Raw genomic sequence first — 57671 nt, forward strand, 5'->3', positions numbered from 1 at the left:
CCTCCATCCTGATCGCGGGCCAGCGCCGGGGCGGCAAGCCGCGCCTCTACCTCGTCTATTCCGCCGGCAATTTCATCGAAGCGACGGAGGACACGCCTTTCTTCCAGATCGGCGAGCATAAATATGGCAAGCCCATCCTGGATCGCATCATCGGCCGCGAAACCAGCCTGGAGGATGCGACCAAGGCGGTGCTGGTGTCGATGGATTCGACCCTGCGTTCCAACCTGTCGGTCGGCATGCCGCTCGACCTCACCGTCATCCCCACCGGCGCCTACGACTTCACCGTGCGCACCCGCATAGAGCCCGACGACGAACAATTCGCCCTGATCTCCCAAAGCTGGAGCGCGGCGCTGCGCAAGGGGTTCGAGGATCTGCCGAATGTGTTGAAGTGAGCGGGGGTAGGGGAATTTCCGGTTCCGGGCGGACCTGCGCGACTGGCTCTCAGGCGCGCGTGTGGGCCTAGCGCCGGACAGGACCGGTTATGTGATCTCGTCCGTCCAGATTACGGACAAGGGCAAAACAGAAACGCACCGATGTTCGCATGATCGGTGACGCCAGGAAAAGAGAGGAGGGCCGGGGCATGAGGACAGTTGCCTGGGGAGTTTGCGGTGCCGTGCTGGGCGCCGCGCTGGCGATCGGTGCCGGGGCAGCCGAACCGCCGGCCGCGAAAGGCACGGCGCAACCGTTCGTGCTGAAGCAACCGCGCCCGCGCGCGTTTCAGGACCATGAAGGGTTCGTTTCACTCTTCGATGGCCGGACCCTGGCCGGCTGGGACGGCGATCCCGACGTCTGGCGCGTGGAAAACGGGGCGATCGTCGCCGTTCGTCCGCCGGATCGGGCGATGAACAACAGTTACCTCGTCTATCGCCGCCTGAAGGCCCGCGACTTCGATCTGCGCCTGGAAATCAAGGCGCCGGTCGGTGGGTCCGGCATCCAGTATCGCAGCCGCACCGGCCTTCCCTGGATCAACCCGGTGCCGGGCGCACCGCCGCCCAAGCTGCGCTGGATGATGACCGGGCCGCAGGCCGATTTCTGGCCGGCCAAGACGTTCGGCCGCGACCTGTTCAGCGGACAGGTCTACATGGAAAATGATCTCGCGCGGGTGACGAGCTGGCGTGGACAGGTGACGCGCCGCTCCGCTGCCGCCGGCCCCGAACTTGTGGGCACGATCGCCGAAAGCAGCAAGCTCGCGCTCGAAATTCGGCCGGACGACTGGAACGAATATGAGATCATCGCGCGCGGTCCGGTCGTGCTCCATTTCCTCAACGGCCGCCTTATGTCGGCGAGCGTGTTCGACGATCCCGAATCCCCCGACAATCGCGCCGGGTGGATCGGCATCGAAGCCGAGCTAAACCCGGCGCGGGTCGAGGTGCGGAACATCTGGCTGCGCAAGCTGGATTGAACCGGGGCGCGGCGCGCGTTCGTTCGACCGCCGCCCCTCCACTTGCCGTCGGCCCTGGCCCCCTTGTCGGCAACGATGTCGGCTCGTGGCGGGCGCGCCGACGCGGCTGGCCCAGCGGGACTTGACGCGATCGATCGAAAGCCGCCGCCTGCCCATATCGACATCGGTGCGCAGCGGCCGCCGATGGAACCGGGCGCGCAGAATGACCGAGATTGGGTCGCTGATCCACCGGCAGAACATGCGCCGGAATCCGCCATGCAGCGGAGCCGCAAGGAACGACCGCTCCACCCGCGGGTGCGGACGTCGCCTGCCGACCAACTCTCGCCGTTCCAGATGCCAGCGCGAACGGCAGATTATAGGAAAACTTGCTGTTCGGTTCGAGAAAGCTGGGAAGAATGCGACCGTGCAGCGTGAATGGGTTGGCCTAGAGGGACGCGGGCGTTAGGCACAAAGGGTTGGATGGAGGATAACTTGTGAACAGGCTTTGGACGCTAATCTGGCCCGAGAATCTCGATGCGGCTGCTGCGCTTCTCGTCGCCCTAGCAGTTACAGTGTACGCCGTGTTAGGCGGCACCAAAGTTGAATATATATCTGCTGCCATGCTCCTGAATCTCTCGTTGATAGCGTTCGGACTTATGAAGGACAGAGTCGCTAGGTCGAAACAGCAACAAAGTCTTGATATCATTATCGGATCACAGAAGATTCTACCCGCGGATCGTTTCTTTAAGAGCAAATCCCCGGAAGACGATGTCATCCGATCCGCTCATTCGTCAATAAACATGATTCAAGAGACTGGGAGTCTCGTCACCGAGCATTCGCAGGCTGGCATCATTGATTTCATGAATCGAGCTGGGAGCCTGAAACTCGTCGTTTCTTCGCCCTCCCCGCTTCCAGCGTTGAACCTCGCATTCCGTAACGAGAATCTCCAAAATGACAGTTCAATACTGAAACGAGCCGATCTTTTTCTAAGTCAAATGTCTTACATATCGCAGAAGGTTGGCCCGAGGTCAGAAAATATCACGGTTCGATACAGTGAATATGATATCGGCTATACGTCGACCGTATCGGACGGGAGACATCCTTCGTTCGTTTCCAAAGGAATCGTTCGAATTGCTGGATTCAGAATACCATTCGCGAAGAAGCTTGATTTCGAAATCGACTCTGAATTTTCGCCTAAAGTCGTGTCCCACTTTTGCGACGAATTCGATACGCTATTCGAAAGCTGCTCTAAGTTCATACTTTTGATTGGCTCACCCCGCTCCGGTAAGACTACGATCGTCAATAGATTGATCGACCAGTTTCGATCGAGCAATCAGCACGTGTACTCGGTTGTATCCCGGGAAACCATGCGTGAAGGAGAGCGTATTGGCTTCGAGATTGTCATAAATGGAGACGAAGGCAGTAGCAGGCCGTTCGCCCGAAGAAAAGAGGGCGCCCTGAAGGACATAAGTGACATTCTTAACTATGATTTCGAGACAGCCGTTTGGGACGAGATTGCCGACGAGGTCCGGAGAGAATCCAAATCCGGCAAGATCATCATCCTTGACGAAATCGGGGAGATGCAGATTTCATCGGCTCGATTCAAGGACACCATAAACGATCTTTTAAATGATAGCGCATCTACGGTGATAGCGACAATATCCGCTGCATCCAATCCGTTCCTGCAATCAGTCAAAGAGCATCATCGTACGAATATCGTCAAACTAAGTGAAGCGAACAGAGATGCCGTCATGGACTCCCTCTCGAGAGAGATGGCCGCCAGCATGCGGCGCGCATCTTTTCTGAACGGCCAGGCGCAGTGAGAGACTATTTGAAAAACTTCGTAGGCGAGCAAGCCACCTTCCGCAGCCGGAAGTGGGGCAAACTTACGGTGATATCGGAGAGCTTCACTGATGCGGTCGATGGCGACCTAGTGGTCATGGTGGGCAATCCGACACAATCGCAAAGTCCGCTGGTACGTATCCATTCAGAGTGCGTATTTGCCGAGGCTTTCGACAGCGAGCTTTGCGACTGCAAGGACCAACTAGAACTCGCTCTGGGCCGAATGCAGAGCGCCGGCGCCGGAATCCTGTTTTACCTCAGACTGGACGGCAGGGGGATAGGACTTGCGGCGAAGGTCAAGGCGACCGCGCTTGAAGTCGAGGGGATCGATACGTTCGAATCCCGTCGATTGATCGGCGAGCCTCCAGAATGCCGCAATTTCAGATCTGTGGGTGATTACCTCAAAGGAAGAGGGTTCGAACGCGTTCATCTCATGACCAATAATCCTGAGAAGATTGCAGACGTTGAGGCCGCCGGGATTTTGGTAACGCCGGAGCCTCTATATTCCAACAATGCAAGTATCCATATCACCAGACTCTACGATACAAAACGGCGGAAGTTTGGTCATAGTATTCCTCACAATGCGTCTGATAGGCAGCTTAATCTGGATTTGAGCGATGAGTAAAATGATAATAACATTTAGCGGGTTATGCGGAGTTGGGAAGACCGACGTCATTCGATCGGTATCCAAGCTAATGCCCGCAAGGTCCCTATCGCTTGGAGATGCAATCAGAAGTGAAATTCAGAGCCGCGGGTGGGAGGCCTCACCGGCGGTGGAACGGCAAGTCCAGATCGAACTGCGGGAAAAATACGGGCAGGCAGCGGCGGCGATCGCCTTGAAACCCTCCATAATTGACGCACTCGGATCTTGCGACCTCCTCTTGATTGATTCTGTATGCAGTCCATTGGAACTGGACCAAATCTCTGGTCTGGGGGGGAGAAGTTACGCATTCTCCATCCATACGCACCGTCATCTTCGTCTCGAGCGTCTGGCGAACCGAAATGGTCGATCGATGAGTGCCGAAGACGTGATGCTTCGCGACAATCTGGAGCTCTCTGAGCTGGGGAAGGGAATTACCCTGGGTAGAGCTGACTATCAATTCACGAACAATTCGGATCTGCCCTCTATCGTACGCGCCGTCTCGGAACAAATCGCCGCTCTCAAGCTCGTGTGAGACGATGTTCGACGGTAACGGCCAGCCTCGGTCAATTGACGACAGTATCCGCGCAAGCCCGGAACGTCCGCTCTCGCCAGCACCCGTCATGATTGAGCGCGTCGGCAAAGACGGCTTCGTCCCAAACCCGGCCGCAATTTGAACGGGCGCTCCAGGTGCGGATCGGTGCCGTTGAATGACGAGGGCTGGCGCACGGCACACCGCGTCACATCCCTTCCAATGTAGGATTTCTCCTGATCTACTGCGCGGCATGCGCCCGCATCCTTCCGCCGCCTCCCGCCGCGCCGCATCCCGCCGCGTCACCCTCGCCGCGCCGTCTCCCGTCATGTCGCCCGCCTTGGAAGGCCGTGACCCGGCCGTGACCCTCCTGTGACCCTCCCGTGACCAGACCATGCCCCGACACGGACCTGCCCGTGACCCGGCCGGCGCGCGGGTGTCGCGTCATGCTGCCCTTGCGGGCGCGTCGTGCCGGCAAAACCGCGGTTTCGCGTCGCCCGGCGGGCCTGCGACAATGTGAACTTCGGGGTGGTGACCGCGCGATGACTTGCCGCGCGGCTCCCGGCGCAGCCCGGCTTCGCGGCTGCCAAGATAATCCATCGCTTGCCTCGCCCGCCTGCTCGCCTATCTCTCTGGCCCGACCGAATCATAATCGACCCACCATCCCCAATGAAGGCCCGCCATGACCGCCACCCATTCCACCCGCATGCTGATCCTCGGTTCCGGCCCGGCGGGCCTGTCCGCCGCCATCTACGGCGCCCGCGCGGGCCTCGCGCCGATCGTGGTGCAGGGGATGCAGCCGGGCGGGCAGCTCACCATCACGACCGATGTCGAAAATTATCCCGGCTTCCGCGACGTCATCCAGGGGCCCTGGCTCATGGAGCAGATGCAGGCGCAGGCCGAACATGTCGGCGCGCAGATGATGTATGACCAGATCGTCGACGTCGACCTTTCCGAACGCCCGTTCCGCCTTACCGGCGACAGCGGCACGCTCTATGTCGCCGACACGCTGGTCATCTGCACCGGCGCGCAGGCGAAATGGCTGGGCGTGGAGGGCGAGGAGCATCTTCAGGGCAAGGGCGTGTCGGCCTGCGCCACCTGCGACGGCTTCTTCTATCGCGGCAAGAAGGTGGTGGTGATCGGCGGCGGCAACACCGCCGTGGAGGAAGCGCTCTACCTCACCAACCACAGCCATGACGTCACCCTGATCCACCGCCGCGACTCGCTGCGCGCCGAAAAGATCCTTCAGGAACGGCTCAGGGCGCATCCCAATATCAAGATCCTCTGGAACAAGGCGGTCGACCGGTTCGTCGGCGGCGGCGCGCCGGAGGGACTGGTGGGCGTCGACCTGACCGACACGGTGACGGGCGAGAAAAGCCATGAGGCCACCGACGGCGGCTTCGTCGCCATCGGTCACCATCCCGCGACCGAGCTGTTCACCGGCAAGCTGCCGCTCGACGAAGGCTATATCGTCGTGGAAAAGGGCACGACCCGTACCGCCATCCCCGGCGTGTTCGCGGCGGGCGACGTCACCGACAAGATCTACCGGCAGGCGGTGACCGCGGCGGGCATGGGCTGCATGGCCGCGCTCGACGTGGAGAAATTCCTGGCGGAGGCGGATTTCGAGGAAATGGCCGAGGCGTAAGCCCCCGGATGGCGGGCGGGGATCAGCCGATCTTCGCCCGCGCGAACGCAACGAGCGATCCGAACGTCTCGAACGTGTCGCCGTCGAAATCCTCGTCGTCGATCAGGATGTCGAACCGGTCCTCCATCTCGGTCAGCAGGCCCGCGACCGCCATGGAATCCAGTTCGGGCAGCGCGCCGAACAGGGGGCTATTGCCGTCGAACGCATCGACCTGCCCCTGGGGCAGGCCCAGCACGTCGCGCAGCAACGCCCGCATCCGGTTGTCCACATCCTGATGCCGGTCCGCCGGCTGAGAGTTTTGCACCCGCATAGTGGCGGTGTCACTAGAGCTTTACGGCCTAGCCGACAAGCGCGGAAATGGCCGTCCGCGCGGCTGGCAGCCAGTTGGACGCGTAGCGGGGATGGAACGCGTCGATGCGCAGCAGCGGAATGCGCCGCTCCATCCAGTCGGTCTTGTAGTCATTGTCGCCGGTGCCATAGTCAATCCGCCCGACCCGATCCCCGTCGATGGCGCACGCGAACATATGGTGGCTCAGCAGCGTGCCGGGCGACAGATGGTCCAGCGCCCGGTCATGCGACAATTTGTGGATCAGGGCGACGCCCCGGTCGACGGTCCATAGCTGGGTTGCCACGGGCAACCCGTCGATCCGCGCAAAGCCCAGCCGCAACGCGCCCGCACGGCTTTCCCGTTCCGCCAGCGCGCGCAGCAGTTCCAGCCCCGGCTCCGGCGCCTTCCAGCTGCGCGCATGGACCGCGACATAATCGTCCCACAGCGCATCGGTCAGCCGATCCTCGACCGACAGGGCGAAGGGGCTTGCGCGTCCCTTGCGCCGCACGAGGCTGCGCAGCCGCCCCGGCCGCGCCGCCCAATATTCGGCGAAGCTGCGTCCTTGCACGTCAAGCAGGTATCGCCCACCCATCGCACGCGACACCCCGATCCATCCCGCGCGCCGCAGGCTTGCCAGCAACGGCGCGGATGCCTCCAGCGGATACAGGTCGATCCGCGCCTGCGTCTCCAGTAGCCGCCGCGCCAGCGCGTCCAGCAGCGCTTGCCGCGTGGCGCCGTCTCCGTCCCCCAGAAACACCGGCCCCCATTCGAAACTGTACCAGTTGGCCATCGCCTTCATCTGCCCTGTTGCCGGGGCCGCCAGGAACAGCCATGCCTCGTCCTCCCCGTCGCGCGCGCGCAGCACATGGGGGGGGTGGTCGGACAGGCAATGGCGATGCAGCATCTCGAACCAGTCGATCCGGGAAAAAAGGCCGGGCGCGACGGCGCGATCGAGCCGCCCGTGCAGCACGTCCCGCACATCGGCAAGGCTCTGATATTCCATTGTCGCCGGCAACCGACTATCTCCGCTTCATCCATCAGGCCGCTTAAGGGAAAAATCTGGATATGGCGTTAAGCGTGCCGTCTTCATTCGCGACCGGGCAGGGCGATGCACTGCCTTTCGCACCGGTCGATCATCTGCTGCTGCGTGGCGAGCCTGATGCGCCCGCGCTGGACGGCCGGTCGGGCAGCTACAGTTTCGCCGAACTGGAACAGACGCTGGCGCGCCTTGCGGCGTGGCTGGCGGGTTTCGGGCTGGAACCGGGTGCCCGCGTCGCAAGCTGGATGGCCAAGGGACCGGTCGCGGCGCTGATACCGCTCGCGGCGCCGCGCGCGGGCTTCGTCCATGTGCCGGTCAATCCGCTGCTCAAGCACGCACAGGTCGCCCATATCCTTTCGGACAGCGGCGCGGCCGCGCTGGTCGGCGCGGCAACCCGGCTGGACAGCCTGCAAACGGGCGACGTGCCCGCCGGGTGCCAGATTCACCGCGAGGATGACGCGGCGTGCGCCATGAGCGGCGGGCCGGGCATCGGCCCATCGGATGCGAAGCCGGGGGATCTCGCCGCCATTCTGTACACCAGCGGATCGACCGGCCGGCCCAAGGGCGTGGTCCTTACGCACGCCAACCTGTGGCTCGGCGCGGTGGCGGTGGCGGACTATCTGGGGATGTCGCCCGACGACCGGACTGCGTGCGTCCTGCCTTTCAGCTTCGATTATGGACAGAATCAGCTGCTTTCGACCTGGTATGCAGGCGGATGCGCCTATCCGCTCGACTATCTGACTCCGCGTGACGTCATAAAGCTGATCGACCGACACGACATAACGACGCTTGCGGGCGTGCCGCCGCTCTGGGTGCAACTGGCGGAACTGGACTGGCCGGCCGATGTCGCGTCAAAGCTGCGGCGGCTGACGAACAGCGGCGGCGCGTTGACGCGTCCCCTGGTGGCGAAGCTGCGCACGCTGTTCCCGCAGGCTGACCTCTACCCCATGTATGGCCTGACCGAAGCCTTCCGGTCGACCTATCTTTCACCCGCGCTGGTGGACAGCCATCCCGATTCGATGGGGCGGGCGATACCCTTCGCGGAAATATTGGTCGTGCGCCCCGACGGCGGCCTGACGGACGATGATGAGCCTGGCGAGCTGGTTCATTGCGGGCCGCTGGTGGCGCAGGGCTATTGGCGCGATGACGTGCGCACGGCCGAGCGGTTCCGTCCGGCTCCGCCTGCGTCGCGTTACGGCGGAATGGCGGTGTGGTCGGGCGACACGGTGCGACGGGACGAGGAAGGGCTGCTCTATTTCGTGGGCCGCGACGACGCGATGATCAAATCTGCGGGTAACCGCATCAGCCCCACCGAGATCGAGGAGGCGGCCGTTGCTGCGCCGGGTATCGCCGAAGCGGTGGCACTGGGCGTCAAGGACGAACGGCTGGGACAGGCGGTACGCCTGCTGGCCCGGGGCGATCCGGCCAGTCGTGACAGGCTCGCCGCACATCTGAAGGCCGAGCTTCCCAATTTCATGCAGCCCAAGGACATCATCATGCTGGCCGAATTTCCCCGCAACCCCAACGGCAAGATCGATCGGGTGGCGCTGGCACGGGAGTGGGCGGCATGAAGCCGATGGGACCGATCCCGCCCTGGTTCACGAGCGAGGAGGGGATGCTGCTGATCGGCGGGTGCGGCGCGGCCAGCCTGGTGGACGAAGTGGGGGATACGCCGCTATTCGTCTATGACATGGGGATCGTGGAGGCGCAGGTGCGCCGTTTCCGTGACGCCATGCCCGATGGACTGCACCTCCATTATGCGATCAAGGCCAACCCCTTTGCGCCGCTGCTGACACGGATGGCCCATCTGGTCGACGGGTTCGACGTGGCATCGGGCGGCGAACTGGCGATGGCGCTGGAGGCGGAGATGGCGCCCGCGCAGATCAGCTTCGCCGGTCCGGGCAAGCGGAACGACGAGCTGTCGGAAGCGATTTTCGCGGGCATCACGATCAACCTGGAATCCGAAGGCGAAGCGCGCCGCGCGCTGGCGGTCGGCGAAGCCATCGGCAAGACGCCGCGCTTGGCCGTGCGGGTCAATCCGGATTTTGACCTGAAGGGATCGGGGATGCGCATGGGCGGCGGGGCCAGGCCCTTCGGCGTCGATGCCGACCGTGCGGCCGCACTGGCGCGCAGCGTGATCGATGCCGGCGCGGACTGGCAGGGCTGGCACATTTTCGCGGGCAGCCAGAATCTCGATCCGATGGCGATCGTGGAGGCGCAGGCCGCGACCCTGGCGCTGGCGACGCGGCTGTCGGATGCCGTTGGAAAGGCGCCGCCGCTCGTCAATCTGGGTGGCGGCTTTGGCCTGCCCTATTTCCCCGGCGATGAGCGACTCGACATTCGGCCGATCGGGGTCGCGCTCGATACCGCGCTCGATGGGCGTGGCGACATATTGGCGGACAGTCATTTCGCAATTGAACTTGGACGGTGGCTGGTCGGGGAAGCCGGCGTCTATCTGACGCGTATAATCGACATAAAGACAAGCCAGGGCGAAACCTTCGTGGTGGTCGACGGGGGTTTGCATCATCAACTCGCGGCCAGCGGCAATTTCGGAACGGTCGTCAGGCGCAACTATCCCATGGCGGTGGCCAATCGTTTCGACCACGATCCGGCGCCAGGACCGGTCACTGTGGTGGGATGCCTTTGCACGCCGATCGACCGGCTGGGAGACAAGGTAGCGTTGCCGCCCGTCGTGGAGGGCGACCTCATCGCTCTGTTTCTGGCGGGAGCATATGGCGCGTCCGCTAGTCCTGTCGCATTTCTTGGACATCCCGCACCGCACGAACTTTTACTTGGCTGATTTGTTCGGGACTTAACTCCTAACGGTATCTTTACCCTTTGCAGGCAAGACGGGGCCTGAAAGCCATGCGTCTGTCTGTCGTCCACACCTCTTGGGCGGCGTCCTACGCAAGGCCGTGCAAAGAGGTGAGATTATGCGTTTCCTGTCGGTTTCCAGGCTCCTGATCGGCGTATCGCTGCCTGCCGTGGCCCTGTCGGGTTGCGCGTCTGCGCCCAGCGGCCCGCAGCTGCCTCCTGCATCCTTCGTCTCGACGCAGGAAGGCCCGGGCGAGGAATATGTCATCGGTCCGCTCGACGACCTCACCATTTTCGTTTGGCGCAACCCGGAACTGGGCGCCAAGGTGCAGGTGCGCCCTGATGGTCGCATCACCACGCCGTTGATCACGGACATGCCGGCGGTGGGCAAGACGCCCAAGATGCTGGCCGACGACATCAAGCTGGCGCTGACCCAATATATCGAAAACCCGCTGGTTTCGGTCATCGTCAACAATTTCAGCGGCACCTTCAGCCAGCAAGTGCGGATCGTCGGGGCGACCGACAAGCCCGCGTCCATCCCCTATCGCGCCAACATGACGCTGCTCGACGCGATGATCGCGGTTGGCGGTCTCAGTGAATTCGCCGCCGGCAATCGCGCCCGACTGGTCCGTTTCGACAAGAATACGGGCAAGCAGAAGGAATATCAGGTTCGCCTGGGCGACCTTCTGAAGAAGGGCGACACGAAGGCCAATGTGATGCTCGCTCCGGGCGACGTCATCATCATTCCCGAAAGCATGTTCTGACATGGCCGCACTACTCGATGAATTGCTCGTTCTGCTGCACGGCATCTGGAGCCGTCGCTGGACTGCGCTGGCGGTGGCCTGGGGCATCGCTATGGCCGGATGGCTGGGAGTGGCCTTCATTCCCAACAGCTATCAGTCCAAGGCGCGTGTCTATGTGAACACCCAGTCGTTGCTGGAGGACAAGGTCGGCATCACGCCGATGCAGTCTCAGCAGGATCTGGACCGGGTGCGCAGCACCCTGGCCAGCGCGGAGAATCTGGAACGGGTGGTGCGCGAAACCGACCTGTCGCAGACCGTGTCCGGCCCGCGCGACGTCGCCGCGAAGATCACCAAGCTGCGGGAAAATATCACCGTATTGGCCCAGGCTGATCCCAGCATGATCGACATCAGCGCGATTTCGGCGGATTCCAGCCTGTCCGACGGCGCCAATGCGCGGATTTCGCAGCAGATCGTGCAAAAGCTGATCGACATTTTCCAGGAAGCGAACCTGTCGGGAGACCGGAACGAAACGAAGCAGAGCCTCGCCTTTCTAGACCAGCAGATCGCCCAGCGCGGGAAACAGCTGGAAGCGGCCGACCAGCGCCGCGTGGAATTCGCGCAACGCTATGTCGGGCTGCTGCCCGGCGCCGGCTCGATCAGCCAGCGCATGGACGCCGCGCGCATGGAGATCAACAATATCGATTCGCAGTTGGTGCAGGCCCAAAGTGCGCTGAGCGCCATGAACGGCCAGCTGGCCGGGACGCCGCAGACGCTGCCGGGTGTCAGCGCGTCGGGCGGCGCGTCGCCCCTTTCCCAGGCGCAGGCGAACCTGGCGTCGATGAAGGCGCGCGGCTGGACCAGCAGCCATCCCGATGTCATCGCCGCCCAGCGTGAGGTCGACGCCCTTCGCAATGCGGGCGGGGGCAGCGCCGGCGGAGGTGGCACGCCCAATCCCGCCTATCTGTCGATCAAGTCGATGCAGGCGGAACGCGCCGCCACGGTGCAGGCGCTCCAGACCCGCAAGGCGCAGCTTCAGGCCGACCTGAACACGATGATGAGCAAGCAGGTCGACGAACCGGGCATCGCGTCGGAGCAGGAAAAGCTGGACCGCGACTATGAGGTCCTGAAGACCCAATATGACAAGCTGCTGGCGGACCGTGAGGAAATCCGGCTGCGTGGCGAAGTGAAGACGGAAACCGGGTCGGTCCAGTTCCGTGTCATCCAGCCGCCCAGCGCCCCGACAGCGCCCGCCGCCCCCAACCGGCCGCTTTTGCTGCTGGGCGTGCTGATCCTCGCCATTGGTGCGGGCGTAGGCGTTGCCTTCGCCATGGGGCAGATGAGGGGAACATTCCCGACCGCTGCGCGGCTGGAGCGGGCGATCGGCCTGCCGGTCGTCGGGTCCATCAGCCAGCTTCGTACCGCCGCGCAGGCTGCGGTTGAGCGTCAGCGGCTCAAATGGTTCGCGGGTGCGAGCGGTGCTCTGGTCGCTGCGTGCCTGTTGCTGATCGTCGTCGAATTCGTCCAGCGCGGCATGGCGTGAAGGAGCCCCGAAGCATGAACCAGCACAGCTCCATCAAGGGCGGATCGTTGATCGAGCGCGCCACGGAAATCTATGATTTCAGCGCTGCATTGCGTGGCCGCGCGGCTCCGGCGGTCGAAGCGCCCGCCGATCTTCCCGCCGCTGCCGATCCGTTCGTGGCGCCGCAGGCTGCCCAGGTGACGCGTGCGCCGGCCTGGACGGGACCGGTCCAGCCAATCGACCGCGCGCTGCTCGTCGAAGGCGGTTTCCTGGCGCCGCATGGCCCGGTTACCGCGATGAGCGAGGAGTTTCGCCTGCTCAAGCGCGATCTGCTGGCTCTGCTGAACAAGAGCGGGCGCGGCAATCACATCCTGGTTTGTTCGGCACATAGCGGCGATGGGAAGACATTCTGCGCCATCAACCTGGCGCTCAGCCTGGCCGCGGAGAAGGATCGGGAGATCCTGCTGGTCGATGCCGATTTCGGCAAACCGGGCGTCCCCGGGGCGCTTGGGCTGAACGCCGGGCCGGGCCTGATGGATGCGCTGGCCGATCCCGCCATCGCCATCGAGGATTGCGTCATCCGCACCGACATTGCCTCGCTGTCCGTGCTGCCCGCCGGACAACGCAGCAATGACGACACCGAATATCTGGCGTCGGCACGGACGGAAATGCTGCTGGCGCGGCTGACCGAAGGACGGCCCGAACGCATCATAATTTTCGATTCGCCGCCGCTGCTGGCTGCGTCGCCCGCCACTGTGCTGGCCAGCCACGCGGCGGTCGCGCTGCTGGTGGCGCGTGCGGACCAGACGAGCGAGAGCGCCCTGCGCGAGGCGGCGGGAATGCTGAAGGGCGCTGAGCAGGTGCAGCTTCTGCTCAATGCCGTGCGCTTCACCGGCGGACGCCGGTTCGGCAGCTATTATGCCAAGGGGGATTCCCAGTGAAGACGCTACACATCTGTGCGCAGGCCGCCACCGTGGCCGCACTGGCGGCTGCAATGCCCGCCACAGCGCAGGATTCCCGCGCCGACCGGCGGGTCGACATCCTGCCCTATGTCGGGATTGATCAGGCGGTCATGGCGCCGCTGAAGGGTGGCGGGGATATCCTGACCTATACCAACGTCACCGCCGGTATTTCCGCTGAAGTGCAAAACCGTCGCATCGAAGCGGCGGTGGACGTGGAATATAATCACAGCTTCGGCTGGGGCAGCCAGGCGCCCGATCAGGATGTGTTGAGCGGCGTGGCCCATGCCAACATCAACGTGGCGCGGGGCCTGTCCTTCCAGACCGGCGGCCTGGCGACGCGCGTGCGCACCGATGGCCTGTCCGGCGCCCTGCCGCAGCGCGACACCTATACCAGCCAGGTCTGGGCTGCCTATGCCGGCCCCAGCTACACGACGCAGATCGGGGATATTTCCGTCAACGGTTCCTATCGCCTGGGCTATGCCCGCGTCGACGACGACGTGAACCAGAATTTCAGCGGCGCGCAGCCAGCCGGGTCCTACGCCGATAGCTGGACCCACAGCCTGATGGGATCAGTCGGCTTTGCGCCTGGCACGGTGCTGCCGGCTGTCGGCCTGACCGCCAGCGCCGGCTACGACCGCGAGGATGCGAGTCAGCTCGACCAACGGTTCGAGGATGGCTGGGGCCGGGTCGACGCGACGCTGCCGGTGTCGCCGACCGTCGCACTCGTCGGCGGGGTCGGCTATGAGGAGATCAAGATCAGCCAGCGCTCGCCGCTGCTCGACGGCGACGGTCTGCCGGTCATTCGCAATGGCCGCTACGTCACCGACAAAAGCTCGCCGCGCGCGCTCGTCTATGATTTCGACGACATCATCTGGGACGTCGGCGTGCTCTGGCGCCCCAGCCGCAGGACATCGCTTCAGGCGCGGGTTGGCGAGCGCTATGGCGGCATGACCTATCAGGGCAGCTTCCTGTGGCAGGGCCGCGACAGCCACTTCGCGCTGATCGTGTTTGACGGCATCGACAGCTTCGGCCGCCTGATCACCGCCGATGTAGCGGCGCTTGACGGCAGCAGCTTCGATGTGGCACGCAATCCTTTCACCGGCGACATAACCGGCTGCGCCTTCTCCACCACCGGCGGGGGGCAGTGCTTCAATGACGCATTGTCGGGCATCACCGGCGCGAATTTCCGCTATCGCGGCGTGTCGGCCCAATATGCCTTGCGGCGCGGGCCGTGGGGATGGGGCGTTGGCGCGGGCTATTCGCAGCGCAAGTTCATCACGCCGACCGGGCAGACTGTTCTGATCCGCGGATCGCGCGACCAGAACTGGTTCGGCAACGGGTCGCTGACATATCAGTTCAACGATCGCGACAGCCTGGATACCGTGGTCTACATCAATTATTTCGATGCCAGCGGCGGCCGTCCGGACGTTCTGAATTACGGTGCGTTCACCAGCTATTACAAGGGACTCACGCGAAAATTGTCCGCCTCCGCCTCACTGGGGCTGGATGGCGTGCAGGCTGATGATCTCGACGCGATCATCAGCGCGATGGGCCAGGTCGGGTTGCGTTACAGCTTTTAAGGGAAAACCGGCGACGAAGGGCGCGAGCGGCGCCGGGAGCCGGGTGGAGACGAACAGATGTATGATCAGTTCTACGGATTGCAGGGCCGCCCGTTCCAGCTGACGCCGGACCCGCATTATTATTTCGAGAGCGCCACGCATCGCAAGGCACTGTCCTATCTGGGCTATGGCCTGGCGCAGGGCGAAGGGTTCATCGTCATCACCGGCGATATCGGCGCGGGCAAGACGACGCTGGTCGGCCATCTGATGCAGACCATCGATCCGTCGCGGCTGACGGCCGTCAAGATCGTGACGACACAGGTCGGCGGGGACGACATGCTGCGCATGGCCGCCCAGAGCTTCGGTCTTGCGAGCGAGGGGATGACCAAGGCGGCGACGCTGCACGCGATCGAAAGTTTCCTCCATGCCCAGGCGCGCGCCGGGCGTCGCACCCTGCTGATCGTTGACGAAGCGCAGAACCTGCCGGTGCAGGCAATAGAGGAACTGCGGATGCTGTCGAACTTCCAGCTCGGGGGACAGTCGCTGCTGCAGATATTCCTGCTGGGTCAGCCGGAGTTTCGCGATCTGGTCAAATCGCCGGAACTGGAGCAGTTGCGCCAGCGGGTGATCGCGACGCATCATCTGGAACCGATGATGGCGCATGAGATCGAGCCCTATGTCCTGCATCGACTTGGCGTTGCCGGCTGGCAGGGCGATCCGCGCTTTACCGCGGCGGCCTTCGCGGCGCTCTATGCCGCGACCGACGGCGTGCCGCGCCGGCTGAACGCGGTAGTCAGCCGGGTCTTGCTGATGGGTGCGATCGAACAGCTGCATGAAATCGATGCCGATGTCGTCATCGCTGTCGTCGCGGACATGGGACTGGATGCCGACCTGACGCCGGAGCCGGTTGCGCCGTCCGCGCTCGATGCGATCGATGCGGTCGACGCCGCCGAACCCAATACGGCAGCGGAATCCGAACCCGAGGCCGAACAGCCCCTGGTCGCGCAGGCCGAACCGACGTGGGACGAGGCAGAGTGCGATGACGCCGACGATCTGCCGGGCGATGATGACGACATTGTGGAGGAAGGTCTGGCTGTCGAAGAGTGGGAGAGGGCCGCGGAGCCCGAAATCACGGCGACTGACGAACCCGCCGTGCCTGCTGCATTTTCGGACGACGTCTTGGCCGGGGACACGCAAGAGGATCAAGATGGGCAGTCTGCCGACGAAGATCGCTGGCTGCGCGTCACGCCGCCAGCGATTGACCCGGCGCCCTTCGCAGCGCCTTTTGCCGGACCGACCGGACGCGACGAGGCGGGAGCGGAAGAGGAGATCGAAAGCTTCGCGGACTGGGACATCGATCCTGTCGTGGACGAAGAGTCGCCCATTTCGGTGGTGGCGCAGACCACTCACGACGTGGGGGACGACCGCGTTCCCGATCAATCCGTCGACGCGCTGCGCGCCGACATGATGGACGAGATCGCGGCCTTGCGCGCCGAAATCTCATCCCTGCGTGCCATGCAGGCACATCCGCATTTCGCGCCCGCCGACACCGTCGATCCGGAGGTCCTGAAAAGCTGTTTCACCTTGATCGAGGAGCGGCTGGTGGCGCTGGAATTCCGCGCCGAGGAACAGGATACGGCGCTTCGCCGCGTGCTGACGCTGCTGGTCGAATGGGTTGAGCGCGAAGACCGCATGAGCGAGGGTGCAAGGGGCGCGGCCGCCGCTTGAGCGGGCGGACCAGCCAGGGACCGGAATGATGATGCAAAACGCGCTGTCCGTCGATGTGGAGGACTGGTTTCAGGTCGGCGCGTTCGAGCGGACGATCGACAGAGCCGACTGGGACGGCCTGGCGCATCGCGTCGAGGCGAATAGCGACGCGGTGCTGTCGCTGTTTGCCGAAACAGGGGTCAAGGCGACGTTCTTCACTCTGGGCTGGGTGGCGCAGCGTTATCCGGCGCTCATCCGGCGTATCGTGGACGCGGGCCATGAGGTCGCAAGTCACGGCTACGACCACGCGCGGGTATTTACCTTTACTCCGGATCAGTTTCGCGCCGATCTGCGCAAGGCCCGCGCTCTGCTGGAGGATGCCGGCGGGCAGGCCGTGAAGGGCTATCGCGCGCCGAGTTTTTCGATCGATCCGCGCGCTCCCTGGGCGCACGGGATACTCGCCGAGGAAGGCTATGCCTATTCCTCCAGCGTCGCGCCGATCCGGCACGATCACTATGGCTGGCCGGAATCGCCGCGTTTCGCCTGGAAGCCGGTGACGGGGTCCGGACTGCTCGAATTGCCCGTAACGACGGCGAAATGGGGCAAGCGCACCCTTGCGGCAGGCGGCGGCGGCTTTTTCCGGCTGTTGCCTTATGGTTTTTCGCGCTGGGCGATACGACAGGTGAACGAGGAGGAAGGACGGCCGGCGATCATCTATTTCCATCCGTGGGAAATCGACCCCGGCCAGCCGCGTGTTGCGGGGGCGCCGTTGCGGTCGCGCCTGCGTCATTACACCAATTTGTCGGTCATGGCCGCGAAGCTGCGCCGTCTGACGCGGGACTTCGCCTGGACACGGGTCGATGCGCTGGTCGATGCAGAAGCGGCGCGCGTAGCATGAGGGCCGGTGCGATCAACGACCTGGGCGTCACGATCCTGGACAGCGGTGATGAAACGCACATGCACGCGCTCGATACCTATGTCGGGCGGCACAAACATGGCACGCCTTTCCACAGCGCGGCTTGGCTGATGGCGGTGGAGGCGGCCACAGGAAATCGTGCCGTCACATTGGCGGCGGTCGCCCCGTCCGGCAACATCGCCGGGCTGCTGCCACTGCATCATGTCCGCAGCGCGTTGTTCGGGCAGGCGCTGGTTTCCACCGCATTTGCGGTGGACGGGGGAATATTGGCCGACAATGACCGGGTTGCGGCGATGCTTGCACAGGTCGCGCGGGACATTGCGACGGACAGGGGAGGGCTTCCCCTGGAGCTGCGCGGCGGCGCGGACCCCGGCATGGGCTGGGAACGGCGCGAAGGGATGCATGTCGGCTTCGTCCGGCCCATCGCGGCCGACGATGATGCCGAGTTGCAGGCAGTACCGCGCAAGCACCGCGCCGAGCTGAGAAAGGCGCTGGCGAACGCAAACCTATCGGTAGGGATCGGCCGGACAGCACAGCATCTGCGCGACCATTATCGCATCTATGCAGAGAGCGTCCGCAATCTGGGAACGCCCGTTTTTCCGGCGCGCCTGTTCCGCGAAGTGCTGGCGCGGTTCGGGGAAGATGCGGACATCATGATCGTGCGTGACGGGCAACGGCCGGTTTCGGCGGTGCTGACGCTCTATCACAAGGGGCGCGTGATGCCCTATTGGGGCGGTGGCGTCGCCGATGCCAGGCGATTGCGGTCCAACGAACTCATGTATTACCGGTTGATGGGCCATGGCAGGGCACGGGGCATGACCCAGTTCGACTTTGGCCGGTCCAAGGTAGGCAGCGGGCAAGCCGCCTGGAAGAAGAGCTTCGGCTTCGCACCCACTCCGCTCGTCTACCATGGCTGGTCGCCCGATGGCGCGGCGCGGAACGTCGACCCGAACAACGGAAAATATCAGCGCCACATTGCGATCTGGAAAAAATTGCCGCTGCCGATCGCCAATTTCCTGGGTCCGCTGATTTCACGCGGCCTGGGTTGATACGAAAACGAAATGTTCAGCCCCGCGTGCTATTCCGGCCCGGGAGTGTGGGAAATGTCGTCCATGAATGCCATGTCGGATTTCACTGTCGTCGTTGACGAGCTTCCCCTGTCGGATGCGATCGCGGTGGCCGAACTGGACGGCTGGGTCCGCGGGCATCCGGATTCGACACCGTTCCACCGACCGGGCTGGATCATGGGCGTGGAGGCCGGCACCGGCCAGCGGGCCAGGATGCTCGTGGCCCGGTCGACCGGCGGCGCTTTGCTGGGCCTGCTGCCATTGACCTATATTCGATCGACCCTGTTCGGCCGCGCACTCGTGAGCAGCGGCTTTGCGGTTGACGGCGGGATATTGGCGGTCGACCGGAAGGCGGCATCCGCGCTGGCGGATGCGGCCTGGGCACTGGCGGTGAGACTGGGATGCAAGACCGTCGAACTGCGCGGCGGAGGGGCGCCGGCGGCACCGGCCTGGGCCCAGAAGACCGACGCCTATCTGGGGTTTTCGCGTCCGCTGGCCGCAGATGACGAGGCCGAACTGAAGGCCATTCCCAAGCGGCACCGCGCCGAGGTCCGCAAGGGCATGGGCAATGGTCTGTCTTTCGAAATCGGGCGGGATCCTCAATTGCGTGAGGCACATTATCGCCTCTATGCGCACAGCGTCCATAATCTGGGGACGCCGGTTTTCCCCCGCGCGCTGTTCCAGGCTGTGCTCGATCATTTCGGCGAGGATGCCGACATCGCCATGGTGTCCAAGGACGGCAAGCCTGTTTCGGCGGTCATCAGCCTGTATCACGGCAATGCCTGCATGCCCTATTGGCACGGGGCCGGTCCGGAAGCGCGGGCACTGCGCTCGAACGAGGCGCTCTATTTCCATTTGATGCGCAGCGCGCGGGAACGCGGCTGCACCACATTCGACTTCGGCCGCTCCAAGGTTGGCACAGGCCCCGCCGCGTGGAAGAAGAACTGGGGCTTTGCGGGGGAACCGCTGGGATATCATCTGCGCACGGTGCCCGGGCAGGCGACGCGCGACGTCAATCCGCTCTCGCCGCAATATCGGCGGAAGGTCGAATTGTGGAAGAAAATGCCGCTCTCGCTGGCTAACCTGATCGGCCCGTACATCGCACGAGGGCTAGGATGACAGGTGAGATCATCTTCCTGTGCCATCGTATTCCCTTCCCGCCGGACCGGGGGGACAAGATCCGGTCCTATCATTTGCTGCATCGGCTGGCCGAGGCTGCCCCCGTGCATGTCGGCTGCTTCGCCGATGACGATCGCGATCTCGGCTTTGCCGATGACCTGGCGCGGGTGGCGGCTAGCCAGTGCGTGCTCCGGCGCGACCGGTCGAAGGTCATGGCTGGGTTGCGCGGCGTTGCAGCCCGCCAGTCGCTGCTGATCGCCCTGTTCGATCATCCTGGGCTGCACCAGTGGGTGCGGCGCACGCTGGCAGAAAAGCCGATCGCGGCCGTGTTTGCCTATTCGGCGCAAATGGCGCATTTCGTGCCGGTGCTGCCGCGCGATGTGCGCTTCATGATGGATTTCGTCGATTTCGATTCGGCCAAATACAGGGCCTATGGCGAGCAGGGCCGTGGCCCGATGGCGTGGGTCAACCGGCGCGAAGGGCGGATGCTGTTCGATTTCGAACGCGCCGTGGCCCGCCGCGCGGCCGTGAGCAGCTTTGTGAGCGAAGCGGAGGCAAGCCTGTTCCGCCAGGCAACAGGGCTCGACAGCCGCCGCGTCGTCGCTATCGAAAACGGCGTGGCGCTCGACTATTTCGATCCCGCAGCACCCTTCGATGCGGTGTCCTGCGGGGACGGTCCGCTGCTCGTCTTTACCGGCCAGATGGACTATCGCCCCAATGTGGAGGCGGTCGAAAGTTTCGTGCGCGACGTTTTGCCCCGTATCCGGGCCGCGCGACCGGAGGTGCGTTTCGCCATTGTCGGCCGCAACCCGTCGAAGAGCGTCCAGGCCCTGGGGGAACAGCCTGGCGTCATCGTGACCGGCGGCGTGCCCGATGTGCGCGGATGGCTGGCGGCCGCCGATGTCGTGGTGGCGCCGCTACGCATCGCGCGGGGCATCCAGAACAAGGTGCTGGAGGCAATGGCTATGGCCCGGCCGGTGGTCGCGTCGCCGCAGGCCGCCGAGGGCATCGACGCCACAGATGGCACGCACTTCATCGTCGCCGCCGATGCCCGTTCGGAAGCCGATGGCATCATCGCCCTGCTGAACGAACCGGACCGCGCGCACATGCTCGGTAAGGCGGCACGGGCGCGCATGGAAAGGCGCTATCGCTGGTCGGCGACCCTGTCCGACCTGCCGGACATGCTGCTGGGCAGGGCTCCTGTCGGCGCGTGCGGCGCATGACGGGGCGAGCCCTGCCGGCATCGCGGGTGGCGGCGTTCGACCTTTCGGGCTGGCGCGGCCACCTCACGGTGCTGGGCATTGTCGCATTCGCCATCCTTGCCCTGTTTTTCGCCGACGTATCGAGCATGGTATCGATCTGGTGGAACGCCTCCACCTTCGGGCACTGCCTCTTCATCCCGCTGCTGATCGGCTGGATGGTGCAGCAGCGCCTTCCGGGCGTGCGCCGGCTGGAGCCGATCGCCTGGGCGCCGGGGCTTGCCTGGCTGGCTCTGGGAGGCCTGTGCTGGCTGCTGGGCGCGGCTGCGGGCGTGGCGATGATCCGTCACGGCGCGCTGATCGTCATGTTGCAGGGCGCGACCATCGCGCTGCTGGGGCCGGCGGTGGCGCGGGCCTTGCTGTTTCCGCTTTTCTATGCGTTCTTCATGGTGCCCTTCGGCGAGGAGATCGTGCCGCCCTTGCAACTGCTGACGGCGCGGCTTGCCATGATCTTCCTCGACATGGCCGGTGTCCCCGCCCATATCGAAGGCATCTTCATCACCACGCCGACCGGCTATTTCGAAGTGGCGGAAGCCTGTTCGGGCGCGAAGTTCGTCATCGCCATGACCGCTTACGGCGTACTCGTGTGCAATGTCTGTTTCCGCACCTGGTCGCGACGCGTTGCCTTCATGGGCGGAGCACTCGGCCTGTCGGTGCTGGCGAACGGCGTGCGCGCCTTCGCCACGATTCTGGTCGCGCACCTGACCACGGTCGACGCGGCGGTCGGGTTCGACCATGTCGTCTATGGCTGGGTCTTCTTCGCCATCATCATGATCGTCGTCATGGCGGTCGCCTGGCCATTTTTCGATCGCAGGCCGGGCGATCCCTGGTTCGACCCCGGTCGGGTACAGCGCACACCGGCGGCGAAAAACGATCCGGGCAGGGTGGCGGGCGGCGCACTGGCCCTGGTCGTTGCGGCGCCGCTGTGGCTGGCAGCGACAAACGCCACGGCCGATCCCCTGCCGCGCGCGATCGCTTTGCCCGTCGTGCCGGGGTGGGAGCAGGTCGATACGCCGCCCGCCTATCCTTGGAAACCGCGCTTCGACGGAGCCGATCATGTGCTGGCGGGACGCTATAGCAATGCGTCCGGACAGGTGGTGGACCTGACCATCGTCACCTATGACCGGCAAGAAGATCGCCGCGAACTGGTCGGCTTTGCACAAGGCGCAGCCGATCCCGACAGCGAATGGGTCTGGTCATCGCCCGCGCCGGCCCCGGACGATGCGCGCGGGGAGCAGATCACGGCACCCGGCCCGGTCGTCCGCCACGTCGTGAGCTTCTACATGGTCGGCGACGGCGCGCCGACCGGCAGCAAGCCGCGCGTAAAGATCGAAACCATGCTGGCCCGGCTGCTGGGTCGAGACCAGCGCGCGGGTGCCATCCTCGTGTCGGCCGAGCAGCGCGAGGGGGCACCGGCCGATCCCGCCATTACCGCCTTTCTTAACGATCTGGGGGATGTGAAGCTTTTGGCTGACCGCAGCCTCGGCATCCGCTAGGGGAAAGCGCATGTGCGGCATAGCGGGCATCTTCCACCTGGAAACGGCAAAGCCGGTCGATCCCGCGCGGGTGCGCGGGATGCTGGACGCCATGCCGCATCGGGGCCCCGACGGCAGCGGCATCTGGACCGCGCCGGGGGTCGGCCTAGGCCACCTGCGCCTTTCGATCATCGACCTGGAATCGGGCGCGCAGCCCATGCTGACGGACGACGAGGCGCTGGCGGTCGTCTTCAACGGGGAAATATACAATTTCGCCGAGGTTCGCGCCGAACTGGAGGCGAAGGGCCATGTGTTCCGCACCCATAGCGACACGGAAGTCATTCTGCACGGTTATCGGCAATGGGGCGAGGATTGCGTTCATCGCTTCAACGGCATGTTCGCCTTCGCCCTGTTCGACGCGCGGGCGCAGGCGCTCTGGCTGGTCCGCGACCGGCTGGGGGTCAAGCCGTTACATTATGCGCAATTGTCCGACGGCAGCCTGATTTTCGGGTCCGAACTCAAGAGCCTGCTCGCCCATCCGTTGCTGCGCCGCGCGCCCGACCTGTCGGCGGTCGAGGATTATATGGCCTATGGCTATGTGCCCGACGACGCATGTCTGGTCGCGGGCGTGCGCAAGCTGGGCGCGGGAGAGACGCTGCGTCTGGTGCGCGGGCGGCCCATGCCCCAACCGCAGCGCTATTGGGATGTGAGCTTCGCGGAGCGAACGCGCGCGCGGCCCGAAGCGCTGGAGGAGGAACTGGTCGCGCTGATGCGGCAGGCCGTGCGATCGCGCATGGTTGCCGACGTGCCGCTGGGCGCATTTCTTTCAGGAGGCGTCGACAGCAGCAGCGTCGTTGCGTTGATGGCCGAAGCATCGGGGCAGGCGGTCAAGACCTGCACCATCGGTTTCGACGTCGCGAGCCTGGATGAAACAGCCTATGCCGACCGTATCGCCCGACGTTTCGCCACGGACCATCGCACCCGCATCGTATCACCCGACGATTACGGGTTGATCGACACGCTGGCCCATCATTTCGACGAACCGTTCGCCGATGCGTCCGCCCTGCCCACATTCAGGGTGTGCGAACTGGCACGGGAACAGGTGACGGTGGCCCTGTCGGGGGACGGCGCGGACGAGGCCTTCGCCGGCTATCGCCGCCATCGTTTCCAGATGCAGGGGGAACGGGTGCGCGGACTGCTGCCGGCGTCCCTTCGCCAGCCGCTGTTCGGCACGCTGGGGCGTTATTATCCCAAGGCCGACTGGGCGCCGCGCGTCCTGCGTGCGAAATCCACCTTCCTGGAACTGGCGGGCGACGGCGGGGAGGCCTACGCCGCGTCGGTCGGCGTGACTCCGCGCGGGCTGCGCCAACGTCTCTATTCGCAGGACGTGAAAGGCCGACTGGCCGGCTATCGCGCCGAGGACCGCTATGTGAAGGCGATGGCGGATGCGCCCGCGCGCGATCCGCTGGACCGCGCGCAATATGCGGACATCCGAATCTGGCTGCCCGGCGACATTTTGACCAAGACCGACCGGATGAGTATGGCGGTCAGCCTGGAAGCGCGCGAGCCCTTGCTGGACCATCGGCTGGTCGAATTCGCCGCACGCCTGCCCGTGAGGCAACGCATCCACGGCAACAGCGGCAAGTATCTGATGAAGAAGGCGATGGAGCCGTTCCTTCCGCACGACATACTTTATCGCCAGAAAATGGGCTTCGTGACACCAATCAGTGCCTGGTTCCGGGGTCCGCTGGCGGGCGAGGCGAGCGCCATTGCGGGCGGCTCCGCGCTTGTGCGCACAGGCTGGTTTGACACGAAAATGCTGGCAAAGGTCGCCACCGACCATAAATCCGGAATGGCCGACCATGGCCGCCTGCTCTGGCAGTTGCTGATGCTGGACAAGGCACTGGAGCGGTTGTTCGGGGCCTGACGGTCGAGAGCCCTTGCAAGCCGCGCCCGGCGGTGCCAACGGGACGCATGACGATAATCGGGGCGCATCCGTGACGGTGTCCAAGGAAATGCTGCGACTGCGGCTTTACGCGCTGTGCCTCGCGGGGGACATGGCGGGGCTGTTCGTCGCCTTCCTGCTGGCCAACATCCTGATATTGGGCGAGCCTTGGGGCGAGCCGGGCAAGCCGCACGGCATCGTGATGTTCGCCATGGTCGCGCCGCTCTACGCCATTCTCGCCATTCAGGGCGGCGCCTACGGCATCAACGCCCTGGACCGGGTGCGACGGGGCATTGTCCGTGCGTTGATGGCGCTGGCGCAGGCCGCGCTGCTGATGCTGCTGATCGTCTATCTGGGCAAGATCGCCGAGCAATTGTCGCGTCTAACCTTTCTGACGGGGCTGGTTCTGAGTGCGGGCGCGGTGACACTGGTGCGGCTGGGCATCGCGCGGATCGCGGAGCGCCTGCTGGGGGCCGTGCCGCACCTCACCGCCGTCATCATGGACGGCGTTGCCATAGAGACCGGCCCGCATATGGAGATCATCCAGGCGGATGCTGCGGACCTTCACCCCGAACGGCATGATGCCGACATGGCGGCGCGGCTCGCGGCGGCGGTCGGCATGGCGGAACGAGTGATTGTCGCCTGCCCGATCGACCGGATGGGCGACTGGTCCGCCGCGCTCAAGTCGTTGTCCGCCCGCGGGGAAATCGTCGTGCCCGAACTGCTGCGCTTCGCGCCGGCGCGGGTGGGTGAATTTGACGGGCAGCCCACGCTGATCGTCGCGGGCGGCCCGCTGCAATTTCGCGATCGCCTGATCAAGCGGCTGTTCGACCTGCTGTTCGGCGGGCTGGCGACACTGGTGCTTTCGCCGATCCTGATTGGCGCGGCTTTGGCGGTAAAGCTGACCAGCCCCGGCCCCGTGCTGTTCCGCCAGCCCAGGATCGGCAAGGACGCGCGGCCGTTTCAGATCTACAAGTTTCGATCCATGCGCAGTGAGGCGAGCGACCATCGCGCCGCGACCCTGACCCGGCGTGACGATGACAGGCTGACACGCGTGGGCGCCTTCCTGCGCCGCACGAGCATCGACGAATTACCACAGCTTTTCAACGTTTTGCGGGGCAATATGAGCATTGTCGGTCCGCGGCCCCATGCCGCCGCCGCCAAGGCGGGAGATAGCCTGTATTGGGAAGTCGACCCACGCTATTGGGCGCGCCATTGCATCAAGCCGGGCATGACCGGCCTGGCGCAGGTGCGCGGTCATCGCGGATCGACGGATCATCATCAGGACCTGATCGACCGGCTGCATTCGGACCTGGAATATGTGAGCGACTGGTCGATCTGGCGCGACCTGCGGATCATATTCGCGACGCTGGGCGTGCTCGTCCACTACAAGGCTTATTGAGCCATGACGGTCGACCTGATCCTCGCCGCGCTGTTGATCCTGAGCCTGGTCGCGACGCTCTGGCCGTTTCTTGTCTATCCGCTGGTCCTGCGGACCTTGCCGACCCGTCCCGAGCGGCCGGAGCCGGGCGCCGCGCCGAGCGCATCCCTGCTTTTCTGCGCCTATAACGAGGTGGCGGCGATGCCCGAGAAGCTCGACAATCTGGCGATGCTGAAGGCACGCTATCCCTCGCTGGAAATATTGGCGTTCGATGATGGATCCTCCGACGAGACGGCCGCGCTGATCGAGGCTCGCGGGGATATCGTCGCGTTGTTGCGCGGGCCGGGGCGGAGCGGCAAGGCACATGGCATGAAGCGGCTGGCGGCGCAGGCCGGCGGCGACGTGCTGATTTTCACCGATGCCAACGTGCTGCTGGACGCCGACGCGATCGACAATCTGCTCGCGCGCTATGCCGATCCGCAGGTCGGCGGCGTGCTGGGGTCGCTCCACTATATGGGGCAGGGGGACAGCGCGACGGCGGCGGTCGGATCGCTCTATTGGCGAATCGAGGAACGATTGAAGGACGAGGAGTCGCGCACCGGCAATGTCCTGGGGGCGGACGGTTCCATCTTCTCGATCCGGCGCGATCTCTATCCCGCCTTTCCCGACAGCGTGCTCGACGATCTGACCGTGTCGATGGCGGTGATATTCGCCGGCTACAGGCTGGTGAAGGCGAAGGATGTCATCGCGCGCGAGCGGCTGGTTACGGCGCGAACCGAGGAATATCGGCGCAAGGTACGCATCGCCGCACGCGCGTGGCACACTCATGTCCATCTTCGCCCGCAATTGCGGCGCATGGGGGCGCTCGACCGCTTCAAATACGCCTCGCGCAAGATCGTGCGGTGGTTCGGCGGTATATTCATCCTTGTCGGCGCGCTGGCTGCGTCGGCACTGATGCTGCGCTGGTCGCCGTCCTTCTTCCTGATCGGCGCGGCGGCGGCGGCGATCCTGATCTGGACCGGCTGGCGGGCGCGGGGCGGCCCGCTCGCAGCGCTGGTCGACATCGTCATCGCCTATGCCGCGACCATCCAGGGCGTGGTCCGGGCCATGCGCGGCGGGATCATGACCGTCTGGAACCCCGCCCAGTCGCGCTGATCCTCTCGCCAAATGGTGCCGATATTGTATAGGCCAGTGCCTGTCCTCTTGCGGAGAAGCATGTGATTACCCTTCAGCGGGTGGCGAAGGCCGCCGGCAAGCATCTGACCCGGATGGTCCTTCGGGCGCGAAAGGCGATGGGCGCACGCGCGAACCGGGGATGCCCGGCCTGCGGACGCACCGTCGTCGGCTTTTTCCGCTATGGCGACAATGCTGAATGGGGATGCCCCGAATGCGGCGCGTCTCCGCGCGAAAGGTTGATGAACTGGCTGATCGACGAAGGGCGGCTGCGGATGCCCGTCGACGGCGCGGTCCTGCACATGGCGCCCAATGAAGGGAGCCTGGTCCGGCGTTTTTCCGCCGCGCGCGATTATGTACCGGCTGACCTCGACCCGTCCCGTTACCCGGTACCCGGGGTGCGCCGGGTCGACCTGATGGAACTGGCCGAAGAGGGGCGCTACGACCTGTTCTACGCCAGTCATGTCTTGGAACATGTGCCCGACGACAGGGCGGTGCTGCGCAATATCCTGCGTGCGCTAAGGCCAGGGGGCGAGGCATGGCTTATCGTGCCGCTGTGGGACCGGCCGACGGAGGACGGCAGTTTCGCCATGCCTCCGCGCGAACGCGAACGGCGCTTTGGCCAGTGGGACCATGTGCGCCAATATGGCCCGGACCTTGCCGATCGCATTCGCGCGGCGGGCTTTGATCTGGAGGAAATCGACGCGTCGTCGATCGACCCGGACGTCGCCCATTTTTACGCGCTGGGCGACCGGCTGTTCCGCGCGCGAAAACCGTCATGACCCGTATGGCGCGGATGGAGGGTTCGGCCCGCATCCTTGCCCTCGCCAAACTCGCGAATGTGGGGTTGATCCTGGTCTGGGGATTTGCCGTCACCTTCGTATTCGTGCGGGTGCTGCCGATAGCCGAATTCCAGTCGTTCCTGCTGCTCGTCGCGTTCGGCAATTTTACCATCTCGGCCGATTTCGGGCTGACCAGCATCATCTATGCGCGGCTACGGCGGCACTGGCTGGGCGGTCCGCAGGCGCAGGAGGATGGCGGTTTCCGGCTGGAGGAGATGGGGGTGCTGTTCCTTTTCCTCGCGCTACTGATCGCGGGCGCGGTGCTGATCCTGCTCGGCGCGCTGGCGATGGGCGGCCTGTCGAGCGGCATGCCGCTCCTGTTCCTGCTTTTCTTCCTTTCGGCCTGCCTCAACCTGCCCGCCCTGCTGGCAAAGCGCGCGCTGGCGGCGATGGATGGCAATTTTCTTTGGGAAGCGCTGGATTGCGCGCGCCGCGTCTGCACCATCGCCCTGCTTCTGGCCATGCTGGGCGGGCTCGATCCGCGCCTGTCGGTGGCGCTGCAACTGGCCGTCAGCATTGCCGTCATCGGCTATGCCATCCTCCATGTGCACCAGCGACTGGGCATGACGGGCAGGCACTGGCTGGCATTTCGTGTGGGCGGCGGGCATGTTCGGCGCCACTATCTGCGCGATATCGGCGCATCGGCTGCCTTCACCGTTTCGGATATCGTCGCCTATAATGCGCCCTATTTCACCATCGCCATGGTGACCGGCGAGATCCGGCCGATGCTGTTGTTCGACTTTTTCTTCAAGATGTCCCGCGCGTTGTCGATGCTTGTTCGCGCGATGGTGGAAGCGGCGCTTCCCAGGATAACCCGGGCCTATCACGGCGGCGACAGGACGCGGCTGCGTCAATTGTTGCTGCGGGCCGGCGGCGTAGCGATGCTGTTCGCCGCGGGAGGAGCGGGGCTGCTGTTGCTGGTCGGCGAAGCGTTGTTTCAGGCGCTGTTCGATGGCCGCGCGGCGATCGGGACGGACGATCTGGTGCTGATCGGCGTGGCGCTTCTGGCTCTCGCACTGGTGTGCGTGTCGGTTTATGTGCATGGCGCGCTGGGTCACTTCACTTTGTTGCTGCATCGCTCGCTTCCGCTGTTGGCCGGCTCCCTGCTGTCGGTCCCGCTGGCTTGGTGGCTGTGGCCCGCTCGTTTCGATCTCGCTTTCCTGAGTCTCTATGCGGCGACGCTGCTGCTGGTGGCGGGCCTGCATCTGTCGTTGCTGCGTGGGCTGGCGCGGACATGAAGGTCGCGATGGTCGATCCGTCGCTCTTTACCGGGCGCTATGACGATAATCTTTGCGCGGCCATGGCGCACGAGGGCGCCAACGTCACCCTGCTGGGTCGCCCGATGCGCGATACCGATGCGATCGCGCCGTGCGGCTATCGCTACCGGCCACGCTTCTTCGCGCGCAGCGAGGCAGTGCGCGCAAGACTGGGAGAGGGGCGGGGTTTCCGACTGCTCAAGGCAGCGGAATATGCCGCGACCTGCGCGCTCGGGCGGCTGGACGGGATGATCGATGCCGATGTGGTTCATATGCAGTGGCTGCCGCTTGCCCCCGCCGACCGGCTGCTGCTCGGCCGCCTCAGGGGTAAGCCGGTGCTGGTCCATACCGTGCACAATGCCGACGCCTACCATGCTGACGCCGGCGTGCAGGGACGTGGGTATCGGGCGATGCTGGACATGTTCGACGCGCTGGTGGTCCATGGCGATACGACGCGCGCGGCTTTGGTGGGGCAGGGTGTCGACCCCCGCCGCGTTCTTGTAACACCGCATCCGCCGATGCGGCTGGCGCCAGCGGCTCCGGTCGATCTGGAGGCGATTCCGGACCCGGCGTTGCCGCGACTGCTGTTCTTCGGCACTCTGCGTCCTTACAAAGGCGTGGACCTGCTCATCGACGCCTGCCTTTCGCTCTGGCGCGCCGGGCATCGCTTCGAACTGGTGCTCGCAGGCAAGCCGTTCATGGACGTCGCCCCGCTGCTGGCCAGGGTGAAGCAAGCGGGTTTTGCCGACCGCCTGATCACCGATTTCGGGTTTCTGAAAGAGCAAAGGCTGGACGCGCATATGGCGAAGGCGGATGTGATGGTCTTTCCCTATCGCCATATCGATTCCAGCGGTGCCTTCCTGTCGGCGCTGCACCATGGCAAGGCGATGGCCGTATCGGACGCGGGCATGTTCGGCCAGTTGCCCAATGGCGTCGCCGCGCGCGCGCGCGCGGGCAGTGCGGCCGCGCTGGAGCAGGTGCTGCTGCCGCTTGTCGGCGATGCGGGGGCGAGGCAGGATTACGGCAGGCGCGCGCGCGCCTATGGAGAAGCGATGGGAAGCTGGAAGGATATGGCGAGGACGACGTTGGCCCTTTACGGGACGCTGCTGTCATGAACCGATACCGGCGCGAACTGTCCGACCGCGTGCTGGCGCTGCGCCTGGCCGCGGCCGGGCGCGTCCATCAATATCCCGAGGTACAGGCGCTGCGCCGTTTCCTGTCCACCTTTGCCGTCGACTGCCTGTTCGATGTCGGCGCCAATCGCGGTCAATATGCGACCATGCTGCGCAAGGATGCGGGCTATCGCGGTACGATCCTCTCGTTCGAGCCCAATCCGGAGGTGTTCGCCCAGTTGCAGCGCCACGCGTCCGGGGACGCGCGCTGGCATGTGTTCAACATGGCCCTGTCCGATTTCGACGGCACCGCGCAATTCAACATCATGGCCGCCGACCAGTTTTCCTCACTCAAGGCGCCGTCCGACGCGCAGGACGCGATCTTCGCCGACCGTAACAGGGTGACCGGCACGGTGGAGATGCAATGTCGCAGACTCGACACGCTGCTGCCGGAGTTGACCGCGACCCACGGATTTACGCGACCGTTCCTGAAGATGGATACGCAAGGGCACGATCTTTCGGTGTGCGAAGGTGCAGGGGCGGCGCTGGCGCAGATGACGGGGGTGCAGACGGAATTGGGCGTGCGGCCGATCTATGACGGGGGCGCCGGGTATCGCGCGATGATCGACTGGCTGGAGGCGCGTGATTTCCTTGCTTCTGCCTTTTTCGCCAACAACAAGGGGCATTTCCCGCTGCTGGTCGAGATGGACGGAATCTTTGTCCATAAAAGGCTGGTCGCAGCGTGAATCGCGTACGCGGAAGCGGTTTCGTCAGCGCACGGGCCTTGTTCCTGGCCGGTGCGATCGGTCTTGCCCTTTGGCTGGTCGCCACGTTCCTGTGGCATGTAACCTATCGCCAGGGGATCAGCCTGCCGGTCATCCTGTTCCTGGATCAGGATTTTCCCGCTCTGGCGGGATCGATCCTGCTGATGGCGCTGGCCGTGCCATTCGCCGAAGGGCGCGGCATCGCGCTGCCGCCGCCGACTGCGCGCATCGTCGTGCCGCTTATCGTATTGCTGTGTATCGCCGCCTGGGCCGGCCATTATGCACTGTTCCAGGACTATGCCGTTTCCCGGGACGAGGAAGTCGCGCGGTTTGCCGCCGCCTATATGCGCGAAGGGCTGTTCGCGCGTCCGATCCCGCCGGAATGGGAGCCCTATCGCCGGGCGATCATGCCCGAATTTTTCTCGCCCTTCGGCGCGGCCGACTACTGGACGGCGGCTTATCTGCCCGTCAACAGCGCGATCCAGGCCCTGTTCTGGCATCTGGGTGATCCCAATCTGGCTGGTCCCGCCCTGCTGGCGCTCGGCCTCTTCTCGCTCTGGCGGGTCGCATTGCACCTGATGCCGGGCCGGCCTGACGCGGTGTGGGTGACGATCCTGCTCGGAATGTCGTCCAGCCAGCTTTGGGTCACGGCGATGACGCCCTATGCGATGACGGGGCATTTTGCCCTCAACATGGTATGGCTGGCGCTGGTCCTGCGCGGCGGTTGGCTTGGCCATGGCAGCGCGGGCCTGGTGGCGCTGGCGGCGGCGGGCCTGCACCAATGGCATTTCCCACCTATCTTCATCGCGCCGTTCATCCTGTGGATGCTGCTGGCGCGTCGCTGGGGCGTGGCGCTGTTCCACATGATCACGCTGGCCGCCATCGTGATCGTCTGGGCGAAGATATGGCCCGAATTCCTGCTGCACGCGCTGGGTGCGCCCGCTGACGTGCGTCCGTCCGCAGGCGTGGCAGACAAGGTTGGCAGTCTGTTCGAGCGGCTGGGTGATCGCTGGCAGCCGCTCGTCAATCTCAGCCGCTATGCCGCGTGGAACGACATATTGATGGTACCGCTGGCCATGCTGGGAATCGCGGCGATGCGCTGGCGAAAGATTATCCAGGGGCGGGAGGTCGCATTTCCGCTCGCGCTGGGATGCTTGGCTGGATGCGGACTGGCGCTGGCGCAGGGCTATGGCTGGGGCTTCCGCTATGCACATGGGTATATCGGCCCCTTTTGCCTGCTCGCGGGCCTTGGCTGGGCGCGCTTCCGCCCCGCCGGCGCCATGCGTCCGCTGATCGTCGGGCTGATCATCACGGCCTTGTCGAGCAGCTTTCTGGTGTGGCGCACCTATGCGTTCGTCGCGCCCTATGCGGCGAGCCACCGGCTGATCGATTCGAGCGAGGCGGATGTCGTGCTGGTCGATCCGCGCGGCGGCCTCTATGTCACCGACCTGGTGCGGGGACGCAACGGCGTACCGGGGCGGCCCATGGTGATGAACCTGGGTATGCTGTCGATCGATCAGGTGGACGAGCTATGCCGCGATTATGTGGTCGAACTGTTCGAGCGTGCCGATTTCCGTCCGCTCGGCGTGCCGCTGGCGCGCTGGAACCTTGGCCGCATGGACAGGCTGCGCGCGCACATGAAGGATGTGGGGTGCGACAAGCCGGTGCAGCCGCCGCTACCCCAGACGTTCGACGACGCCATGACAGTGGCCGGCAACGCCATGTGAAAAGGGCTATTGCCCCTTCACATAGACGCGTTTGCCGCCGATCCAGGTTTCCAGCACCTGCGTTTCGCGGATTTCGGCCGGACGGATCGTCGAAATATCCCGGTCTATCAGCAGGAAGTCGGCGCGCTGGCCCGGCACCAGGCTGCCGAATTTCTTTTCCGCGAAACCGGCATAAGCGGCCTGCCGGGTGAAGCCGTCGAGCGCGGCAACGAAGCTGACACGCTGTTGCGGCATCCACCCGCCCGGTGGCTGGCCCTGAGCATCCTCGCGCGACATGGCGGCTGCGATACCGGGGAAGGGGTTGGCGCTTTCCACCGGGACGTCCGATCCGAAAGCGAGCGGCACATGATTGTCCAGCATCGCCTTCCACGCATAGGCGCCCTGCAGGCGCGTTTCGCCCATGCGGGCGGTCGCCATGCGCCAGTCGGACGTTTCATGCACCGGCTGCATCGATGCGACGATACCCAGTTGCCCGAAGCGCGGAAGATCCGCCGGATCGACGATCTGTGCATGTTCGATACGCCAGCGCCTGTCACCCTTGTACGTATCGCCCAGTTCCTGGATGGCGTTCAGCAATTCGCTGTTCGCGGCGTCGCCAATGGCGTGCACCGCCACTTGGAAGTTGTCCATTGCCGCCCGGCTCATCAGGTTGCGCAGCTGCGTGTCGGGGATCATGGGCAGGCCGCGCTGGCCGGGCGCATCTGCATAATCGGCCTTCAGCCAGGCGCCGCGCGATCCCAGCGCCCCGTCCAGCATCAGCTTTAGCCCGCCCATACGCAGATGGTCGTCATACAACCAGGGCGTCGGTTCGGGGCCCGCGATCATGACCATATTGTCCAGACCCCAAGCGTAGGACATGATCCGCACGCGCAGCGCGCCGCGATCGGCCGACCGGCGGAACGCCTGCCAGTCTTCTATCGTGGTTCCCATGTCCGCAATCGCGGTGATGCCCATGGAAATCAGGGATCGTTGCGCCTTTTCCAGCGCGACATCGCGGTCCTTCGGCGCCGGGGGCGGGACGACGCGCTGGATCAGGTCCATCGCCTTGTCGACGAAAACGCCGGCCGGCTTTCCCCCCGCCATCTCGATTCGGCCGCCGGCCGGCGCCTTGCTGGCGGCGGTCACGCCGGCGGCACGGATCGCGGCGCTGTTGGCCCAGCCGGCATGGCCGTCCACCCGTTCCAGCCAGACGGGAATATCGCCGACGGCGGCGTCGAGTTCTGCGGCCGTGGGAAAACGGCCCAGTCCCCACCGTTCCTGATTCCACCCCGTCCCGATAATCCATTTTCGGCCCGTGCCGGCCTGCGCATAGGCACGAATCCTGGCTTGCGCCTCCGCCAGCGAGTTCGTGTCGGACAGGTCCAGTGTGACGAGCGAGAGGCCCAGGCCCATCAGATGGCCATGCGCGTCGATCAGGCCGGGGATCAGCGTCTTGCCGCCCGCATCCATCTTGAACGTCAGTCCCTTGGGTGCCTCGGCTTGCGGCTGTCCTTTCTTGGCCTTTTTCGGCCGCTTATATTCGGGCTCCTTGTAGCGGCCCTCGATCAGCTTTTCGACCCTGCCCTCATCGTCGATCATCAGCGCGCCGAAGCGGACGATATGGCCATTGGTATCGAGCGCGATGCCGTTCACATTGTCGATGACGCCCGACGCCAGCGCGGGGGCGGGCAGGGTGATCGCGGCAAACGCCGCCAGCCACCGGCGCTTCATGCGCGCGTAACCCGTCGTACCAGTGCGCTGGTGTCCTGCCGGTTGCCGCCCATGGCTTGCACGTCGGCGTAGAATTGGTCGACCAGCGCAGTCACCGGCAGGGTCGACCCGTTAGCCCTGGCCTCTTCCAATGCAAGCCCAAGGTCCTTGCGCATCCAATCCACAGCAAAACCGAAATCGAAACTGTCCTGTGCCATCGTCATCCAGCGATTGTCCATTTGCCAACTTTGCGCCGCTCCGCCGGAAATCGCCTCGAACACCTTGTCGAGATCCAGTTCCGACGCCTGTGCGAAGCGCAGCGCCTCGCTCATGCCCTGAATAACCCCTGCGATGCAGATCTGGTTCACCATCTTCGTGGTCTGACCCGCGCCCGCGCCGCCGACATGCACGATCCGCGCGGCATAGGCCTGCATCACGATCCGGGCTGCCTCCACGGCCGGTTCGCTGCCGCCGCACATGATCGAAAGGCGGCCGTTTTCGGCCCCCGCCTGTCCGCCCGAAACCGGTGCATCGACACTGTGAATGCCGCGGCCTTCGCCCTCCACGAACAACTGGCGTGCGATCCTGGCCGATACCGTCGTATGGTCGATAAACAGGCTACCCGGTTGCATAGACCGAAACGCGCCTTCGCGCCCCAGCGTCACCTGCGACAGGTCGTCGTCAGTGCCTACGCAACTGATCACGATCTCCGCATCTTCGGCCGCCTTGGCCGGGCTGATCGCGACTTCGCCGCCGAAGGCTTCAGCCCAGCTCTTGGCCTTGCCGATGGAACGATTGTAGACCGTCAGCCGATGCCCCGCCTTGGCAAGATGGCCGGCCATCGGGCCACCCATAACCCCCAGGCCGATAAATGCGATGTTCGCCATAAGCCTCGTTCAGATAGTGCGTCCGTCTTCGCCATAGGGCTAGTTTTTGGCGAGTGCCAGTTTCTTCGCCGGCAATTTTCGTTTACGGGGCTGCCCATGAATACGCTCGAAAGCCTGGAAAATGCCCTGCCTCTGCCGGTAACCGTCGATGACATATTGGCCGCGCGCACCCGGATCGCGGGCTCGGTCGTCAAAACGCCGACGCTGATCAGCCAGACCTTTTCGGACATGCTGGGCTGCAAGGTCTATCTGAAGTTCGAAAATCTTCAGTTCACCGCGGCTTACAAGGAACGCGGGGCGCTGAACCGGCTGTTGCAGCTCGACGCGGATTCGCGTGCGAAGGGCGTGATCGCCGCGTCGGCCGGAAATCATGCGCAGGGCCTTGCCTACCACGGCAAGCGGCTGGGCGTGCCCGTCACCATCGTGATGCCGGAAACTACGCCGATCATCAAGATTACGCAGACGCAGGGACATGGCGCGACCGTCGTCCAGCATGGCGAGAAGTTCGACGATGCCTATGCCCATGCCCGCAAGCTGGAGGTGGAGCAGGGGCTGACCTTCATCCATCCCTTCGACGAGCCCGACATCATCGCCGGACAGGGGACGGTGGCGCTTGAGATGCTGGAGGACGCGCCCGAGATCGACACGCTGATCGTGCCTATCGGAGGAGGTGGCCTGTTTTCCGGCATGGCGACGGCCGCGCGCGCGATGAAGCCGGACATCAGGCTGGTGGGTGTGCAGGCCGAACTCTATCCGTCGATGTACGACTATATCAAAGGCGCGGACCTGGCCTGCGACGGCGATACGCTGGCAGAGGGCATTGCCGTCAAGCAGCCGGGAGAACTGACCCGGCGCTTTGTCGACCGTCTGGCCGATGACGTGCTGCTGGTCACCGAACGGCGGCTGGAGGAAGCACTCAGCCTTCTGCTCCAGATCGAGAAAACGGTTGTCGAAGGTGCCGGTGCGGCGGGTCTTGCCGCGCTGCTCAGTTATCGCGGGCAGTTCGTGGGCCGGAAGGTCGGGCTGGTCCTGACGGGGGGCAATATCGACACGCGGCTGCTCGCCAATGTGTTGCTGCGCGACCTGGCCCGGTCCGGGCGGCTCGCGCGGTTGCGGATCATCCTTCAGGACCGCCCGGGCGCGCTGTTTCACGTCGCGCGGATCTTCGATCAGGAGGCTGTCAATATCCTGGAACTCGCGCATCAGCGCATTTTCACCAACCTGCCGGCCAAGGGCCTGACGCTGGACGTGGAATGCGAAACGCGCGATCGCGACCACTTGCAACGTCTGATCGCCGCCCTGCGCGAAGCGGGTTATGAGGTCGCGCCGATCGAGGTTGGCTGACATGCTGTCGAGGCGTTACTTTTCGTGGTAAACGCCCTTTTCACGTGCACGCGTCGGCGCCATAGTCCCGCCATGACTCGTCCAGGCAGCAGCGTCGAACCGGAGAAGCCAGCGTGACGGCACCCTTCCGCTTTCCCCGCTTCTTCGTAACCAACCCGTCGCCTTGCCCCTATCTGCCAGGGAAGCAGGAGCGCAAGGTATTCACCGAACTGAGCGGCGACAATGCGTCGGAACTGAACGACGCGCTGGGCCGCATCGGTTTTCGCCGAAGCCAGAACGTCGCCTATCGGCCCAGCTGCGCGGATTGCTCCGCCTGCGTGTCGGTACGCGTCGTGGCGGACGAATTTCAACCCAACGCGACGCAGCGCAAATTGCTGCGCCGCAACGAGGATCTGATCGTTACGGCGTGCAAGCCCTGGTCGACGGAAGAGCAGTTCGCCCTGTTGCAACGCTATCTTACGGCACGTCATCCCGGTGGCGGCATGACCGAGATGGACGAGATGGATTTCGCCGACATGGTCGAACAGACGCCCGTCGACAGCCATATCGTGGAATATCGCGAACCCGGCATTGACGGGCGGGTCGGGCGGCTGGTCGGCGCATGCCTGACGGACCGGCAGGGTGACGGCCTGTCGATGATCTACAGCTTTTTCGAGACGGAACTGCCGAACCGGCAGGGGCTGGGCAATTTCATCATCATGGACCATATCCTGCGCGCCGCGCGCGCAGGGCTGCCTTATGTCTATCTGGGCTACTGGGTCGATGGATCGCAGCGGATGCAATACAAGATTCGTTATCGCCCGTTGGAACGTCTTACCCGGAATGGATGGCAGCGGTTCGAACCGGGCGACCGGAGCGCGGCCATCTACGATGTCGTCAGCAGGGCAGATACGCCGCTGCCGATAGAGTTGGCCAGCATCTTCCGCAAATAGCCGCAAATAGGTCGGCGCTCGTCCCGGAGCGGCGGTAAGTTGGTCGCGGTGCCGGCCGGTAGCGACACGCGCCACGGGCCGGCAGGAGATGTTACTTGCAGCGGCAGGCAGCGCGCGACCGGCGCGCGGGCCGGCGGCTTACGACCCTTTCCGAGACATAGGTGGTCGTGGTTGTCGTGCTGGTCGCCGGCTGAACGGTCACGGTAGTGACTATCGGCGCAGGATAATAATAGCCGCCGGAAATATAGCCGCCGCCCTGAGTCACGATCGGCGCAGGGCCGTGGGACCAGTGCGGTCCGGCGGCGTAAGGCGGCGCGTAATAGTCGACGCCCGCACCGCGCACATCGCCTTCGAAGCGTCCTTCATAAGTCCCGCTGACCTTCTTCCCGTCGTCGGTGGTCCAGGTGCCGGTCCAGCGTCCTTCATATTCGTTGGCGCTGGTAACCGTGTCGTCGCCATAGCCGTAGCCATAGTCATAGCCGGCACCCGGCCGGCGTGGCGGCGGCGCAGCGTGGTGCGGGCCGTCTTCCGCCTTGTCGATTGCCATTCCGGCCAGCGCACCGACGCCTGCGCCGATCAGCGTACCTTCGGTCCGGTTGCCGCGTCCGGCGATGCGATTACCGGCAACGCCGCCGACGACCGCACCGATGGCCGCGCCGCCCAGGCCGTTGTCGCGACGGGGAGCGTCGGCATAGTAGCCGTCACGCGCCTCGTCCGGGCCATATCCGCCTTCGTAACGATCCCAGTCGATGTCCCCGCGATAATCATAGACCCGGCCGTAGCGGTCGGTCATCACGGCGTCGTCATAATAGCGCGACCAGCCATAGCCCGTGGCAGGCGCAGGCAGGCCGTAGGCACCGTAGTTGGAAATATAGAAGCTGGGCGCGATCCAGTAGCGCGGCAATATGTAGCCACGTACGGGACGACGATAGGCGGACCAGCCGCCCGGCGCGCGCCATCCGGCATACCAGCGGCCACTATGCCGGGGACCCCAGCGATGTCCGCCCTGCTGCCAGCCCATGCCGGGGCGGGGCATGTGCATGCCCGACTTGCCGCCGGCCAATGCCGGCTGGGCCGCGCCCGCAAGTGCCAGTCCGGCACCGAGCAGAAGCAGTTGGGGCAGGCGCATCGTCAATCTCCCTGTTGGCCAAGGACACGCGGCCGCGAGCCGGCGTCCAAATGCTAACGCGAAGTTTAGCATGTCTATCCGCACCGTTCCATCGAATCAGCGACCGACGCTGTCCCGAAACGGGCCGGATCAGGGGCCTGCTATGCGCCCGGCGATCTGCGCGACGAGCATTTCCAGCCCTTGCGCGTCCTGCGCGTCGAACCGGGCGGTGCGCGGGCTGTCGAGGTCCAGCACGCCGATCAGGCGGCCGTCATGGCGGATCGGCACGACGATTTCGGATGCGCTCGCCGCGTCGCAGGCGATGTGGCCGGGAAAGGCGTGGACATCGGCGACCAGGAGAGTCTGTTCGCTCGCCGCTGCGGCACCGCACACACCCCGACCAAGTGGTATGCGGATGCAGGCTGGCTTGCCCTGGAACGGCCCGAGGACCAGTTCGTCATCCACCATGCGGTAAAAGCCCGACCAGTTGAGATCGGGGAGGAATTGCCAGATCAGGGCGGCAAGATTGGCCATGTTCGCGACCGGGTCCGGCTCGTCGCGGGTCAGCGCGTCGGCAGCGGCCAGCAGGTCGCTGTACAGGGTCGCCTTGTCGGCGGTATCGGCGGGAGCGAAGTCGTACATGACGCCCCATGTAGGCGCTTCGCCCGACGCCGGCCAGAGGGCGAAAGGAAGCATTAACCAAAAGCCCTTATCGCCGGGTCATGACCTGTCGTCGGGGGTGTTGATGTTTCTGGATTCCACGCACAACCTGTCCCAGTTGCAGGGCGACGCCCGCGCGGTGGACGTCTCGATCATCATGCCGTGCCTCGATGAAGCGATCAGCCTGCCGCATTGCATCGCCAACGCCCGGCGCGCGCTGGACAGGATCGAGGCGGATTACGGCCTGTTCGGCGAGATCGTGATCGCGGACAACGGATCGACCGACGGCAGCCAACAGATCGCGACCGACCTCGGGGCCCGCGTCGTTCCGGTCGCCGCGCGCGGCTATGGTGCGGCGCTGATCGGCGGATGCGAAGGTGCCTGGGGTCGCTATCTGATGATGGGCGACGCGGACGGCAGCTATGATTTTACCGATGGCGTTGCGATGATCGGCGAACTGCTGGCCGGCGCGGACCTATGCATGGGGTCGCGCTTCAGGGGCGGTATCGCGCCGGGCGCCATGCCTTGGAAGAACCGCTATATCGGCAATCCGCTCCTGACCGGCATTCTCAACCTTTTTTTCCGTTCGGGAATCAGCGATGCCCATTGCGGACTGCGCGCGATCACGCGCGACTGCTTCGCCTCGCTCGGCCTTTCGGGCAGCGGCATGGAATTCGCGAGCGAAATGGTCATCAAGGCCAGCCTGCGCCGCTTTCGCATCACCGAGGTTCCCGCCACGCTTTCTGTCGACCTGCGCGATCGCGCGCCCCACCTGCGCCCCTGGCGCGACGGCTGGCGGCACCTGCGCTATCTGCTGATGCTAAGCCCTACCTGGGTTTTCGGTGTGCCCGCGGCACTGGCGATGGGGCTTTCCGCGCTGGTCCTTGCGGTCGCCATCGGCTTCTGGCTCAAGATTTTCCACGGCGAAACACCGTTCGGCGTGAGCTGGTCCATCGCCAGCGGCTTCCTTTTTACCACGGGACATCTCGCCTTGCTCATGGCGGTTGCGGGCCATCTTCATGGCGTGACATCGGGCTATCGCCGCCTGCGTCCCATGGTCGGACGCATGGGCCGCCTGTTCAATCTGGAAACCATGCTGGCGATCGGTGCGCTCGAAATGCTTTCATCGGCTGCGATCTTCGCGATCACCGGCTGGTACTGGTCGGCGCACGGCTTCGTCGCGCTGCCCAACCCGATGCCGCTGGTCCTTGCCGGCGTGCTGGGTGCAACCGGCGCTCAGACCGTGTTCGGCGGCTTCCTCCTTGCCATCATGGCGGGCCATGACGCGCGGTTCGTCGGCAACAGGCAGCCTGTCCGGCTGCCCGGCGCCTGATCCGTGACGCGGCGCGACTGGCGCAGGCTGGCGGGCGAAGGCCTGCGTTTCTGCATTGTCGGCGCGCTGATGGTGCTGCTGAACAACCTGATCGTCGTCGCGCTGACGGAAATACTGCATTTCCATTATCTGCTGTCGATCGTGCTGTGCACGCTGGGGATGACGCTTGTTGCCTTCCTGCTCAACCGCCAATGGACCTTCCGCAAGGACGGCAGCATGACGGGCGGAGAGATGATGCGCTATGCCTTGGGCGTGCTCGCCAATCTGGGTGTGGTGATGCTGCTGACATGGGCGCTGGTCAGGCTGGGCCTGCCATATTACTGGTCGAACCTGATCGTTGCCGCCATCATGGCGCCGACTAATTTCCTGGTGCATCGTATCTGGAGCTTTGCCATGGACCCGGCCATTGTCGACCAATCCCGTTCCTGACATGAGCGCTCTGGGACTGGCACCTTATGCCCAATGTCCGTCGGGCGGGGCGGCGGGCTGCCGGTTCGATGCCAGGCCCCGATTGTCGACGGACGTGCCGGGGCGCGGCGGCGGGCGAATCGACGTATATCGCTGCGGCACGTGCGGCCACGGCGTCACGCGGCCGGCCATGGATGATGTCGCCGCTCTCTATGAAGGACGCGAAAGCCAGGATTTCCAGCGGGGCGATTCCCCGCTGGCGCGCTGGATCAAACGCACCGCCTTCGACCGGCTGGCGAAGCACTTGCTGCGCCAGGCCGGCGGGCGCCCGCGGATCGTGGTGGATTTCGCCTGCGGCAACGGGCTGATAACCCGATGCATGGCCGATGCACTGCGACCCGGTGCCGACGTCATCGGTCTCGACTTCTTCGACGATCCGCCCGAACCGATGGAACGGGCACGTTATGCCTCCTTCGCCGCCCTGTCCGATCTTGCCGGGAAGGCTGACCTTGTCCTGTGCTTCCACGCGCTGGAGCATGACGACGATCCCCATCGCTTCATCGGGCGCCTGACCGCCTTGCTGGCGCCGGGCGGAAGGCTGGTCGTGGAGGTGCCCAACGTCGATTGCATCTGGACGCCATGGTTCGGGGCCGATTGCGAGAACTGGTATCTGCCCTTCCACCGTGTTCATTTTTCCCGCCGCAGCCTGCGCGCGCTCGTGGAAGCGCAGGGGCTCGCCATCCTGGCGCAGGAAGATGTCTGCGCTGCGACCATGGGCCATTCGATCGCCAATCGCTTCGGGCGGCCCTATTCGGGTATCTTCTTCCTGATCGGCGTTGCGCTGCGGCCACTGCAATGGCTGGCCGAGAAACTGACCGGGCGGCCCAGCGCGCTGCGGATCATCGCGGTTCAGCCGGAATAGCTGACCGATACCGCGCGGAGCGAGCTTTCGACCGAAAGGCGCTCTGCATTGTCGGCATACCAGTCCACCGTCGAGGTGCGAAGCGCGTCGCCCGCCCCCAGTGCGGCCAGCAGGGCGTCGGCCAGCGCCTGCGCGGTGGGTGGATCGGCAATGAAGCCGTTGCGGCCAGGCTCGACCAGTTCGACCGCTGCATTGTCCGGGGCCGTCGCCACGATTGCGGGCACGCCGCGTGCCGAGGCTTCCACCACGACCAGCCCATAGCCCTCACGCTCGGAAGGCTGCACGATACAAAGCGCCTGGCGCATCGCCTGTTCCAGCACATCGCCTTCGACGAAACCGGGCAGGGCGATGCTGTCGGTCAGCCCATGCTTTGCGATACGTGCCTCGATCCGTGGCCTGTCCGGGCCGTTGCCGAAGAGGACGGCTTGGATCCGCGGCGCGGAGCGGCGCGCGATGGCGATGGCATCGACCAGCAGCGATATGCGCTTCTCCTCGATCATCCTTCCCGCATAGAGGATGGTCGGCGGATCCTTTGCGGCGAGCGGTTCGGCATGCGGCGGCATCTGGGCCAGCCCGGGCAGATAGTCGATCGTCCCGTTGAGACCCAGCGCGCGCAGCCGTCCCTCGTGCAGGCGGCTGAATACATGGGCGCGCTGCCGGACACGCGCGCACATCCACTGGATGGTGGCGCCCACCCAGCCTAGGCGCCCAAGATAATCGCGCCAATAATCGCGGCTCCATATCTCGAACCAGTCGCAAATGATGCGATAGCCGTGCAGCGGTCGGAGCAGCCCGGCGGCCAGCAGGGCGAAATAAGGGAAGGAACAGAGGTGCACGACGTCATAGGTGCGGCCGTGCCGGGCCAAATGGAGCAATATGCCGATGCCGAAGCGTAAGGGGGGAGCGATCCGCCGCTTGCCGTCCTCGTATAATGCGGCGCGAGGCGCGACCGGGACGATGGTCACGCCCGCGATCTCCGGCGGCGAACCCTCTTCCCATTGCGTCATGGTCAGGTAGGTGACCTGGTGCCCGTCCGCCGCCAGCCGCTCGGCCAGCGCGCGATACCACCGCTCGGCACCGCCGATCGTCCAGGGAAACAGGCAGTCGTAGACGATACAGACGCGCATCAGGGGCGGACTTTCCTGCAAGCGGCCTGCAAGGCGTGAAAATGGCGTTCATCGCCCGGTTCGGCATCGATGCGATCCCGGATCGATCGCATTGATCCTATATCGACGAAGGCGACCGGCCCATCGAGACAGAGTGCGCGCGCCTGTTCCACCGTCAACTGGCCCGCGAGCAGGCGGATCGGCCGGTTGGTCAGGTCGGGCCGGTTGTGGACCAGATCGGCGCCGAACGCCACCGCGCCATCGTCGACGATGGCAACGGGCGCATCAAGCGCGTCGATGGCGCCAGAGGTACGCGCATAGGGCCAGGTCAGCCATGCTGCCATCGCCATGTGCGCGGGCACGACGAGCAGGAAGGTAGCGGCGTTGCCCCATGCCCACAGCCGAGAAGAGGGCCAATGGCGGTACACCATGCGCCAGCCTTCGACGCCCAGCAGGCACAGGCTGCCGATCACGCCGTGAAGGTAGCGATAGCCCCATCCATGCCCCTGATAGGCGAGCAGCAACCCGACGCACAGGATGTGCAGCGCCACACCAGCCGACAGCGGCCGCACCAAGGGCCGGCGCCAGGCCAGGCCGATGGCCGCCGCTGCCAGCGGCAGCAGCAGCAGGTGCTGCCAGACGATGAAACGCAGCAGGTTGATCGCCATCAGCCACAGGCTGACGGGCCCCAGGTCGCGGAGCATGAACGCGACGCGATCGAGATAGCTGATCCGGTCGCCCGTGCCCGACAGGCTGGCGAGCGGTCCGCCCGCCATGGTCGCTATCATGCCCGGCCAGGACAGCCAGAATAGCCCGATGGCCAGATAGGATGCGCCATAGACGAGTGTCAGGGGCCAGCGCCGTTGCAGCGGCAGCGTCAGCAGGATGGGAAAGACGAACAGCGGATGGAACAGCGGCTGGTGCAGCCCGGTGGCGAGAAACCCGACCGTGATCGCCCCCGCGTGGCTCCATCCGCCCCGCAGGAACAGCCACAGCCAGACCATGTTGAGTGCCAGATGACCGGCCATCGCATGGGCTGTCATCCCCTGGATCACGACCTGCGACGAGCCCGCGTAGAGCAGCAGCGCCACCGTTCGCGCCATGATGTCGCCGGGCCACAGCCGCTCGGCGATCCGCCACAGCGCCAGTGCGCCGATGGCGGTGAAGAGCGGGCTCGCCAGTTCGCCGACGCCCAGCAGGCCCAGGGCGGCATGCGTAGCGGCGTTGACGGGCAGATAGGCTGAAACCCAGTTTTGGCGATCCGCGACCGGCAATATGAAAAACTGGTTCAGCGCTTCGGCCATATTGCGCCAGGCGGGCGCGACCGGCCAGAACAGGCGGCCTTGCGCGAAGATCGCGGCGTCGAATGTCGCCATTTGCTCGTCGCGTGTCATGTCGTAGCCCAGCAGCAGCCAGCGATGCCCGGCCCAACAGGCGAGGGCCAAGGCCAGGGCGACCAGCCATGGCCGTTGTATCGGACCGGGTCGTCCGCGGACCGGGGCGCCGTCCACGGGTTTCAGCGTGAACCGCAGCATGAGGATGATCGCCAGCGCCGGAAGCAAATCCTGCCGCAGGAAGAGGAACCCGCTGAACTGCCGCCTGTCGTTGACCGGCCCCAGCAGATTGCCGATCAGGCCGATGGCCAGCAGGACACCGAGCGCGACCGGCAGGGTCAGTCCGGCGCGCGTCACCCAGCCACGCACCGCGCCGTCTTCGACCGTTTCCTGCTGTCCCCCCGCAGCCATCTCAGTCCAGCTTCACCTTGCCGCGCCCCTGCTTCACATTGCTGCGTGCCTTCTTGGCATCGACGCGCCGGGCCTTGGCGGCCTTGCCGGGCCTGGTGGCGATACGGCGTGCGTCGCGCTCATGCGCCCTGGCGATCATTTCGGCCAGTCGTTCGCGCGCATCCTGGCGGTTCGCATCCTGCGTGCGGAAGCGGTTGGCCTGGATCAGTATCTCGTTGGCGGAGGTCAGTCGCGATCCGGCCAGTTCCCTGATCTTGCGATAGGCGTGCAGCGGCAGGCTCAGCCGGAAAAGGTTGACGCGCAGTTGTACAGTCGTCGCCACCTTGTTCACATTCTGCCCGCCCGGGCCACCCCCGGTGACGAAGCGCTCCTCCAGCGCGTCCTCGGGAATATCAAAGGGAGGCATCGTCGAGATTGTCAGCGCCAAATCCGGCAGCAGCGAATGTTTCGGGTAGCGGAGCAGCCGCCTCCGCGGCAGGCTTGCCGCCGCGTGGCACGCTCAGGAAGCGACTGTGCAGCAACATGGGGCCGATGCCGTTGCCATAGACGGGATCGCCCAATATGCCGAAGCCCAGCCCATGTTCGGCGTGGACCCGGATCTGGTGCGTGCGCCCCGTTTCGGGGGTGAACGCCACAAGCGCCCGGCCATCCTTTTCCGCCAGCTTTCGCCAGTGCGTGACGGCCGGCTTTCCCGCCTTGGCCGGGATCATCCGCCAACCCTTCGCCGGGCTGCTGATCTTTGCCAGCGACAGGGCGATCGTGCCGCTATCATCTTGCGGTATGCCGTCGATTACCGCGACATAGCGCTTGACGACCGTCCCCGCCTCGAATGCGGCCGCGAAACGCTTGTGCGCCTTGGGATTGCGTGCGAGCAGCAGGCATCCGCTGGTGTCCCGGTCCAGCCGGTGCACGGGGAGCGGCCAGCGCTGAAATCCGAAGGTCAGGGAGGCGAGATGGTTTTCCAGGCTCATCGATCCGTCGCGCGGGGCGTCTACCGGCAGGCCGGCGGGCTTGTCGATGATGATGGCCTCGCCATCCAGAAACAGCACATGGTCGGTCAAAAGGGCCAAGAAATTTCCGATCGGGCAGGAACGCTGAGAATTGACGTGCGCGGCGCCTGCTATAGTCCGTGGAGCCGATGGACAACAAGGGGCAGAGCGAGAAGGCGGCGGACAGGCGGCTGAACTGGGTCGATGTCGCGCGTGGCATCGGCATCCTTGCGGTGGTCGCGGGGCATGTGTGGACGCGCGGCGCCTTTCGCGACGCCATGTACAGTTTTCACATGCCGCTTTTCTTCCTGCTGTCGGGCATGTTGTCGCGCCCGCAACCGGTCGCTGCATTCACGACGCGACAGTTCGCAGGGCAGATGCGCCCCTATGCCGTGTTTCTGCTCCTGCTCATCCTGATCGATCAGGTCGTGGAACGGATGAAGGGACATATGCCGATCTTCAATGATTGGCCGGAAGACCTTGCGCCTATCCTGCTCGGCGGATTCTGGCTCCGCGGCCCCTTCACGATTTTCTGGTTCGTTCCCTGCCTGATGGTGGCGCGCGTCCTGTTCAACATGGCGCTTGCGCGCTGGCCGTCGCCTTTCCAATTGCATTGGGCACTGGTCATTCCGCCGGTTCTGGGCGTTGCCTACATCCTGGGCCGGTGGACCACGGCGTCGCCGCTGGGCCTGCTGAGCGTGCCCATGGCCTTTTGCCTGCTATGGGTGGGCAAGGCCGGGGGACAGATGGCCTGGCGGCGATGGATGGCGATTCCGGCCGCAGCGTTAGCCATGGCCGGATTGAGCGGGATTTTCCCGACGCTCAACATGAAAGCTGCCGATTATGGCTGGCCGCTCCTGTCGATTGCCGGTGCGATCGGAACTTCGGTGCTGATCTTCGCCCTGTCGATACGCCTGGTTCCGGTAGGGGGTGCGTTTGCGATGCTGGGCCGTGCCGCGTTGGTCATCATGTACCTGCACGTCGCGGTGATTCACTATCTCACGCCCTATCTGCCCAAGGTCTGCCTGTTCGCGCTGGCACTGGTCGTGCCCTTTGCGATCGAAAGGCTCATCGGGCTGTCGCCACCGCTAAAGCGGTGGCTGCTCTAGCCGTTCTGGATAAGAGAGAGGCGATCATCCTCGCCAGCGCGCGCGACCAGGGAATAGGCGGCCTGCGCGATGATCTGTGCCTGCGTCAGGCCGGCATCGTCGTCCTTTTGGGCGGTCGCCACGGGATCGGCCACGGTGGCGCTTTCCGGCGCGGAATAATAGCCGGAGTCCGTCAACCGGTCGGTCAAGGATGCGCCGGGCGTCACCGCAGCCGTTGGTGTTGCGCTGCTCGCCGGAGCGGCATACGTCAACGGTGCGGATGACGACGCTGGTTCGCTTGCAACGACCGTCGTGACGCTGCCCGTCGCCGAGGTCGCCGAAGACGGTTCGGTCGTCGTGGCGGGCGAGGTCGCCGCCGGCTCGGTCGTCGTGGCGGGCGAAGTCGTGGTCAGGGACGTTATCGTGCTTTCCGCGATCTTCTTGATCTGCCCCCAGGCGCTGGAAGCACCCGAGCCGTTGATGGCGATACCCATGTGGTCATAACTCCTTGCGCCCCATCAAGCGCCTATCGCGACGGACCTGTCATTTTCTGAACACCCACGGTTACAAGGTCGTTAGCCAAAAAAGAGGCTGGCGCGCAGTCCCGTGGCGCCAGCCTCCTGCGGATTTATCCAAGCCTCCATGCGACCGAAAGGCTCCTGTCATCCCACCTTGTACAGACGTCGCGGCGGCCGGTCAGCCGTGCAATTTCATCGCTGTTTCGGCGATACGGCGCCCCTGATAGCGCGCGCCGTCCAGTTCCTCCTCGCTAGGGCTGCGGCTGCCGTCGCTGTCGGCCAGGGTCGTGGCGCCATAAGGCGATCCCCCGCGCACTTTGTCGACGCCCATCTGTCCGGCGAACCCATAATCCAGACCGACGATGGTCATGCCGAAATGCAGGAGGTTGGTGATGATCGAAAAGAGCGTCACCTCCTGTCCGCCATGCTGCGATGCGGTCGAGGTGAAGGCACCTCCAACCTTGCCGTTCAGCGCGCCGCGGGCCCACAGGCCGCCGGCTTGATCGAGGAAGGCCGCCATCTGGCTGGACATCCGGCCGAAGCGCGTTCCGGTGCCGATGACGATCGCATCATAATCGGCAAGATCCGCGACGGCAGCCACCGGCGCATCCTGATCCAGCTTGAAATGCGCATTCTTCGCGACCTCAAGCGGGGCCGTTTCGGGCACCCGCTTAATGTCGACATGCGCCCCGGCGGCAGCGGCGCCTTCGGCCACTGCCTTGGCCATCGTCTCGATATGACCATAGGACGAATAATAGAGCACCAGAACCTTAGCCATTGCAGTCTCCTTAAGTCTTTACGTCAAACGGCCGTCCGCGCGGGAAGGGGGAGGGGATGCGCGGACGGCCGGGCGCGCCGGGTTGCGCGCCTATTGGGAATCCACCAGGACGATTTCTGCGTCCTCCAGAGCGGTTATCGTGATAGGCTGGCCGCCGATGATCGCGGCACCGTCGCGGGCCTCGAAGGTCTGGCCCTCAATCTCGACGCGGCCGGTCGCCGGCACCAGATAGAGGTGGCGGCCTGCCGCGCTGTCATAGGTGACGCTCTGGCCGGCCTTTATCGTGCCCCCCATCAAGCGGGCATCCGCCCGGATCCGAAGCGCATCGATATCCTCATCATGGCCACTGGCCAGTATCACCAGCTTGCCGGAACGGTCGCCCTTGGGAAAAGGCTTGGCACCCCAACTCGGCTGTCCGCCGCGGGTGCGCGGTATGATCCAGATCTGGAACAATGTGGTGGTTTCGTCCTCCAGATTATATTCCGCGTGGCGAATGCCGGTGCCCGCCGACATCACCTGAACGTCGCCGGCCGCAGTGCGGCCCCTGTTGCCCAGGCTGTCCTGATGGGTGATCGCGCCGGTGCGGACATAGGTGATGATTTCCATGTCGGCGTGGGGATGCGGCGGAAAGCCGCTACGTGCGCCGATCTCGTCATCGTTCCAGACGCGGATGGCGCCCCAGTGCATGCGATCGTCGTCATGATAGTCGGCGAAGGAAAAATGATGGCGCGCATTCAGCCAGCCATGGTCGGCATGGCCCAGCGACGCGAAAGGGCGGCGTTCGATGCGGCTCGCGCTGGTGGTGGTCATAGCTTTGCCTTTCGTTGAAAGCCGGCATGTTCCGGCTTGCTTTCCCCCTATGTAGCGCTCATCATCGTTTCCGAAATAAACAGCATTGAAACGGATTGTTTCTATATGCGGCTACCCGATTTCGAAGCATGGGCCATGTTCGCGGCGGTGGTCGAGCACCGCAGTTTCACCGAGGCGGCCAAGGCTCTCAGCCTGTCCAAGGCAACGGTGTCCAAGGCTGTGACGCGGCTGGAGCAACATCTGGATACCAGCCTGTTCAATCGCACCAGCCGTCGTCTGGCGCTGACAGAAAGCGGGAAAAGGCTCGCGGACCATGCCCGGCGCATCCTTGCGGAGGGGGAAGCCGCCGAGGAAGCGGCTCGCGACGAGACGGACGCGCTGTCGGGCATCGTGCGGCTGGGCGCGCCCATGACCTTTGGCCTGTTGCGTGTCGCGCCACTGGTGGCGCAATTTACCCGCGATCATCCGCAGGTCGATGTCGACCTGCACCTGACCGACGAGCATATCGACATAGTCGAGCGCGGGCTGGACGCGACCATCCGGATTGCCGACATGCCAGACAGTTCGCTGCGCGCCAGACGGCTGGCCGACGTCAACCTTCATGTGGTCGCATCGCCATCCTATCTGGCGGAGCGCGGGCGTCCGTCGCACCCGGCCGACCTGAGCACGCACGACTGCCTATGCTACACAAATGTTGCGACGCCCGACATCTGGCGCTTTTCGGGCCCCGGGAATCAAAGCGTCGCCGTTCAGGTCCGCAGCCGCATTTCCGTCAACAGCGGAGAGGCGATGCTGCCCGCGTTGCGCCTGGGCGTCGGTATCGCGCGCCTGCCGGATTTCATCGTCGGCGATGCTCTGGCCGCGGGCGAAGTCGAGGAGATATTGACGGATTGGCGGCCACCGCCCTTCGGCCTGCATCTCGTCACGCCGCCGTCGCGCCTGCGTCCGACACGTGTCGAGGCGCTGCTGGATTTTCTGACGCGGCATCATGGCTGCTGATTTTGTTGCGCAGGTGAATCTATCTTGACTCCATTTGAATCGTTTTAGCTCCAACCCAGCGCAAACTGATTCAAATTTGCCGACTCGTGGAGTTATGCGGGTTAGCAAAAAATTAACCTTTGTCCTTCAGAAGTTTTTTGGTTAATGAATTACCGCGAAAGCCGTTCTGGTGGGGTGAACGGGACTGCGACACAAAGGGGCTTCACATGCGCGTGCTGCTGATCGAGGACGAACCGACCACCGCCAAGGCGATCGAGCTTATGCTCACGACCGAAGGCTTCAACGTCTATACGACCGATCTTGGCGAGGAGGGTTTGGACCTCGGCAAGCTGTATGATTACGACATCATATGCCTGGACCTGAACCTGCCCGACATGCACGGCTACGACGTGCTGAAGAAGCTGCGCGCGGCCAAGGTGCAGACGCCGGTCCTGATCCTGTCCGGCATTGCCGAGATGGACAGCAAGGTCCGTTCCTTCGGCTTCGGCGCCGACGACTATGTGACCAAGCCGTTTCATCGCGAGGAACTGATCGCTCGCATCCACGCGGTGGTCCGCCGGTCCAAGGGGCATTCACAATCGGTCATCCGCACCGGCAAGCTGTCGGTCAACCTGGACGCCAAGACCGTGGAAGTGGACGGCAACCGCGTCCATTTGACCGGCAAGGAATATGCGATGCTGGAGCTTCTGTCGCTCCGCAAGGGCACGACGCTGACCAAGGAGATGTTCCTCAACCATCTCTATGGCGGCATGGACGAACCCGAACTGAAGATCATCGACGTCTTCATCTGCAAGCTGCGCAAGAAGCTGGCGCTGGCATGCGGAGGTGACAATTATATCGAGACTGTCTGGGGCCGTGGCTACGTGTTGCGCGATCCTGAGGAAATGGAAGAGACGCAGGCCAAGGTGGCCTGAGCCAGCCGCTTTTCGGGGGGTGAAAAAGCCGGCGGTCCTAACGGGCCGCCGGTTTTTGCGTCGCTGCCAAAATGGAATACGTAAATTACATAATTCAGTTAAACTTCACTTTACCATTTATCCTTTATCGCGGCTGCAAAAGAAGGACATGAAATGGTGCAAGCGGTACACAGCCACGAAGCCGCGTGGGAGGCAATATGTCGTTCACAGGCGGTGATCGAATTTGATCCGAGCGGCGTGGTGCTGTGGGCCAACGATCAGTTTTTGCGCACCATGGGGTATGGGCTGGATGAAGTGGTCGGCCGCCACCATCGCATTTTCTGCGAGCCGGGATATGCGGAAACCGCAGTCTATGCCGATTTCTGGCGCAAGCTCAGCAAGGGCGATTTCGACACGGGCGAATATCAACGAATGGGCAAGGGCGGCCGATCCGTGTGGTTGCAGGCCACCTATAATCCGGTTTTCGGGGAGGATGGGAAGGTCGAGCGTATCCTGAAGATCGCCACTGACACCACGTCGTCCCAGACTTTGCGGGCGGAATTGCGCAGCACGGTGAACGGCTTGTCCGACATCGTCAACGCAATCGGCCTGATTGCGAACCAGACCAACTTGCTGGCTCTGAATGCCAGCATCGAGGCGGCCCGCGCCGGTGAGGCAGGGCGGGGCTTCGCCGTCGTCGCCGCGGAGGTGAAGAAGCTGGCCGGTGATACACGGAGCGCAACAGACCGTGCGCGCGCAATGGTGACCGAAGCGGCATAAACCAGCACAGAAGAAGGCCAGCGATCCGAAACGAGGATCGCCGGCCTTGATGAAAGTCAAACGGGAACGGCTCTGACGCGGCGCTCCATCGGGGGTCAGCGGTGCGTCGGGTCCGGAGAGGACGCGCCGGCCGATGCCGATCCTTCGCCAGACAGCTGGCCGGTCGCGCTCACCGTCCCTGCGGTATCTGCCGCAGCCGTAGCGCGACCGGCTGCGTCAGCCGCCTTCGAAGCTGCACCATTCACCGTGTCGGCGGCGCGGTTGCGCGCGGCAGCGGCGGTGTTTTCCGCCCGATCACGGGCGTTGGCTGCTGTGGTAGCGGCGCGATCGCGTGCCGCGCCTGCCGTTGCTGCGGCGCGGTTACGCACGTTGCCAGCGGTGTTCACCGCATTGCTTGCGGCTCCACGCGCATCATTTGTTCCGAGAGTGTCCACTACGACCCCGCCATTGGCCGACCCGGCCGCACCGGCATGGCCGCTATTTCCCTTGCCCGTTGCCGATCCGCTGGCATGGCCATTGCCTGACCCGCTGGCACCCACACGCCCGTTGTCCAGGTCGACGCTGCGATCGATGCCGCCAGAGCCGCCCAGTGTGCCGCCCAGCGATCCGCCCAGGCCGCCTGCGGTGCCGCCAATGGTGCCTCCCAGGCCACCGCTGCCACCAAGAAGCTGGGCCGAGGCGGAGGTTCCGCCCAGCAGCGTCAGGCAGGCGGCGGCTAACATGAACTTCGCTTTCATCGCTCATCTCCTTGATTTGTCTCGATGCGATGACCGGACAACGGAGCGGATCGTGATTTTAATCCCAAGGCGCCCAAGAATTCACATAAGGCACGGAATATCAGTCATTATTTGTACATTTTTTGCAAATGACAGGTGGCCGTGCGCCAATGGCTTCTTCCTGCAATGCCGACCGGTTGCCGCGCTGGAAGAGGCGTCCGGCTACCAGAGGCGCCGCAAAGCTGGTCCCACGCACCGGCCCTTTCCTTCCATCCAGGGTTGCCGCCTGCATGTCGGCGCCCGGCGCGGCGTAATCGACGTGGCGCGCACGACCGGCTTCTGGCAGGATATTGCCGCGTGCATCTATGCCCGTGACGGCGATCACGCCAGGGTAGGAAGCCGGATAGGCTGGCGGAGCGGCGGGACCGTCATTACCGACCGCCGCGACCACGGTCACGCCTTTGTCGCGGGCAAGGCGAATGGCGCCGTCGAGCAATGGGTTGGATGGTCCCGCGAGGCTGACGGTGACGACGGAAACCCGCTGCGCCGCCATCCAGCCAAGTGCGCGGACGATGGCGAAAGCGCCGCCACCGGCCGGATCATTGCCAAAGACGTCAGCGACCAGCAGGGGGGTGCCAGGCGCGGCGCCGGTGACCATGCCGTTGCCGCTGATCAGCGACGCCACGGCCGTCCCATGTGCGCTGGGGCTTGGCGCGCCCGCCGCGAAACCGCGCTGCTCGATCTCACCCTGCAAGGCGGGGTGTCGCGCGACCCCGCCATCTATCATGCCCGCCGCCTTGCCTTCGACGTGCCGGTTTGTGCCGATGGCGCCGGTGATCATCGGCAGCGGCATGCCGCTGGGAAAATAGAGATTGTCGGCGCTGACCTGCGCGCGCGGCGCCAGTTTCCGAACTTGCCGTATTGCTTTGGCGAGGTTGCGCCCGGCGGGCAGGGCAATCCGCGCGACGGGAAGGCCAAGACCTTCCACCGTTTCGATCTCCATCGTGTAACCTGCGCTCCGCAGCGCTTCGAGCGCCGCGTCCTCGACACCGGTCAGCAGGATGACACCGCGTCGTGCGGGCTCCTGTCGGTCGTCCAGTTCGATCCGGTCGCCATGGGCGCGTACCAGGCCGGTGATCCGTCGTGCGCGTGCAGCCACCAGTCGGTCGGCAATGCGTGCCGGGGACAGGCGGTCGAGCCTGGCGGGATCCACCGTGTCTTCAACCTGACCGATCAGGTCCGGCACCGTGCGGCTGACCGTGGGAAGCAATTGGGCCTGAGCGCCAGGGGCGCAGAGGATGAGACCGGAAACCATCCACGGATACGTCAGTTTCATGTTGCTTCCACCCGTCCTTTCACCTGCAAAATGACCCATGGCAAAAAAATGTCCGACGCGCCTGTTCTGAACGGATGAAACGTGCGGGGTGGCTCGTTTCATCCCCGACCTGAACTGGAGACGAGATGGCGTTCGAGCACGACCTGTTGGCAATCCTGCCCCGGCTGCGCCGCTTTGCCGCCAGCCTTTCGCGGGACCGGACCGATGGCGACGATCTTTGCCAGGCGACGCTCGAACGGGCGCTGAAGGCGCGGGATCAGTGGCAGCCGGGAACGCGTCTGGACAGCTGGATGTATCGTATCATGCGAAATTTATGGATAGATGAGGCACGATCCCGCCAGCGTGCGGCCAGGACGTTCGCGCCGGAGGAAGCAGGCGCACAGGTCGGACATGCCGGTGACCGGGACATTGAAGCGCATATGCACTTGTCGGATGTTGAAAGGGCGATGCAGTCGCTGCCGGACGAACAGCGTGAGGCGATAGCGCTCGTGCTGGTGGAAGGCCTGTCCTACAAGGAGGCGGCTGACCTGCTGGACATTCCCATGGGAACCCTGACGTCCCGCCTTGTAAGGGGGCGTGGCGCGCTGATCGAATTGATGGGAGAAGCAGCATGAGCGGGATCGACGAAGCCATGCTGATGGCGCTGGTCGACGGCGAGCTGGACGAGGTCAACCGGCGTCGTGTGGAACGCGCGGTGGCGGCAGACCCCGCGCTCGCTGAACGGCTGGCGACGCATCGTCGCCTCCGCGCCCGATTATCAGGCCATTATGCGCCGGTCGCTGAAGAGGCCGTGCCCAAGCGGTTTCTTGCCCTGCTGGAGCAGGAGAGCACGATGGTGCCAATGCGGCGCCGCGCGCCCGCATGGCGCGGTTGGGCGACAGGCGGGGCGATCGCCGCCAGTCTGGTCCTGGGGCTCGGCATAGGGCGCTTTTCGTCCGGCACGGACGCCGGGCCGATCGGCCTTCACAATGGCAACCTTGTGGCGCAGGGAGCGCTGGCCGATGCGCTGGACACGCAATTGGCGTCGGCGCAGGACGATGCGGCGATCCGTATCGGCCTCAGCTTCCGGCGGAAGGGCGGCGGCTGGTGCCGGAGCTTCGACGGTGTTGTCGCCGGCGTGGCCTGTCGGCAGGGCAAGGATTGGCAAGTGAAGCAGGCGCTGCCGGGGGCGGGCCACCACGCGGCGACATATCGTCGGGCCTCGTCGGCCGACGCGCGAATCATGGACACAGTGGAATCACTGATCGATGGTGCCCCGGTCGACGCGGTTGGCGAGAAGATGGCGCGGAGCTCCGGCTGGCAATGATCGCTCAGAAGCTCAAGGAAAGCCGCCCATAATAATATCCGCCGCTGATGCCGTAGGGCGAATAGGCATTGTACAGGGCGAAACCGGAAGTGCCGCGGTTAACGTCGCTCAGCCTTGTGGGATAAATGTTGAACAGATTGTTCGCGCCGGCCGCCAATTTGACTCCACGCGCCAGAGCATAGTCCAGTTCCAGGTCAAATATGACCTTGGGGTCGATCGTTTCATCCGGATAATAAGTCGTTCCGTTAACGGTAACCGTCCGTGCGGCGACCTGGGTCACTTCGCCATAGCGGGTCGCGCGCACGTTGATCGAGGCGTTGCCCCGCTGCCAGTGTGCATTGGCAATGACCTTGTTGCGCGGAGTCCCTTTCGTAAAATCGCCCTGTCGGGCGCGATCGATCAGGCTGACGCCGATGTTGGCCAGCACATCCGGCACGTCCAGCCGGGTGAATACCGTCCGGTTGATATTTCCGGAAAGGGTCAGGACCAGTCGACCTATCCCGCCGAGGTTGGCGCGATAGGTACCCACAATGTCCAGGCCCCGGGTCCGTGTGGTCGCAGCGTTGGAGAAATAGAAGCCGCTTTGATCGGGCGCCAGACCGGCGGCGGCAAGCAGGTTTCCCAGCCCGTTAGCCCCCCCGGTCAGGACGCCGCTCAGCAGGATGCGGTCCCGGATACGGATTTGATAGGCGTCGACGGTGATATTGAGGCCGGGCGAGGGCGTCAGGATCAGCCCGGCCGAAATATTGGTCGATTTTTCGGGCTTGAGTTGCCGCGCCCCCCACGCGACCGCGACGGGATCATTGACCTGCAAGGCCCTTACCGGCGCCAGCCTTGTCGCCGCCTCGCCGGGGAACAGCACGCCGATCGTGCTGGAAGAGGCATAATATTGCTGCTGAAGAGAGGGCGCCCGGAAGCCGGTGCTGACCGTACCGCGGAGCGCGACGCCGCGCACCGGCTCGGCCCTTGCCTGTCCCTTCCAGGTGTTGGTCGTGCCGAAATCCGAATAATCCTCGTGGCGTCCGGCCAAGGCCAGCTCGAAACCCTGGGCGACCCGTTGTTCCAGGTTGAGATAGGCGGACCAGGCGTGGCGCCTGTAATTCCCGGCCACTGCCGGCGCGAAGCCGGTCACGCCCTGGGCACCCGGGATCCGGGGCATACCCGCGAAAGGCAGTCCTACCGGCGCCCGATAGCCCCCATCGATATAGGAGGCGGGATCGCCTGCCTCAATTTTGTAGCTGTTTTCGCGATATTCAGCGCCCAGAGCGAGCAAAAGCGGGTCGGCAAAGCCCAGGGCAACATCCTTTTGCATATCGAAATTGGTGGTCCACTCCGTCGTGCGGACGGTTCCGACATGGAAACGCGTGGGACTGTCCGGGCCCATCGATACGTTGAGAGAGGCCTCGGAATATCTGCTGCGATTCTGCGCCCATGAGGAGCTGAGATCGAAATGGATGGCCAGCGGCCCCTCGCCACGAATGCCGCCCACAAGCTGCACGTCACTATCGTAAACATGAAAGTGCGGAATATAGCCTTCGGGATATATCTGCTCGATGTTCAACACGCTGGCCGGCGTGCGATAGGTCAGGAAGGCATCCGCATGGCGGCGTGACCATGTGCCATGGCTGTATATGTCGACGGCAGCACCGGTCGGCATGATAGCGTTATAGGTCAGGTTGAGGCCGGTCACCTGCGGCTGGCCCGGCTTGTTGCGCATCCTGTCGGCCGTCGCTTCCCGCGGATCACCGGCCGCGTAAAGGCTGGACGTGATCGGACCGCCGCGAATGGTGCGATCCTGAACATTGGCGTCGATCGCGACATGGACCGCGCCCTGGCCTATGGCGAAGCCCTTGTCGGCCTGAAACCGGCTCTGTTCGCCGCCGCCGTCCCATGTTCCGCCGCTGGATACCGATGCGCCGCCATGGGTGTCGCCCTTGAGAATGATGTTGACGACGCCGGCGATCGCGTCCGACCCATATTGAGCCGAAGCGCCATCGCGCAGCACCTCGACCCGCTCGATCATGTTCGCCGGGATCAGGTCCAGATCGGGGGGCGACTGACCATTTTGGGTGGTGCCGTTGATGAACAGGGTGGCGCTATTGTGCCGTCGCTTGCCGTTTACCAGCACCAATAGCTGATCTCCGGCCAGACCGCGCAGCGACAATGTCTTCACCGCGAAGCTGGCGCCAGCCCCGCTGTTGGATACGGTCATTGATGGAAGGAGCGCGCCGAGAAGATCGCGCAGGGATTGCTTCCCGCTCGCCTCCATGTCCCGGGCCGAAAATATGTCGATCGGCGCCATGCTGTCGGCCACGGTGCGGGTTGTCTGGTGCGTGCCCGTGACGATGATCGGCGTGGATTCCACTATGGGGTCCAGCGCCGGGGCCAAGGTCGCTGAATCGCTCGAAAAGGCGAAGTCCGCTTGCGCGAACTGAAGCGGAGCACCACCATGCCGGGCGATGCTGCCCTTTGGCGGAACGGCCAGGGCGATCACGCCTGCGGCGGCCTGGGTCATTTTCAGATTGGTACCCACCAGCAGGCGGTTGAGCGCTTCCTCGGTCGAAAGCCATCCCAGGA

Annotated in this window: 53 protein-coding genes (2 of these 53 running past the window's edge); 37 read left to right on the forward strand and 16 right to left on the reverse strand. The window is 64.4% G+C overall.

Translation table 11 applies throughout. The annotated features are described in order from the left end of the window. The 6 genes from J3E64_RS12510 to trxB form a co-directional block, all read left to right on the forward strand. A protein-coding gene (locus tag J3E64_RS12510) for a peptidase (RefSeq protein ID WP_253343338.1) crosses the window boundary here: on the forward strand, positions 1-392 show its 3' portion. It extends 346 nt beyond the left edge of the window; only the last 392 of its 738 coding nucleotides appear in the window; the start codon falls outside the window, past its left edge; it ends in the stop codon at positions 390-392. 188 nt (positions 393-580) lie between these two features. Beyond that, positions 581-1402 (forward strand): DUF1080 domain-containing protein, encoded by an 822-nt coding sequence (locus tag J3E64_RS12515; protein WP_253343340.1) that lies wholly within the window; start codon positions 581-583, stop codon positions 1400-1402. Positions 1403-1875: 473 nt separating this feature from the next. After that, a complete protein-coding gene (locus tag J3E64_RS20845; protein ID WP_253343342.1) occupies positions 1876-3204 on the forward strand; it encodes a nucleoside-triphosphatase in 1329 nt (442 codons plus the stop codon). A gap of 8 nt (positions 3205-3212) precedes the next feature. Then, on the forward strand, positions 3213-3848 hold the full coding sequence (locus tag J3E64_RS12525) for a hypothetical protein (protein ID WP_253343344.1): 636 nt from the start codon (positions 3213-3215) through the stop codon (positions 3846-3848). A gap of 1 nt (position 3849) precedes the next feature. After that, positions 3850-4398 (forward strand): AAA family ATPase, encoded by a 549-nt coding sequence (locus J3E64_RS12530; RefSeq protein WP_253343431.1) that lies wholly within the window; start codon positions 3850-3852, stop codon positions 4396-4398. 679 nt (positions 4399-5077) lie between these two features. Next, the gene (gene trxB / locus J3E64_RS12535) at positions 5078-6040 is read left to right on the forward strand and encodes a thioredoxin-disulfide reductase (RefSeq protein WP_253343346.1); all 963 of its coding nucleotides are present in this window, start codon (positions 5078-5080) and stop codon (positions 6038-6040) included. A 22-nt stretch (positions 6041-6062) separates the two neighbouring features. Here the strand turns inward: trxB and J3E64_RS12540 are convergent, their stop codons facing one another. Together J3E64_RS12540 and J3E64_RS12545 are read right to left on the reverse strand one after the other, a co-directional pair. After that, positions 6063-6350, reverse strand: coding sequence for an acyl carrier protein (locus J3E64_RS12540; RefSeq protein WP_253343348.1), 288 nt, complete (start codon positions 6348-6350; stop codon positions 6063-6065). Positions 6351-6378: 28 nt separating this feature from the next. Next, positions 6379-7371, reverse strand: coding sequence for a GNAT family N-acetyltransferase (locus tag J3E64_RS12545; protein ID WP_253343350.1), 993 nt, complete (start codon positions 7369-7371; stop codon positions 6379-6381). A gap of 74 nt (positions 7372-7445) precedes the next feature. Here J3E64_RS12545 and J3E64_RS12550 point away from each other — a divergent pair, with 74 nt between their 5' ends. From J3E64_RS12550 to J3E64_RS12645, 20 genes are all read left to right on the forward strand, one after another. Beyond that, entirely contained in the window at positions 7446-8978 is a 1533-nt protein-coding gene (locus tag J3E64_RS12550) for an acyl-CoA ligase (AMP-forming), exosortase A system-associated (RefSeq protein ID WP_253343352.1), read from the forward strand. Beyond that, positions 8975-10207, forward strand: coding sequence for a pyridoxal-dependent decarboxylase, exosortase A system-associated (locus J3E64_RS12555; RefSeq protein ID WP_253343354.1), 1233 nt, complete (start codon positions 8975-8977; stop codon positions 10205-10207). Before J3E64_RS12550 ends, J3E64_RS12555 begins: the two co-directional genes overlap by 4 nt. A 133-nt stretch (positions 10208-10340) precedes the next feature. Continuing rightward, the gene (locus J3E64_RS12560; protein ID WP_253343356.1) at positions 10341-10985 is read left to right on the forward strand and encodes an XrtA/PEP-CTERM system exopolysaccharide export protein; all 645 of its coding nucleotides are present in this window, start codon (positions 10341-10343) and stop codon (positions 10983-10985) included. 1 nt (position 10986) lies between these two features. Further along, positions 10987-12504: an XrtA system polysaccharide chain length determinant gene (locus J3E64_RS12565; RefSeq protein WP_253343358.1), complete on the forward strand. Its 1518-nt coding sequence runs from the start codon at positions 10987-10989 to the stop codon at positions 12502-12504. Positions 12505-12518: 14 nt separating this feature from the next. Then, entirely contained in the window at positions 12519-13424 is a 906-nt protein-coding gene (locus tag J3E64_RS12570; protein WP_253343360.1) for an AAA family ATPase, read from the forward strand. A 53-nt stretch (positions 13425-13477) separates the two neighbouring features. Then, positions 13478-15025 carry a hypothetical protein gene (locus tag J3E64_RS12575; RefSeq protein ID WP_253343432.1) on the forward strand — a complete coding sequence of 516 codons (1548 nt, stop codon included), beginning with the start codon at positions 13478-13480 and terminating at the stop codon, positions 15023-15025. 57 nt (positions 15026-15082) lie between these two features. Continuing rightward, on the forward strand, positions 15083-16732 hold the full coding sequence (locus tag J3E64_RS12580) for an XrtA/PEP-CTERM system-associated ATPase (RefSeq protein WP_253343362.1): 1650 nt from the start codon (positions 15083-15085) through the stop codon (positions 16730-16732). Positions 16733-16760: 28 nt separating this feature from the next. After that, positions 16761-17609: an XrtA system polysaccharide deacetylase gene (locus J3E64_RS12585; RefSeq protein WP_253343433.1), complete on the forward strand. Its 849-nt coding sequence runs from the start codon at positions 16761-16763 to the stop codon at positions 17607-17609. Continuing rightward, on the forward strand, positions 17606-18676 hold the full coding sequence (locus J3E64_RS12590; RefSeq protein ID WP_253343364.1) for a FemAB family XrtA/PEP-CTERM system-associated protein: 1071 nt from the start codon (positions 17606-17608) through the stop codon (positions 18674-18676). The genes J3E64_RS12585 and J3E64_RS12590 overlap by 4 nt, the downstream gene beginning before the upstream one ends. A 63-nt stretch (positions 18677-18739) precedes the next feature. Then, complete coding sequence (locus J3E64_RS12595) at positions 18740-19813, forward strand: FemAB family XrtA/PEP-CTERM system-associated protein (RefSeq protein WP_253343434.1); 1074 nt, start codon at positions 18740-18742, stop codon at positions 19811-19813. Beyond that, entirely contained in the window at positions 19810-21036 is a 1227-nt protein-coding gene (locus J3E64_RS12600) for a TIGR03087 family PEP-CTERM/XrtA system glycosyltransferase (protein ID WP_253343366.1), read from the forward strand. The genes J3E64_RS12595 and J3E64_RS12600 overlap by 4 nt, the downstream gene beginning before the upstream one ends. Further along, positions 21033-22568 (forward strand): exosortase A, encoded by a 1536-nt coding sequence (gene xrtA, locus J3E64_RS12605; protein WP_253343368.1) that lies wholly within the window; start codon positions 21033-21035, stop codon positions 22566-22568. The genes J3E64_RS12600 and xrtA overlap by 4 nt, the downstream gene beginning before the upstream one ends. Positions 22569-22578: 10 nt before the next feature. After that, entirely contained in the window at positions 22579-24474 is a 1896-nt protein-coding gene (locus J3E64_RS12610; protein WP_253343370.1) for an XrtA/PEP-CTERM system amidotransferase, read from the forward strand. An 88-nt stretch (positions 24475-24562) separates the two neighbouring features. Further along, entirely contained in the window at positions 24563-25894 is a 1332-nt protein-coding gene (locus tag J3E64_RS12615; RefSeq protein WP_253343435.1) for an exopolysaccharide biosynthesis polyprenyl glycosylphosphotransferase, read from the forward strand. Positions 25895-25897: 3 nt separating this feature from the next. Then, positions 25898-27028 carry a glycosyltransferase gene (locus J3E64_RS12620; RefSeq protein WP_253343372.1) on the forward strand — a complete coding sequence of 377 codons (1131 nt, stop codon included), beginning with the start codon at positions 25898-25900 and terminating at the stop codon, positions 27026-27028. A 62-nt stretch (positions 27029-27090) separates the two neighbouring features. Beyond that, positions 27091-27828 carry a methyltransferase domain-containing protein gene (locus tag J3E64_RS12625; protein ID WP_253343374.1) on the forward strand — a complete coding sequence of 246 codons (738 nt, stop codon included), beginning with the start codon at positions 27091-27093 and terminating at the stop codon, positions 27826-27828. Next, complete coding sequence (locus J3E64_RS12630) at positions 27825-29126, forward strand: hypothetical protein (RefSeq protein ID WP_253343375.1); 1302 nt, start codon at positions 27825-27827, stop codon at positions 29124-29126. The genes J3E64_RS12625 and J3E64_RS12630 overlap by 4 nt, the downstream gene beginning before the upstream one ends. Next, positions 29123-30259, forward strand: a complete 1137-nt coding sequence (locus J3E64_RS12635; RefSeq protein WP_253343376.1) for a glycosyltransferase family 4 protein — start codon at positions 29123-29125, stop codon at positions 30257-30259. Before J3E64_RS12630 ends, J3E64_RS12635 begins: the two co-directional genes overlap by 4 nt. Further along, positions 30256-31002, forward strand: a complete 747-nt coding sequence (locus tag J3E64_RS12640; protein WP_253343377.1) for an FkbM family methyltransferase — start codon at positions 30256-30258, stop codon at positions 31000-31002. Before J3E64_RS12635 ends, J3E64_RS12640 begins: the two co-directional genes overlap by 4 nt. Beyond that, the gene (locus tag J3E64_RS12645) at positions 30999-32747 is read left to right on the forward strand and encodes an MFS transporter (RefSeq protein WP_253343378.1); all 1749 of its coding nucleotides are present in this window, start codon (positions 30999-31001) and stop codon (positions 32745-32747) included. The genes J3E64_RS12640 and J3E64_RS12645 overlap by 4 nt, the downstream gene beginning before the upstream one ends. Before the next feature lie 6 nt (positions 32748-32753). On the opposite strand, the gene J3E64_RS12650 is transcribed toward J3E64_RS12645, so the two are convergent. Beyond that, positions 32754-34457, reverse strand: a complete 1704-nt coding sequence (locus J3E64_RS12650) for an amidohydrolase (protein WP_253343379.1) — start codon at positions 34455-34457, stop codon at positions 32754-32756. Further along, a complete protein-coding gene (locus J3E64_RS12655) occupies positions 34454-35323 on the reverse strand; it encodes an NAD(P)-dependent oxidoreductase (RefSeq protein WP_253343380.1) in 870 nt (289 codons plus the stop codon). Before J3E64_RS12655 ends, J3E64_RS12650 begins: the two co-directional genes overlap by 4 nt. A 96-nt stretch (positions 35324-35419) precedes the next feature. Between J3E64_RS12655 and J3E64_RS12660 the strand changes: the two genes are divergently transcribed. Both J3E64_RS12660 and J3E64_RS12665 read left to right on the forward strand, forming a co-directional pair. Next, on the forward strand, positions 35420-36667 hold the full coding sequence (locus tag J3E64_RS12660; RefSeq protein ID WP_253343381.1) for a threonine ammonia-lyase: 1248 nt from the start codon (positions 35420-35422) through the stop codon (positions 36665-36667). A gap of 113 nt (positions 36668-36780) precedes the next feature. Beyond that, positions 36781-37599, forward strand: coding sequence for an arginyltransferase (locus tag J3E64_RS12665; protein ID WP_253343382.1), 819 nt, complete (start codon positions 36781-36783; stop codon positions 37597-37599). A 91-nt stretch (positions 37600-37690) separates the two neighbouring features. Here the strand turns inward: J3E64_RS12665 and J3E64_RS12670 are convergent, their stop codons facing one another. Together J3E64_RS12670 and J3E64_RS12675 are read right to left on the reverse strand one after the other, a co-directional pair. Next, positions 37691-38728 (reverse strand): RcnB family protein, encoded by a 1038-nt coding sequence (locus J3E64_RS12670; RefSeq protein WP_253343383.1) that lies wholly within the window; start codon positions 38726-38728, stop codon positions 37691-37693. Positions 38729-38857: 129 nt separating this feature from the next. Beyond that, positions 38858-39349, reverse strand: coding sequence for a GAF domain-containing protein (locus J3E64_RS12675; protein WP_253343436.1), 492 nt, complete (start codon positions 39347-39349; stop codon positions 38858-38860). Between the two features lie 103 nt (positions 39350-39452). Between J3E64_RS12675 and J3E64_RS12680 the strand changes: the two genes are divergently transcribed. The 3 genes from J3E64_RS12680 to J3E64_RS12690 are packed head-to-tail and all read left to right on the forward strand — an operon-like array spanning position 39453 to position 42030. Continuing rightward, a complete protein-coding gene (locus tag J3E64_RS12680; protein WP_253343384.1) occupies positions 39453-40700 on the forward strand; it encodes a glycosyltransferase family 2 protein in 1248 nt (415 codons plus the stop codon). A 3-nt stretch (positions 40701-40703) separates the two neighbouring features. After that, on the forward strand, positions 40704-41129 hold the full coding sequence (locus J3E64_RS12685) for a GtrA family protein (RefSeq protein ID WP_253343385.1): 426 nt from the start codon (positions 40704-40706) through the stop codon (positions 41127-41129). Further along, on the forward strand, positions 41107-42030 hold the full coding sequence (locus J3E64_RS12690) for a class I SAM-dependent methyltransferase (protein ID WP_253343387.1): 924 nt from the start codon (positions 41107-41109) through the stop codon (positions 42028-42030). The genes J3E64_RS12685 and J3E64_RS12690 overlap by 23 nt, the downstream gene beginning before the upstream one ends. Here the strand turns inward: J3E64_RS12690 and J3E64_RS12695 are convergent. From J3E64_RS12695 to J3E64_RS12710, 4 genes are read right to left on the reverse strand one after another with little or no spacing between them, the layout of a single operon-like run. Further along, complete coding sequence (locus tag J3E64_RS12695) at positions 42018-43157, reverse strand: glycosyltransferase family 4 protein (RefSeq protein ID WP_253343389.1); 1140 nt, start codon at positions 43155-43157, stop codon at positions 42018-42020. The two genes, J3E64_RS12690 and J3E64_RS12695, sit on opposite strands and share 13 nt — an antisense overlap. Further along, a complete protein-coding gene (locus tag J3E64_RS12700) occupies positions 43157-44881 on the reverse strand; it encodes a hypothetical protein (protein ID WP_253343390.1) in 1725 nt (574 codons plus the stop codon). Before J3E64_RS12700 ends, J3E64_RS12695 begins: the two co-directional genes overlap by 1 nt. 1 nt (position 44882) lies before the next feature. Next, a complete protein-coding gene (gene arfB / locus J3E64_RS12705; RefSeq protein WP_253343391.1) occupies positions 44883-45287 on the reverse strand; it encodes an alternative ribosome rescue aminoacyl-tRNA hydrolase ArfB in 405 nt (134 codons plus the stop codon). After that, complete coding sequence (locus J3E64_RS12710) at positions 45274-45951, reverse strand: RluA family pseudouridine synthase (RefSeq protein WP_253343392.1); 678 nt, start codon at positions 45949-45951, stop codon at positions 45274-45276. Before J3E64_RS12710 ends, arfB begins: the two co-directional genes overlap by 14 nt. Positions 45952-46019: 68 nt before the next feature. On the opposite strand from J3E64_RS12710, the gene J3E64_RS12715 reads away from it, so the two are divergent. Then, the gene (locus J3E64_RS12715) at positions 46020-46979 is read left to right on the forward strand and encodes an acyltransferase family protein (protein ID WP_253343393.1); all 960 of its coding nucleotides are present in this window, start codon (positions 46020-46022) and stop codon (positions 46977-46979) included. Here the strand turns inward: J3E64_RS12715 and J3E64_RS12720 are convergent. The 3 genes from J3E64_RS12720 to J3E64_RS12730 form a co-directional block, all read right to left on the reverse strand. Further along, on the reverse strand, positions 46976-47452 hold the full coding sequence (locus J3E64_RS12720) for a hypothetical protein (RefSeq protein WP_253343394.1): 477 nt from the start codon (positions 47450-47452) through the stop codon (positions 46976-46978). The genes J3E64_RS12715 and J3E64_RS12720 overlap by 4 nt on opposite strands. Before the next feature lie 202 nt (positions 47453-47654). Then, entirely contained in the window at positions 47655-48254 is a 600-nt protein-coding gene (wrbA, locus tag J3E64_RS12725) for an NAD(P)H:quinone oxidoreductase (RefSeq protein WP_253343395.1), read from the reverse strand. 90 nt (positions 48255-48344) lie between these two features. Further along, a complete protein-coding gene (locus J3E64_RS12730) occupies positions 48345-49064 on the reverse strand; it encodes a pirin family protein (RefSeq protein ID WP_253343396.1) in 720 nt (239 codons plus the stop codon). 105 nt (positions 49065-49169) lie between these two features. On the opposite strand from J3E64_RS12730, the gene J3E64_RS12735 reads away from it, so the two are divergent. The 3 genes from J3E64_RS12735 (at position 49170) to J3E64_RS20690 (ending at position 51736) form a co-directional block, all read left to right on the forward strand. Continuing rightward, entirely contained in the window at positions 49170-50063 is an 894-nt protein-coding gene (locus tag J3E64_RS12735; protein ID WP_253343397.1) for a LysR family transcriptional regulator, read from the forward strand. A 206-nt stretch (positions 50064-50269) separates the two neighbouring features. Then, complete coding sequence (gene ctrA / locus J3E64_RS12740) at positions 50270-50977, forward strand: response regulator transcription factor CtrA (protein ID WP_253343398.1); 708 nt, start codon at positions 50270-50272, stop codon at positions 50975-50977. Between the two features lie 153 nt (positions 50978-51130). After that, on the forward strand, positions 51131-51736 hold the full coding sequence (locus J3E64_RS20690; protein ID WP_301287261.1) for a methyl-accepting chemotaxis protein: 606 nt from the start codon (positions 51131-51133) through the stop codon (positions 51734-51736). A 95-nt stretch (positions 51737-51831) separates the two neighbouring features. On the opposite strand, the gene J3E64_RS12755 is transcribed toward J3E64_RS20690, so the two are convergent. Next, positions 51832-52473, reverse strand: a complete 642-nt coding sequence (locus J3E64_RS12755) for a hypothetical protein (RefSeq protein ID WP_253343399.1) — start codon at positions 52471-52473, stop codon at positions 51832-51834. A gap of 100 nt (positions 52474-52573) precedes the next feature. Then, positions 52574-53788 (reverse strand): S8 family serine peptidase, encoded by a 1215-nt coding sequence (locus J3E64_RS12760; RefSeq protein WP_253343400.1) that lies wholly within the window; start codon positions 53786-53788, stop codon positions 52574-52576. 125 nt (positions 53789-53913) lie between these two features. On the opposite strand from J3E64_RS12760, the gene J3E64_RS12765 reads away from it, so the two are divergent. Beyond that, the gene (locus J3E64_RS12765; protein ID WP_253343401.1) at positions 53914-54402 is read left to right on the forward strand and encodes an RNA polymerase sigma factor; all 489 of its coding nucleotides are present in this window, start codon (positions 53914-53916) and stop codon (positions 54400-54402) included. Then, positions 54399-55094 carry an anti-sigma factor gene (locus J3E64_RS12770; protein ID WP_253343402.1) on the forward strand — a complete coding sequence of 232 codons (696 nt, stop codon included), beginning with the start codon at positions 54399-54401 and terminating at the stop codon, positions 55092-55094. Before J3E64_RS12765 ends, J3E64_RS12770 begins: the two co-directional genes overlap by 4 nt. A 4-nt stretch (positions 55095-55098) precedes the next feature. Here the strand turns inward: J3E64_RS12770 and J3E64_RS12775 are convergent, their stop codons facing one another. Beyond that, a protein-coding gene (locus tag J3E64_RS12775) for a TonB-dependent receptor (protein ID WP_253343403.1) crosses the window boundary here: on the reverse strand, positions 55099-57671 show its 3' portion. Its footprint extends 226 nt past the window's final position; 2573 of the gene's 2799 nt are visible here — the last part of the coding sequence; its start codon lies beyond the right edge, outside the window; the stop codon is at positions 55099-55101.

The sequence above is a fragment of the Sphingobium sp. OAS761 genome, assembly GCF_024168485.1.
In the GTDB taxonomy this organism is placed as follows: Bacteria; Pseudomonadota; Alphaproteobacteria; order Sphingomonadales; family Sphingomonadaceae; genus Sphingobium.

Coding starts and splice junctions, on each gene's coding strand:
- J3E64_RS12565 (WP_253343358.1), top strand. CDS start 10,987: ATGGCCGCACTACTCGATGAATTGCTCGTTCTGCTGCACGGCATCTGG.
- J3E64_RS12610 (WP_253343370.1), top strand. CDS start 22,579: ATGTGCGGCATAGCGGGCATCTTCCACCTGGAAACGGCAAAGCCGGTC.
- J3E64_RS12570 (WP_253343360.1), top strand. CDS start 12,519: ATGAACCAGCACAGCTCCATCAAGGGCGGATCGTTGATCGAGCGCGCC.
- J3E64_RS12730 (WP_253343396.1), bottom strand. CDS start 49,064: ATGACCACCACCAGCGCGAGCCGCATCGAACGCCGCCCTTTCGCGTCG.
- J3E64_RS12515 (WP_253343340.1), top strand. CDS start 581: ATGAGGACAGTTGCCTGGGGAGTTTGCGGTGCCGTGCTGGGCGCCGCG.
- J3E64_RS12650 (WP_253343379.1), bottom strand. CDS start 34,457: ATGAAGCGCCGGTGGCTGGCGGCGTTTGCCGCGATCACCCTGCCCGCC.
- J3E64_RS12675 (WP_253343436.1), bottom strand. CDS start 39,349: ATGTACGACTTCGCTCCCGCCGATACCGCCGACAAGGCGACCCTGTAC.
- J3E64_RS12590 (WP_253343364.1), top strand. CDS start 17,606: ATGAGGGCCGGTGCGATCAACGACCTGGGCGTCACGATCCTGGACAGC.
- J3E64_RS12640 (WP_253343377.1), top strand. CDS start 30,256: ATGAACCGATACCGGCGCGAACTGTCCGACCGCGTGCTGGCGCTGCGC.
- J3E64_RS12700 (WP_253343390.1), bottom strand. CDS start 44,881: ATGGCTGCGGGGGGACAGCAGGAAACGGTCGAAGACGGCGCGGTGCGT.
- J3E64_RS12715 (WP_253343393.1), top strand. CDS start 46,020: ATGGACAACAAGGGGCAGAGCGAGAAGGCGGCGGACAGGCGGCTGAAC.
- J3E64_RS12765 (WP_253343401.1), top strand. CDS start 53,914: ATGGCGTTCGAGCACGACCTGTTGGCAATCCTGCCCCGGCTGCGCCGC.
- J3E64_RS12575 (WP_253343432.1), top strand. CDS start 13,478: ATGCCCGCCACAGCGCAGGATTCCCGCGCCGACCGGCGGGTCGACATC.
- J3E64_RS12540 (WP_253343348.1), bottom strand. CDS start 6,350: ATGCGGGTGCAAAACTCTCAGCCGGCGGACCGGCATCAGGATGTGGAC.
- J3E64_RS20690 (WP_301287261.1), top strand. CDS start 51,131: ATGGTGCAAGCGGTACACAGCCACGAAGCCGCGTGGGAGGCAATATGT.
- J3E64_RS12620 (WP_253343372.1), top strand. CDS start 25,898: ATGACGGTCGACCTGATCCTCGCCGCGCTGTTGATCCTGAGCCTGGTC.
- wrbA (WP_253343395.1), bottom strand. CDS start 48,254: ATGGCTAAGGTTCTGGTGCTCTATTATTCGTCCTATGGTCATATCGAG.
- trxB (WP_253343346.1), top strand. CDS start 5,078: ATGACCGCCACCCATTCCACCCGCATGCTGATCCTCGGTTCCGGCCCG.
- J3E64_RS12720 (WP_253343394.1), bottom strand. CDS start 47,452: ATGGGTATCGCCATCAACGGCTCGGGTGCTTCCAGCGCCTGGGGGCAG.
- J3E64_RS12560 (WP_253343356.1), top strand. CDS start 10,341: ATGCGTTTCCTGTCGGTTTCCAGGCTCCTGATCGGCGTATCGCTGCCT.
- J3E64_RS12630 (WP_253343375.1), top strand. CDS start 27,825: ATGACCCGTATGGCGCGGATGGAGGGTTCGGCCCGCATCCTTGCCCTC.
- J3E64_RS12680 (WP_253343384.1), top strand. CDS start 39,453: ATGTTTCTGGATTCCACGCACAACCTGTCCCAGTTGCAGGGCGACGCC.
- J3E64_RS12760 (WP_253343400.1), bottom strand. CDS start 53,788: ATGAAACTGACGTATCCGTGGATGGTTTCCGGTCTCATCCTCTGCGCC.
- J3E64_RS12770 (WP_253343402.1), top strand. CDS start 54,399: ATGAGCGGGATCGACGAAGCCATGCTGATGGCGCTGGTCGACGGCGAG.
- arfB (WP_253343391.1), bottom strand. CDS start 45,287: ATGCCTCCCTTTGATATTCCCGAGGACGCGCTGGAGGAGCGCTTCGTC.
- J3E64_RS12735 (WP_253343397.1), top strand. CDS start 49,170: ATGCGGCTACCCGATTTCGAAGCATGGGCCATGTTCGCGGCGGTGGTC.
- J3E64_RS12600 (WP_253343366.1), top strand. CDS start 19,810: ATGACAGGTGAGATCATCTTCCTGTGCCATCGTATTCCCTTCCCGCCG.
- J3E64_RS12555 (WP_253343354.1), top strand. CDS start 8,975: ATGAAGCCGATGGGACCGATCCCGCCCTGGTTCACGAGCGAGGAGGGG.
- J3E64_RS12585 (WP_253343433.1), top strand. CDS start 16,761: ATGATGCAAAACGCGCTGTCCGTCGATGTGGAGGACTGGTTTCAGGTC.
- ctrA (WP_253343398.1), top strand. CDS start 50,270: ATGCGCGTGCTGCTGATCGAGGACGAACCGACCACCGCCAAGGCGATC.
- J3E64_RS12580 (WP_253343362.1), top strand. CDS start 15,083: ATGTATGATCAGTTCTACGGATTGCAGGGCCGCCCGTTCCAGCTGACG.
- J3E64_RS12660 (WP_253343381.1), top strand. CDS start 35,420: ATGAATACGCTCGAAAGCCTGGAAAATGCCCTGCCTCTGCCGGTAACC.
- J3E64_RS12635 (WP_253343376.1), top strand. CDS start 29,123: ATGAAGGTCGCGATGGTCGATCCGTCGCTCTTTACCGGGCGCTATGAC.
- J3E64_RS12755 (WP_253343399.1), bottom strand. CDS start 52,473: ATGAAAGCGAAGTTCATGTTAGCCGCCGCCTGCCTGACGCTGCTGGGC.
- J3E64_RS12615 (WP_253343435.1), top strand. CDS start 24,563: ATGCTGCGACTGCGGCTTTACGCGCTGTGCCTCGCGGGGGACATGGCG.
- J3E64_RS12530 (WP_253343431.1), top strand. CDS start 3,850: ATGATAATAACATTTAGCGGGTTATGCGGAGTTGGGAAGACCGACGTC.
- J3E64_RS12595 (WP_253343434.1), top strand. CDS start 18,740: ATGAATGCCATGTCGGATTTCACTGTCGTCGTTGACGAGCTTCCCCTG.
- J3E64_RS12655 (WP_253343380.1), bottom strand. CDS start 35,323: ATGGCGAACATCGCATTTATCGGCCTGGGGGTTATGGGTGGCCCGATG.
- J3E64_RS12670 (WP_253343383.1), bottom strand. CDS start 38,728: ATGCGCCTGCCCCAACTGCTTCTGCTCGGTGCCGGACTGGCACTTGCG.
- xrtA (WP_253343368.1), top strand. CDS start 21,033: ATGACGGGGCGAGCCCTGCCGGCATCGCGGGTGGCGGCGTTCGACCTT.
- J3E64_RS12545 (WP_253343350.1), bottom strand. CDS start 7,371: ATGGAATATCAGAGCCTTGCCGATGTGCGGGACGTGCTGCACGGGCGG.
- J3E64_RS12695 (WP_253343389.1), bottom strand. CDS start 43,157: ATGCGCGTCTGTATCGTCTACGACTGCCTGTTTCCCTGGACGATCGGC.